The organism is Marinobacter sp. MBR-105, from assembly GCF_053628895.1.
Genome location: NZ_JBRJHG010000022.1, coordinates 1 through 54,866, shown reverse-complemented (window position 1 = coordinate 54,866; position 54,866 = coordinate 1). Strand labels below are relative to the sequence as shown.

Below are 54,866 nucleotides of genomic sequence, written 5' to 3'. Positions count from 1 at the left end.
ATGCCCTGATCCAGCAGTTCTTCAATATCCTGGTAACGCCGGGGGTGGCGGGTGCCCGGGATATTGCGGTGGGCCAGCTCGTCCACCAACAGGACATCCGGTTTGCGTTTCAGGGCGGCATCGACATCGAACTCCCGGAACTGCTTGCCGGCGTACTCGACTTCTTTTAGGGGGAGCTGCTCAAGGCCCTCACACAATGCGAGCGTATCGGCTCGACCATGCGTTTCGGCAACACCAACGACGACATCCACACCCTGCCGTTTAAGTTCATGGGCTGCCTGCAGCATCTGATAGGTCTTCCCCACGCCCGGGGCTGCTCCCAGAAAGATCTTGAGCCCGCCGGCGGACTCACGCTCCTGGGTTTTCAGGAGCGCGTCCGGGTTGGGGCGATTAGGGTCGCCTTGATTCAATCGTCAAACTCCTTGCCGTCCAATGCCAGATTGAGTTTCAGAACGTTTACACGCGGTTGTCCGAAAACGCCGAGTGTGGGACCTTCAGTGTACTTTGCAATCAGTTCGTTGGCCCTCGCAATCGCAATGCCACGGGCACTCGCCACGCGTTCGGCCTGTAAAATCGCCGATTCCGGGGATATATGAGGATCAATGCCAGAGCCCGATGCTGCGAGCAAGTCCGCAGGGATAGACGTCGGGGCTACGTTCTCTCTTTGCGCGATCTCTGCGGAACCCTCTGCAACGCGTGCTTTCAGGTCAGGATTGCTGGCTGCGTAGTTGGACCCTCCGACAGCGAAGGGGTCATATTCCGCTGCGGACGGCCGCCCGTGGAAGTATTCGGGGGCTGTGAAGCGTTGTCCAACCAATTCCGATCCAACAATCGTGTCGTCAATGATGATCATGCTTCCCAGCGCCTGATGGGGAAACATCACTTTTCCGGCGGTTGTGATCAGCACCGGATATAGCCCGCCGCAAAGGATAATGAGAACAATCGCCGTGCGAAGCGCTGGAAGCCAGGAGGCGGACCGGGTTACGGGCGTTTTATTTGATTCAGTCATTATGTCGGTCTCCTCAGATAACTACGGTGAGCATCAGATCCAGCGCCTTGATAGCCGCGAACGGCAGCAAAAGGCCACCCAATCCGAAGATCAGAAGGTTGCGTCGCAACAGCTGGGTTGCGCTCGCTGGCTTGAATTGAACACCTTTCAGAGCGAACGGAATCAGCGCCGGTATGATCAGTGCGTTGAATATGGTGGCTGCGAGTACCGCACTCATTGGGCTCTCAAGGTCCAGCACGTTCAGAGCGTCCAGTGCCGGCAGACTGGTCACAAACAGGGTTGGCAGTATGGCGAAGTACTTGGCGACGTCGTTAGCCAGCGAGAAAGTGGTCAGCGAGCCCCTTGTGATCAGCAGTTGCTTGCCAATTTCAACGACGGCGAGCAGCTTCCCTGGGTCGGAATCCAGATCCACCATGTTGCCGGCTTCCTTTGCCGCCTGGGTTCCGGAATTCATCGCCAGGCCAAGATCAGCCTGGGCCAGGGCCGGTGCATCGTTGGTGCCATCCCCCATCATGGCCACCATGCGGCCCTCGGCCTGCTCCTTGCGGATGATGTCGAGTTTCTGCTCCGGTGTTGCCTCGGCCACAAAATCATCAACACCCGCCTCTGCTGCGATTGCCGCTGCAGTCACCGGGTTGTCGCCGGTGATCATCACTGTTTTCACGCCCATGTCCCGCAATTTGGCAAAGCGCTTCTTGATGCCGGATTTGATGACATCCGACAGGGCAATCACCCCGAGTACGCGGTTGCCCTCAGCAACCACCAGCGGAGTAGCGCCGTTTTTGGCAACCCTGTCGACCAGGTTGTCGGTTTCCTGCGGGTAGTTGCCGCCGTTTTCCGTGACAAATTTGCGAATCGCATCGGTCGCGCCTTTGCGAAGAATCCGGCCATCCGGCAGGTCCACCCCAGACATACGTGTGTTGGCAGAGAACTCGATGAACTCGGTTCCTTCAGACGCTTCGGCATCCGAGCCTTTGTCGCGGGCCAGAGCCACCACGGATTTACCCTCGGGAGTCGGATCAGCCAGCGAAGTCAGCAGAGCGGCATCCCTCAGAGTGCCCGGTGCTACGCCCCGAATAGGCTCAAAGGCTGTTGCCTTGCGATCGCCCAGCGTGATGGTACCGGTCTTATCCAGCAGCAGTGTGTCGATAGAGCCGGCCACTTCCACGGCTTTGCCGGATTTGGCAATGACGTTTGCACGCATGGCCCGGTCCATTCCGGCAATGCCGATGGCCGGGAGCAGGCCGCCAATGGTTGTGGGAATCAGGCAGACCAACAGGGCAACCAACACCGAATAGGAGGGAGTTGCACCCACAAACCCGCCGAAGGGCACGAGAGTCACAACGACAATCAGGAATACCAGAGTCATGGCTGCCAGCAAGACCGACAAGGCCAGTTCACTGGGTGTCTTCTGACGCTTGGCACCTTCGACCAGGGCAATCATTCGGTCCAGCAGTGAGTTACCGGGATCGACGGTGACCTCGATCTCGATATCATCAGACAGTACCTTGGTACCCGCGCTGACACCGCTGTTATCAGTGCCCGCCTCACGAAGCACCGGCGCAGACTCACCGGTGACCGCCGACTCGTTGATGGTGGCTGCGCCTTTGACGATCTCGCCGTCAGCGGGTATCAGCTCGTTGGGCTTGACCAGCACCCGGTCGCCCCGACGCAGGTCTGCTGCTGGGACATCTTTTTCCTGGTCGCCGTCCAGTTTGCGGGCTTTCAGATCTTTTCGGGTGGCTCTCAGAGCACCGGCTTGCGCCTTGCCACGAGCTTCGGCGACGGATTCGGCGCCGTTGGCAAAGAGCACCGTGAACAGCAGAATCGCGCTGATCGCAAAATCCAGGCCTGCCGGAGCATCCTGGGCCAGATTACTTAGGCCGAGGAGGAAGGTAATCACGGTTCCGATACCGACGACCATCATGACCGGATTACGCGCCAGATCTTTTGGGTTCAGCCGCTTGATCGACTGGCCGAAAACTGTGCCCAGATCAAGTGAATCAGTCATTTTAGGGGTTCTCTTGGACATCATCGTTCTCCAATCAGGACATCAGAGCCAGGGCTTCAGCGATCGGGCCGAGAATCAGCACCGGCATAAAGCTCAGCAGGGTAAACATCACAATCACCGCCAGAGTCATCAGCCCGAAGGTGGGCGTATCGATGCTCAGGCTGCCGCGACCCTCCGGAGCGGAGCGCTTGGCGGCCAGTGACGCAGCGATGGCGAGCGGTGCGAGAATCGGAATGAATCGACCCAAGGCCAGGTTGACCGCACAGGTCACGTTCCACCACACGGTGTTGTCACCGAGCCCTTCAAAGCCGGAACCGTTGTTGGCAAAGGCCGAGGTGTATTCGTAAATCACCTGGCTGATGCCGTGGAAGCCCGGATTGGAGTTACCGGTCAACGTGGGGAACGCGACGGTGATGGCACTGAAACCGAGGATCAGCAGGGGCTGGATCAACAGTGCGATGCAGACCAGCTTCATTTCCCGGGTTTCCAGGGCCTTGCCGGCAATTTCCGGCGCCCGCCCGATCATCAGGGAACCAAGGAAGGCAGCCAACAGTAGGAACAGCAGGTAGCCAATCAGCCCAACGCCAATACCGCCAAAGGTGACGTTGATGAACATGTCGATCATCGGAATCATGCCGCCGATGGGGTTAAAGCTGTCATGCATGCCGTTGACGGAACCGTTGGACGTCTGTGTCGTCCAACTGCCCCAGAGTGCGGTGGCGGTCGCGCCAAAGCGCACCTCCTTGCCTTCCATATTCGTGCCGTCGGCCGCCAGTCCGGAGAAGGCTGCGTTCGGCTGATTCTCGGACCAGATCGCGACCGAGGTTAGCGAGACTGACATCACCACCATGACGCCCATTACCACCATCGCCAGTCGGCGACGGCCCGTCATGAATCCAAGGGTAAACACCAGGGCGGCGGGAATGAGCACAATGGAGACCGTTTGGACGAAGTTGCTCAACGGTGTGGGATTTTCCAGAGGTACGCTGGAGTTGGGGCCATACCAACCGCCGCCGTTAGTGCCCACCTGCTTGATGGCAACCATGGGTGCCACGGGGCCGATCGGGATGTGCTGCTCTTCCATGCCGGCGGTTTGATCCAGAGGAATAGCCGTGCGGGCACCCTCGTAGCTGTTCGGCACGCCCTGTGAGGCGATTATCAGCGCCACCACCGCAGCGACCGGCAACATGACTCGCACAATGGCCCGGGTGATGTCTTCGTAGAAGTTACCGACAGACACAGCGCCTTCGCCCATAGGCTGCTTCTTTTCGTCAGACCGGCCCAACAGGGTGCGGACAATAGCCACTAATGCCGCCATACCCGCCGCCGGTGTAACCACCTGAAGCGTCACTATGCCAAAGGTATGGGCCAGATAGCTCAGCTGTGCCTGCCCGGAATAATGCTGCTGATTGGTGTTGGTCAGGAACGAGACCGCCGTATGCAACGCCAGGTCCCAGCTCATGCCGTCGATGTTGTCCGGGTTCAGAAAAAGAAAGCCCTGGGCCATCAGCAGGCCGAAGACGATCAGCACCAGCATAAGGTGAAGTTTCAGCAGCGCCTTCCCATAACCCTGCCAACTCATCGGCTGGGCAGGATTGACACCAAACAGTCGGTACAGGCCATTCTCAACCGGCAGAAAGACGGCACCCGCCGCCCCCCTGGCTCCGTTAAATACGCCCGCAATGTACTTGCCCAGTGGCCACGCCAGCAAAAGCGTGAACGCATAGATAACGATGACCTCGTTCACAGCCGTTCCTCCAGATCAATGAACAGGAAACACAGGCCAAACAGCCCGAGAATGATGCCAATGCCGATCAGTGCCATGGTCAGAACCTCTCGGGCCAGAGCAGGGCGGCGACCAGGTAGGTGCCGACTGCAACAGAAACAATTAACAGGAAAGTAGACACGCTCCGTCTCCTTCAGTGGGTGTGCTTTCATGGTGCTGCGGTGGGGCGTAAAAATTCGATGACCAAAACAGCGGCGGGGCGTAAAAAAAGCGTTAAAAAATAAGGTTCTCTCCCCACCGGAATCGTCCGGAAAGGTAGACTCTGCGCAACACAGGGTCGCTATGCAGAGGTGTTCAATGTTTTTGCTGTCTCGAAATCCCCGTCACCTGCTTTCGGGTTGGCGTCACAGGAGGGTGCTGCTGTTTAGCGTTCTGGCTCTGGTGCTGGGAGGGTGTAACCAACCGCCAAGTCTCATTAAGTTGAGTGGTCCTGCACAGGGAACGACCTGGCATGTGACCTTCTGGAATACGGGCAGCGCAGACGCTGAGGCAATTCGGCAAGACGTAGTTGCAGAGCTGACGCGAGTTGATGCACTGATGTCTAACTACCGGTCGGACAGTGCGATTGAGCGTTTTAACCGCGCCGCTGCCTCCGAGGTCTTGGAAGTTGGACCTGAAATCGTAAACCTGATTGGAAAGGCGCGAGAGGTGACCAAGGCCAGTCATGGGTGCTATGACCTGACGGTAAAGCCTATCTTTGATCTCTGGGGGTTCAGTGGTCAGCAGGTTTCCGTTCCTTCGGAGACCGAGCTGCTCAATCAGCTACAGATCGTTGGCATCAACCATGTAGTCGCAAGGTCTGGCAATACGCTTGCTAAATCCGTTCCCGATCTGCAGGTTGATCTGTCGTCGATTGCTCAGGGGTATACGGTAAAAAAGATGGCTGAGGTGCTGGAGTCCGCGGGCATCGAACACTATCTGGTGGAACTGGGAGGTGAACTGAAAACCCGAGGCCACAAGCCAGGCGGAGAATCCTGGCGGGTTGCCATTGAGCGTCCAACGCCAGAAGAGCGATCTATCCATAAGGTGATCACGATCCGAAGTGATGGCCCGCTATCGGTTATGACGTCAGGTACCTACCGCCATTACTTCGACGATCAGGGGCAGCGCTACAGCCATGTGTTGGACGCGCGGACAGGTTGGCCGGTTAGCCATTCCACGGTATCCGTGACAGTCATCGATCAAGACCCTACCTGGGCAGACGCCTGGTCCACAGCCTTACTGTGTCTCGGAGCAAGGGAAGGGCAGGCAGTCGCTGATCGGCACAATATCGCTGCATTATTCATCGACGAGGAAAACAACCAACTCAGCGAAACATCGACCGAGGCCTGGCATGCCATTGAGGGGATCGCTGTGGATTGAGATAGGCAGGCTCTGCTCCTGATCAGCCTACCGGGAACTCAGTTTTCGCATAGCGAACACGGGATTTCCTGCGCACTGTCAGGGTATAACCCAAAGTAAGTGGACCGAGACGGCCGATCAACATGACTGCCATGATGATCAATTGGCCGGCGGTGCCCAGTTCGCCCGTCGTACCCCGCGAGAGACCGACGGTGCCGAACGCAGAAACCACCTCGAAGGCGATATCAAGGAACTCATCCTCCACCAGAATACTCAATGACAGAACACCCAAAAACACGACTGCCATCCCAATGGTAGCTGTGGCGAGGGCTTTGAGCACTGTTTCGCTACTCAGGGAGCGTTTGAAAAAACTCACGTTCAGGTTGCCCCGCAAAAACGAACGGGTTGCGGCAAGCATAATGACGAAAGTCGAGATCTTGATACCACTGGACGTGGAGTTCGGGGCACCACCGATGAACATTAGAAGCAGCATCAGCACACTGGTGCCGGCGGTTAACGCTCCAATATCAAGGGTGTTGAAGCCTGCGGTTCGTGGTGTCACGCCTTGAAACCAGGCGGCCAGGAGCTTGTCCCAGAAACTATCCAGTGCACCAAGGGTAGCGGGGTTGCCAAACTCAAGTAGCAGAATGGCGCCGGTGGCAAACAGGTTCAGCAGCAGGGTAGCCATCAGAATGACTTTGACGTAAACCGACAGTCGCGACCAGCAGCGCTTGTCGAAGAGCTCCATGACGACGATATAGCCCAGGCCGCCAGTGATAAACAGGGCCGTCACGGACAGACTGATGCCAGGATGGTCAACGTAGGCAGAAAGGCTATCTGGAGACAGGGCGAAACCGGCATTGTTAAACGCTGAAATCGTGTAAAACAAGGCCTGGTAGAGACCCTCGGACCACCCCAGCTCCGGGACAAAAAACGCTCCGAGCAAAACAATGCCCACAGCTTCTGCCGTCAAGGCAAATACGGCTATCGACCCGCTTGCCCGTCTGGCCGTCTGAAGGGAAATCTCGTTGAAAGCTTCCTGTGCAACCATTTGGTGCTGAAGGCTTAGCTTGAAGCCCAGGGCGAGGGCCGTGAGAACCGCGAAGGTCATCAATCCCAGTCCGCCCAGTTGAATCAAGGTAAGAATCACCAACTGTCCAAACAGGGTGTACTGACTCCCAGTATCGACTACAACCAGACCCGTCACGGTGACTGCCGAGGTCGCCGTGAAGGCCGCTTCCATCCAGGTCACTGGCTCAACGGTCGCAAAGGGCAACTTCAGCAGGCAAGCGCCAAGAGCGATGAGAACCAGAAACGACTCGAGTAGGAGTCTCGGTGGGTTCATGCTTCCTTTTGAGGAAGGCTCGCCTCTAGCACCGTAGGAAACCAGATCCAGAAAATGGATTTTCATAGACGGTTAACCAGGTCCCTCAAGTCTTCGAGTTGGCCACCGAGGATTATCCTGTCGCCTTTTCGGATTTTCCAGGTATGGTCCGGGTGGGGATGCGCTTCCTTCATGCGCTTAACCACCAGAGCTTCAACCGGTTCGCCGTTGATCACCTCTCCGATGGTCTTATCGACGAGGTCTTCTGTGGTGTGAAAATCCACGATGAAATAGTCGTCGTCCAGGCCCAGGTAATCATGCACCATCGGGTAGTTCAGTTCCTGAGAGATCCGGACACCCATTTCGAACTCCGGTGCAATGATTCGGGTCGCTCCCAGCCTTTCCAGAATGCGGTGGTGCTGGTTTGTCAGTGCCTTGGCCCAGACTTTCTTGACTCCCAGTTCCCGCAGTTGCAGCGTGGCGAGCATAGTTGCTTCGACGTTCCTGCCGATGGCCACGACAGCGGCATCGTAGCTGCCGGCGTTCAGTTCAATGAGCGAGTTTTCGTCCGTGACGTCCGCGATCACTGCATGAGTAATTTCATCGGCCAGTCGGTCAACTCGCTGTTCGTCCGAATCAATACCCAGGACTTCGTGGCCGAGGCGTGTTAGTTCGCGCGCAATTGTGGCCCCGAACACGCCAAGGCCAATGATAATGAACTGTTGTTTTCCGATCATGGGTGCGGTTCCACTATCAATGAATACCTTGCTGACGAAATCTTCTCACACACCCTGGTGTCTGTGCTCTCAGCGCCGTAAAAATACCGTAAAAATTCACTTTGTACCGTCCTAATTCCACCCCGGATGTGATTTCCTTACGCCGTCTGAAGCAAACTTGGTCGAGAGCAGGGCTTGTCGGCGATGGGAGTCTATCGATTAAAACCGGGCTTTTGGGGCCATTTGGTGATTGCGCTGGCTTGGCTCGGCTTTCTGGCTGTGGCGAACAGGCAGGCTTCTCAGCCTGTGACGTCCATATTTCCCTATCTGGCACCCGTCGTCTTTTTTGCATGGGTATACAATGCAAAGTGGGGATTCTTCTTTGCAGGCATTGCCACTCTCGCTGCGCTTCCGGGTGATTACGTTGAGACTCACACGAGAGCTCAACTGCTCCACGCGGGGTTTTCAACCTATGCGCAACTGACGGGAGCCGTGATTGGCTGTGTGTTGGCGAAAATCGTAATTGAACGGTCTGGGCGATCCTGATGGTGGCTCTGTTTAATATCCTTCCTGTCATCCAAATACTTGGCTTTTTGCTGATTCTTCTCAGTTTTTTGATGACCTTGCCCGTGAATCTGCTGATGCTCGGCGACACGCCAGATTGGCTCGCGTTTGTAAAGTCCGCAAGTATCTGTTTTGGAGTTGGACTGGTCTGCTTTTTCAGTGCTGGTCGAAAGCGCCATGCGTTGAAACAGAGGCAAATGTTCATCCTCACAGTCTCGGCCTGGGTGTTCATTCCGTTATTTTCCAGCCTGCCGTTACTGCTGAGTGATCTCAAACTGAGCGTCACCGACGCTTTTTTCGAGAGTATCTCCGGCGTTACAACCACCGGCTCCACGGTTATGAGTGGTCTCGATAACCTCCCGGGGGACATATTGCTGTGGCGGTCGATCATGCAATGGATGGGTGGCATTGGAATCATTGGTATGGCAGTGGCGATCCTGCCGTTCCTCAGGATCGGTGGTATGCGTCTGTTTGCCACCGAATCGTCCGAGTGGACGGAGAAGGCTGTACCGCGCACCAACCGTTTAGCCCGTGGACTGGTGTTCAGCTACCTCGCGCTGACGTTTGGTTGCATCCTGACCTACTGGGCATTGGGAATGGACCTTTTCAACTCGGTAAATCATGCCCTCACTACCGTCTCTACGGGAGGCTACTCGACGTCAGACAGCTCCATGGGGCAGTTTGACCAGCTCTCCATACTTTTTGCATCAAGCCTGTTTATGATGCTGGGCGGTATCCCGTTCTTTCTCTTTGTCAGGCTACTGAATGGCCAGGTGCAGCCCCTCCTGAGAGACCAACAGATCCACTTTTTTCTTAAGTTCCTTCTGTTGATTGCATGCCTGATTACCATTTATCGAGTAGTGAATGAGGGGACTTTCCCGGTCGATGCTTTCGTTCATGCCTTATTTAACGTGACATCGGTGGTTACCACGACCGGTTATGCCTCCCAGGATTATTCGCTCTGGGGCCCCTTCGTGGTGGTGCTGTTCTTTTTTCTTACATTTGTGGGAGGGTGTTCTGGCTCAACCAGTGGCGGCATGAAGATCTTCCGTTTTCAGTTATCCATGCTGCTACTTCGGGAGCAGGTACTGAGACTGCTCCACCCGAATGCAGTGATCGCAAGACACTACAACGGACGAATCATCAGCGACGAAATTGTAGCGTCCAGTGTTGCCTTTTCATTCATATTTCTCGCTACACTGGCTGTCGTCGCGGCTATCCTCGCCGCACTGGGGCTTGACCTTGTGACGAGTTTGACTGGAGCTGCTACAGCTTTGGCGAACGTTGGGCCAGGTCTTGGGGACACTATTGGCCCGGCTGGTAATTTTCAGACCCTGCCGGACGCGGCCAAATGGGTTCTGATGATAGCCATGTTGCTCGGAAGATTGGAGCTACTCAGCGTGTTTGTCATGTTCTCGCCTCATTTTTGGCGTAGCTAATGAAAAGGCTGATGAACAAGAAGATACAGCGCACGTGGTTTGAGAAATGTCCAATGTTCTTGTTTTGACGATGCCTGGTGCAGAACGCTCAGCAAATCATCAAAATTCGACCGGCGGACTCGAATCTGAATGTTCGCTTTGCGACCAGGTTGGCCAGGCCTGCGGGTCAGAGCAGGCAAGTCACACTCTCCGAGCTCAACTAAACAAAAGCGAACATTCGCACAGGATTCAATACGTGCCCTTTTTCTCTTCCCAGATTAGAGAAACTCTTTTCCTCTGAGGGTTTTGAAATGTGTTTCGAATCCGGATCTCTAAAGTAAAACTGGTCGTAAGAATTCTTGTGGGAGTATTAGGCATATAAGTGCAAATGCGCTAAAACAGCATGATTTGTGCGTTGTATTTTGCACAGCGCCGCACACTTTTCAGAGAGCACCATCTGTAGTGGTCAACAAATGCCGGACAGTATTGAATGCCAGAGTGAGCGGGTAGGGCTGTGGGCACAACTCTAAGGAAGTGATTCTACCTTCAGCTCAGGCGCCCGGTAAGGGAATGATTCAGTGGTGGAGGCGGTATCCATCCAGAACGGCGGCCATATCATCACCAAGATCTCTTATGGTTTGCGGGTCCAGATTGCGTTCACCCATGGATCTCAGACCCATGATCTGAGCCTGAAGGAGCCGTGCAAGTCGCCGGCTGTCTACGGACTGTACCAGTTCGCCTTTCATCTTTGCCTGCTCAACCAGGCTGGCAATGGATTCCTCAATCGCAGCAAGGATGCTGTTGGCCTGGTGAGCCAGGGCCGAATGGGTGTTGCTGGATTCCAGCAGCGTTTTCACGATCATGCAGGCACGTGAGGGTGCCGCGCTTCCGTCGCCGCAACTGCAGGCGATGCCGCGCAGATAGTCCTGAAGACCGTCAACAATTGAATCAAAACCCTTAAGGTGAACGGCCAACTCCCGGCCGCCCTGTTCCGCATAGGCAGCCAGTGCTTCAAAAAACAGGCCGTCTTTGCTGCCGAAGGTGGCATAAATGCTGCCCGGGCGCATGTCGAGGGCCTGCTCGATCTGTTTCATGGAGCTGCCGTGATAGCCCTTCTCCCAGAACAGGCCTACGGCTTTTTCCAGGGCGGTTTTTCGGTCATAGCGTGCGTGTCTGGCCATAACAACGATTCACCATTGTCGCGATTTGAATGACCACTCAATTATATCTTGAATGATCACTCAATAACAGTTAGCCTGAACTTGGTATTGAGCAATCGTTCAAGTAAGGAGATCGTTATGACTGACTTTCCAATGCATGATGTCGAATCCGCTCCGGAAAAATCCAAACCGCTTCTTGAGAATTCCCTCAAGGGCTTTGGCATGATTCCTGGCCTTCACGCCGTGATGGCCGAATCGCCAGGAGCGCTTGAGGCCTATCAGAAGCTGCATCAGCTGGTGTTGGACAGCAGCTTTGATAAAGACGAAAAAACCGTCGTCTGGCAGACAATCAACGTGGAAAACGCTTGCCACTACTGTGTTCCGGCGCATACCGGCATTGCCAAGATGATGGAAGTCTCCGATGACATAATCGATGCTTTGCGGAATGAAACACCGTTGCCGAGCGACAAGCTGGAGGCTCTCCGGACCTTCACTCTCGCCGTGATGCGCAAGGACGGCAATGTCAGCAAGGAGGATCTGAACGCGTTCTACAAGGCGGGTTACAACCATCGCCAGGTGCTGGAGGTGATTCTTGTGCTGTCCCAGAAAACCCTGAGCAACTACATCAACCACATTGCCGAAACGCCGGTTGATGAGCCGTTCAAGAAATTTGAGTGGCATAAAAAGTAGTAATTTCAGCTCTCGCTGGCGAGCGGATGCGGCTTAGTCCGCATTCGTGCCAGCCTGTTTGCCTGCCTTGACAGTTTTTTTGAGCCTTGTGCCCACGCACCGGGGTCATCGGGGTGTAAAGCTTGGAAGTGTTGTTTGCTTTTGCTTTGGAAGCCTAGAAGCTCGTTAACGTGCCTCTCAAACCGATGAAAATAGGGTCCTCCAGCATCCGGTGTGCGCGGGCAGTTCAGTACCCGCGCGCACTCATCCTCAAAGAGCTTCTTAGTCTGTGCAGGACTCGTCCGTTCAGTTTTGTGGAGCAAGTCAAGCGGCTAGCCAGTTGACCCTCCGTTTCCTTCCTCCAGATTGGGGATGCAGGTCGCATTGTTCCCACATTCGATGTCTTCGGCGCTTACGCCCTCGGCATGTGCTGCCGAACCCATTGCGAAAGCGAACAGTACACCTATCAAAGCAAGAGTTCTCATGATTTATCCTCCGTGTTGCTGATGTCCGTCCACTTATCTTGCCGCTGGGACAGGTATCAGTGAACGGTGCTCGCTACATAGACACCGAGTACCTGGTAGCGTTACAGACGTGCTGATTGAAATTCTTCGGCGTGGAGTTCCCCTGCCGGCGCCGCTCCTTCCTCGTGTTTTTGAATTCATCTCTCTGTGTAACAGAACCGCTCTGGGTTGGTCTGAAGCACGGATCATCAACCCTTTATCAAATCCACCTACTGGAGAGGAATGATGCGTAGTTATCCATTTTTGTCTTTAATTGTTGTGCTTGCCCTACTCCCGGGCAGAGCCATGTCTGATCCCAATCGCGATAATTTCCAGCACTATAAGGAGCTGCTTGATCGGCACCTGATTGAACACACACTGCCGGGAAACGGACTGGTTTCCGCCTTTGATTATCGTTCTGCCCTGGCCAGCGACAGCCTGGAAAAGACACTGACCAAGCAGCGCGAAACCCTGAAGGCGTTTGACCCCGGTGCCCTTGAAGAGAAAGCGGAATCTGTTGCCTTCTGGATTAACGCTTACAACTTTTTCATGCTTGATCAGATTCTTACCGAACGGCCAGACGGCGAACTTGTGTCTTCTGTGTGGGACTATGGCGGCCGGGTTAACCCGTTTGTCGACAGCGTATTTGAGCGGAAGAACTTTGTTATTGGCGGTCGCAATTACAGCCTCAACGATATGGAGAAGGAAATTCTGTTGGGCGAGGAATATGCCAGCAAGGGCTGGAAAGATGCCCGGGTTCATTTTGCCGTGAACTGCGCATCGGTCGGATGCCCACCGCTGCGGAACGCCATTTACACCGCCGATAACCTGGAGCGTCTGCTTGCGGAGAATACCCGGCGGGCATTCAATACGGCGCGTCATCTGCAGGTAAAAGGCGATACCTTGTATGTGACCGAGCTGTTCAAATGGTATGAAGAGGATTTCGAAGAAGCGTCGGGTTCTTCGAAGGCATTCGTTGAGGCGTGGGCTGCTCCCCAGGTAGCTAAAAAGGTGGCTGCCACGTCGTCCCTGGAGTTCATCGATTACGACTGGGCACTTAATATCCCGAACAATTTTCCGCCCCTGAATCAGCCAGTTGATTGAAATTTGGGCACAAAAAAGGCCGCTATTCCGAAGAGTAGCGGCCTTTCTCGTCGCGGGTTATCTCGCGGATACTTTTACATCAGCAACCTGCTCGACGGTCTTGGTCGGGTAGCTCTGCGCCTCATGGTACCTGTCGGCCTGACCATTCATGGCCAGGACAGTAGTCGCAGAGAAGGACAGTGCGATAGCGGCGAAAATCAGTGTCAGTTTCTTCATGGTCTGTACCTCGTTCGGTTCGATGACATGCGGGGTCTGCACCGTATGGGAGCAGGCCTCGCTTACGGGGTATAGACACCGCAGTGTTGGGTTGCGTTACAGATTAGCAGTCGCGGTGAGCGGAAAATTCCGGGATTTCGATATAACAAAATACGATCAGGGCGGGCCTATGCATTCCTCTCCCTTGGATTCATAATGATCGTTCAAGAATTCGCAACGAAGGAGAAGCACCATGAGCCGTCTTCTGGCCCTTGTATTGATCGTTGCAAGCTCTCTGGCAATGGCGAGCGGGGATAAAACGACTCCGCTTGTGGATGCCGACTGGCTTGATGCAAACCTGAATCGTAGCGACCTCGTTGTACTGGATGTTCGCTCCGGTATTGATAACGGTGGGGATCGCAGTAGCTTTCAGAAAGCACACATCCCCGGGAGCGTCTACAGTAGCTACACCGGTGATGGTTGGCGCGAAAGCCGTAACGGGGTCGCCGGCCTCTTGCCCCCGGTTGCCAGCCTGGAACGGCTCATTGGCAGCCTGGGCATAGGTAATGACGATACCGTAGTTATCGTACCGGCTGGCACCGGCGTGACCGACTTCGGTAGCGCTGCGCGTGTGTACTGGACCTTCCGAGTACTGGGCCACGATGCGGTCACCATACTTAACGGCGGATTTGCTGGCTGGCAGGCAGCCGGATTCGAGGTTGCCAGTGGCGAGGGTGAGCGCCGCGATGTGGTGCAGTTTGACGGCACCCTGCAGCAGGAGCTGATTGCATCGCTTGAGGAAGTCCAGGCCGCTCGAAACAGCCAGGCGCAGCTTGTGGATGCCCGTCCGAGTGACTATTTCACCGGTGAAACCCAGTCGCCGGCCGCCAAGGCGCCGGGCACGATTCCCGGTTCCCGAAGCCTGCCTCACGCCGATTTTCTGGCTCAGCAGGATCAGGCCTGGTACCTGAATGCAGGCGTCATCAGTTCCAAGGTGAACCAGGCCGAGCTGGACCCTTCGGCCCGGACCATTGCCTTCTGCAACACCGGACATTGGGCAGCCACGGACTGGTTCGTGCTCAGCGAATTGGCCGGATTCGAGGAAGTTGCTCTTTACGACGGTTCGATGGCTGAGTGGTCCCAAGACAGTGATCGGCCACTGCAGGTTGCGAAGAGAGGTCTTGGCAAGATTCTGGATTTTTTCAACTGATCTGAAAAAGTGAAAAGTCATGTCTGATTCCGTAGTCCTCCAGCCCGGGCTGCAACAGCCCGGCTGGCAGGTGGACCGATTCATCGTATCGACGGCCCTGGTAGGTCTTGCCCTGCTGGGCGGACTGATCTGGCTGGAAACCGCCCCGTTCATGGTGGCACTGTTTATTGTTGGAACTTTGCTGGGAATGGCGCTTTACCACGGCGCCTTCGGCTTTACGGCCGGTTGGCGCAATTTGGTGACCAAGAAACGCGGCGCTGGTATGCGCGCTCAGCTGCTGCTATTCGGACTTAGTTCCCTGATCATGGTTCCGATGCTGCACAGCGGCCAGGCTGGCCTGGTTGGTGCCGTGGCGCCGGTGGGCACTTCCCTGGTGGTGGGCTCGTTCATTTTTGGTATTGGCATGCAGCTTGGTGGAGGCTGCGGTTCGGGTACCCTGTTCACTGTGGGAGCCGGCAATATCCGCATGGTGGTGACACTGGTGTTCTTCATCGCCGGTGCTGTACTTGGGTCGATCCACTTGCCCTGGTGGCTCGACCAGCCAGGTTTTGATCCTGTCCCTCTGGTCAGCAGCTTTGGCGTCAGCGGTGCCATTATGGTGCAGTTCGTGGGTCTCGGTTTAATCGCCTGGTGGGTCAATCGAATTGAGCGTAAGGCCCATGGAACCATCGAGCGCGATGAACTTCTGTGGAAGGGCCAGAGCCACGGTGTACTCAGAACATTGCTCAGTGGTCGCTGGCCTTTTACCTGGGCCATCCTGATCCTCGCGGCCGGCAATGCCCTGACACTCGCGATCGGCGGCGCGCCCTGGAGCATCACCTTTGCCTTTAACGTCTGGGGCGCCAAGGCCCTGGAGGTGGTGGGCGTTAACATGTCCCAGTTCGAGTTCTGGACCTGGGATTACCCCGCCATGGCCCTTAAAGATTCGGTGCTCACCAACATTCCCTCGGTGATGAATTTCGGGCTTCTACTGGGCGCTATGCTGGCTGCGGGTCTTGCAAACCGCTTTAACGAGGCCAGCCGAAATCGGCCAGAAGGCCGGCAGTTCCTGGCCGCTGTGGTGGGTGGCTTGCTGCTCGGCTACGGTGCCCGCCTGGGCTTTGGCTGCAACATCGGGGCGCTGTTCTCCGGCATTGCGTCGGCCAGCCTGCACGCCTGGGTCTGGTTTGCCTGCGCCTTTGCCGGCTCACTGATCGGGATCCGGCTGCGGCCGTGGTTCCGGCTGCCTAACTGAGCGTGGAGTCGGTCTTATGGAAAGAGCCTACAATCGAACCCGCATTGTCGTTGTGCTCAGCATCATCTTGGTTCTGATCCTTGTGGATCATCTGAACAGCCCTACGTTTGCTTTCAATTCTGGCCAGGGCAACGTAGAAACGGCGCTGTCGCAGCGAGATGAGACCGCCTGCGCGCCCTGCGGGGCGCCGTGTCCTTCAACCAGAAATTGACCTGATCCCGGCCAGGGCCAGCGATTAGGGGGAAGATGAAGTACACTATCGCCACGGTTTTCCACCCTATTTCTATTACACCCATGGCATAGCATTATGACGGTTAGTTTCACTGAGCGGGGCACACCACTCGCAGAAAGCGACACCCTTACCCTGGTACAGTCCGCCGGCACGGTGAAAGACAAAATCTCAGAAGTTGCTGCCGCACGGCTTCGTGACCGGGGCTATGCAGACGTATCCGCTTCTTTGCTTGGGTTTCTGGGTGCCTTGGACTGTGGGGTAAACTTTGGCTCTGACATTGCCCGCAGGCTCGATATTTCACGTCAAATGGTGGCAAAAACCGTGAAGGAGCTGAGCGAAGCCGGTTACCTCGTTCAGGGAACCGGACCGGGTAAGCTCAAACCCATTGAGTTTACGCTAAAGGGCGAGAAACTGATGTCCGAGGTTCGACAGATCCTCTCCGAGATGGATCGGGAGCTGAACAATACCGTTGGCAAAAAAAGCCTCAAAGATCTTGTGCGAGAACTGGATGCACTAGCCGGGACTCTGGAAAATCTCTGATCGCACCGGGGCTGGGTGTCAGTTCTCGCAGTTGGATCCCAGTCTGTCGATTTCTCCACCGCTCATTTGAAACCGGAAGTGCCTGGGCGCGCCATCCGGTTTCATGTAGAGGAAAGTCAAAGTAGCTTCGTAGCTCTCTTCCGGGTGACTTCTACGTGCCTCCCAGGCTCGGTTAACGAGGTTGGCAAGGCGCTTCTCCGCCAGGTTGTGAAATGATCCCGCCTGATCAATTTCCGCGGTTTCCTTGACTGTCTGAAAGAAAGACTGGAGACACCGGGGCACTTCAGTCTTGGGCGGTCCTGAAAGCCATGCAGGCAGGTCATCGGCGACAGCTTGGCTCAGTGTAAGACATCCTGCGACAAGGGCGAACCCTGCCAGGGAACATGGGCCAGAACGAGTCATTATGGCTCCTCCAAAATAATAACCTCAGGCTTTAACAATGGTGCCCTGAGCGACCGCTACCAGTTTTTTTGCCTCTGCCTCGACTGCATAGATTTTGCAGTCACAGACTGCCTGACGCTTGCCGGCAGCAACGACCGAGGCCTCGGCGAGCAGTTTGTCTCCGATGGCGGGCCTTGTGTAATTGATCTTGAACTCCGAGGTGACAGAGTCTCCAAGAATAGATCCACCCGCGAATGTCAGCGCGTTGTCAGCCAGGTAGCTCACTACGCCACCGTGAACAAAGCCGTGCTGCTGCAGGTGCTTATCCTCAATGATCAATTCGAGTTTTGTGTTGCCCGGTTCGAATGAATTCAGTGTGCAGCCAAGCAGAAGACTGAATTGCTGAGACTCCAGAACGCTCTTCCCGAATGCAAGTAGATCCATGTCAATACTCCAGCTGTTGCCCAAACGCTCTTCAAGCCGTCGCCTGATCGGCAGAGTCTGCCAGTTCTTCAGGATCGCGTGACAGTGCCTGCTTTTCCATGTTTGCGATCACGTCAGGAAATGTTCTGTCGACGCCGAAGGCCAGCATTGCCATGATCACCGGTGCCAACCAAGCGGGTTTGGGATGTAGCTTCCACCAGACGATCACTTCGGATCCGTCCGGGATCTGCTCAACCTGCCAGCCCCCAATCATCCAGGTTGCAGGGTAAGGAAACCCAGCCTCTTCGGTCAGGAATTCAACCTCATAGCGTCTGCGGTCCTCGTCATATTCCGTACAGCGCTCCCGCCATTGGTTGCCTTGGGTATCCTCGCAGGCTCGCAACGGTAAATCGTCGTTGGGAATGCTCTCAATCTGAGAGGAAGCTAGATTCGGCGCATACTGCGCGATGGCCCCCAGATTGCCGACAATGTGCCAGAGGCTGTCTGCATCCGAGACGGACTGGTATCGGAGTGAGTAGCCAAAACTACGGTCCTTTGGCAGGAAGTACATTTCTTTCAGTCCAGCCATCTGGCTGAGTCCAAAGCAGAGTACAAACGCAGCAACGGCAAGGACAGTAAAGACTCCCTGCGGAGTGAGGTGTGAGCCCCAGAGGATTACGCCGACGATGGAGACCAGGACCCAGATGAAATCCCCGGCGCTGGCGTATAACACCCGCCAACCGGCGATCTTGTCACGAGTGGCTTGATGCAATAGATCCATTGAAAAAATCAGCAATCCCAACCCCAACGCTTGAAGGATCAGGGGGGCACCTACGCCAATCAACCGGCCTGTGAGATCTGGCAGGAAAAGCAGGAATAGTCCTGAAATCCCCGAAAACGCAGCATTGAGTTTCAGTGCTGTGCGGACGAGTGTCTGGTTCATGTTGATTCTCCCGGATAAAGTCATGTCAACCAGGTAGACAAAATAGAGCGGCTATTCGGTGTTTGTCAACCATATTGACACGAAAGCTCCGAGCCCTTCTTGTACTGGAAAGGTTTCGACGCGAATGCGTGGAGTGCTTCCAGCTATCTTTGTGGCGTCGCAATTTGCCCTACACTGAATAAAGATTTCCCACGAAAAAGGAGGCAAACCATGAACAAAGTCTGCGCAGTACTGGGAGTCGGTCCGGGCAACGGTGAGGCGTTTGTGCGGCGTTTTTGTGATGAGGGCTATCAGGTGGCCATGCTGGCCCGCAGTGAGGAGTACTTGAGCCAGCTTGAGAGCGAGGTGGATGGCTCTCATGCCTTTACATGCGACCTGATGCAGCCAGAGCAGATTACCACGGTTCTCTCGGCGATTGAGGGGAGGCTGGGGCCCGTGTCGGTGATCCTGTATAACGCCGGCGGCGGCACCTTCAAAAATGTCGAGGAGGCCAGTCTGGAAGACTTCGAAGCCAACTGGCGAATCAACGTCCAGGGCCTGGTGGCTGCCACCAAGGCGGCACTGCCACAGCTGCGACAGCATGAGTCGGCAAGTATTATCGTAACCAGTGCCTCGGCGGCAACCCGGGGCCGCGCCAATACCGCTCCCTTTGCGTCGGCCAAGGCCGCCCAACGCAGCCTGGCCCAGTCTCTGGCGCGGCAGCTTGGGCCGGAGAAGATTCATGTAGCCAATGTGGTGATTGACGGCGTGGTGGACCTGCCCCGTACGCGCAAGATGCTGTCGGACAAGCCGGACGATTTCTTCGTGCAGCCTTCGGCCGTGGCCGACGCCGTCTGGAACCTGTGCCAGCAGGATCCGTCAGCTTGGACCCATGAGCTGGATGTCCGACCATTCTGCGAGAACTGGTAGCAGGGCTACACAACGAGATGACCATAGCCACTTGCGGTGATGGTCGGGAACTGTCTTTGTGGAGTGGTACTCGCCCTGGCAGGGCAAGGACAAGGAAGCGGCTGAGTTCTGCCACGGCATCTATGCCAGCCTGTTGGGGCAACTCAAGAAAACGCTGGAGCAGTAACCAGCGTTCTCGGATTCTGTCTACTAGGTGATACCTCTCGCGGTTAATCTGTAACATTCAGCGGATTCAGGCGTCAGTCTGTTGTAAGACATGATACGGCGTCTGCCGTTGGAGGCTTGAAATGAAAAAAGCATTCTTTGTTGCGTTTGTTCTGGTCTGCTCCAATACGGTTTGGGCGTCTGGCGCCCAGAGCGAGCCAGGCTACGTCAACTACGCCTATTCAGACACCGGTTCTGGAGTACCTTTCAATCTATTGCGAACAGGCAGTATGGTCGAGCCGAGCATATACGAGCCCGGCTATGTGAATTACCGTTACTTGCCGTCCGATCCCGGGCCGGAAACCGCTCGGACCGGTAAATGGCGCTCCTCTGGCGTATTCGAGCCCACCTATCTCAATTACTGCGTTGACTCTGTGTGACCTCTGCATTGACGGTCGGGTCACTGACCCCTTGGGTGGAGCCGGTCTCCACCTTTTTTTTGATGGCTTGGTCAATAATCCATAGCCGATCCTGCCCCCAACAGCTTACTGCCCCGTAACGGAAACTCGGAACGCCCCAGAGACCGCACTCATACATCGCAAGACGGTTGTCTTCCGCCCAGTCTCGCCAGCTTTCATCGTTCAAGTGCATTCTGGCCTTCTGCCAGTCAAGCCCCGCCCGCTCAACGATCTGCTTCAGACCAGCGTCGGTTTCCGATCGTATCCCTTCGGCGTTGACGGCCCTGGCGTAGCTGCGCATATAGTCGATTTTCCGACCCTGGGAACGGGCGTAGTCAAACAGCGCATAACAGCGCTCGACACCGGGGCCAAGGGGATCGGCGACAAAGCCGTAGGGAATACCAAGCTTGTTGGCTTCCCGTTTGGTGTCATGGAAGATATACCACTTCTTGGCATCCGGTACGGATTGCCCGCGCATCAGCATGGGAAGCACGGGACGGAGTCTGAGCGGGATGCGCCAGGCATTGGCCAGTTGCACAGCACGTTCCAGCCCGAGGTAGGAATAAGGGCTGCGGATGGAGAAAAACACCTCCAGGGGAACCTGCGCCGCTGGATGATCTGCGGGTACCGGATGGGCATCCCGACCCAGTTCCGCCCAGGTTCGGTTAAAAAGAATCTGGTCGGCTGCATTATGGTTCCGCCACTGGCGGATCAGGCATTGCTCAAAGTGGTCAAGTCGGTCCACCCCCCAGAACCACTGCCCAAGGTACCAGACCATGCTTCCCTGATAGTGCCCGAGCCGTCGGAGCATTGCTTCATTTTCGGCCAATCTGGCCGCCTCCGGCAAACCGTTTGTCGATCCGGACGTTTTGAAGGCCCAGAGTTCACGGAACACCTCCAGGGCCTCTGACAGGGCGCGAGGGTTAGCTTCTGCCGCCAGAAGGCGTACAGTGGCCGTTTCCAGTTCGGCTTGGGCTGGCGGGTCCGGCCGATCCGGAGGCGTGAAGTCGTATAGACTGGATAGCCTGGTTGCATCCTGTTGGGCCCAGGCTTGCCACAGTGCAGGTTCTGGAAACATGTCATCATCCAGTCGCCAGACGGTGTGAAGCTGGAAGCGTACCCGGTAGCGTTCCTTCAGCTGTACCAGGGCCTGCAAAAGCGGAAGGCCAAAAGGGTCGCGTGGATTGATGAAAACCCGCGCCAGGCCAAGGTCGCCCTGGATTCTTGCGCATGCACCCTGAATGGCTGTCTGCAGGGAATAGCGGGGCGCACTGGATAAGGCGCGGGCGAACCAAGGCATGAGGTCCGCTTTTTCAGGGAATCGCATGGGTAATCCTTATTGTTATTCATGGAGATGGAGCCATTGGGCAAGCCGTGAGTCCGGATGGCGGCTCAGGGTCCAGGGTAGCCAGACCATAATGGCGAGAATCACCACCGCGGCTGAAACCGTCAGCACCGGGTTCAGTAAGGTGTTCCCCAGGCCGGCAAACACCACGGTCATTGGCAGCATGCCAAGGGTTGTTGCTACAACGAACCGCCAGGTGTGTATTGCGGTCACTCCAGCGGCATAGCTGATCAAGGCAAATGAGAACACGGGAATCAGCCGCGTTAACAGGATGGTCACGGTCAGAAATCGCTGAGAACCGTCCCTGGCCAATACGGGGTTATCCGGGAAGCGCTGGCAGATTGCGTCCCGGCCGAGGAATCGGGCTACCCAGAAGGCCACGAGCGCGCCAACAACGGCACCCGTGGCAGCAATAGCGGTTCCTGGCAGGATGCCAAACGCAAGCCCGGCTGTGGCACTCACAGGGAGTGTGGGGATTGGGCCGACAACCACGGCGATCAACATCAGCAGAATTAACAACAGCGGCCCTACAGCACCCTTGCTTTGCAGCCAGGTCGCGAGCGCATCCGGTGAAAAGTTTGGCGGCATGCCCAGAACCTGAAGCATCCACCAGGCATCCGCCAGTGCCCCGATTACCACAAGAACAACCGCTATTCTTGATGTCATCAAACAGCCTTATCTATTGCCAGCGATCGGCCCTTGCCAGCCGCCAGTCTTCAGCCCAGTCCGCCGGTGCGCAGTCTCTGTGCAACAAACAACCGGGTTCGATACCGGGGTACAGCTGAGCATAGTTCATCACCAGGCTTGGATTAACACGCCGGTTCAGGTGGCGTGGTTGCAGGTCTTCGAGACGGTCAATGCCAAGAATGCCGAGCAGTTCTGCCAGCGCTTCGACCGAGGAGTGCTGGTAGTTTGCCACGCGAACACCTTTGTCGGTTACGTCCAGCTGTTTATAACGGGCCGGATTGGTGGTGGCGACGCCGGTCGGGCATTTATCCGTGTTACAGCTGCGGGATTGTATGCAACCCAGAGCCATCATCATACCTCTTGCCGAATTGACAGTATCGGCACCCAGCACCATCAGGCGCAGCATATGGAATGCTGAAAACGACTTGCCCGAGGCGATGAGGCGCACCTGATCACGAACGCCAATGCCTTTGAGGGCATTATGCACAAACTGCAGCCCGTCCCTGAGCGGCATGCCAACCGAATTGGTCAGCTCTACCGGCGCTGCCCCGGTGCCACCCTCGCCGCCATCCACGGTTATGAAGTCAGGCAGCCGGCCGGTTTCCAGCATGGCCTTACAGATGCCAAGGAACTCCTGTCGATTACCGGGGCAGAGTTTGAAACCCACCGGTTTGCCACCGGACAGCGCCCTCAGTTTGGCCACGAACGTCACCAGCTCGATGGGACTTGAGAAAGCCGTATGACCTGGTGGCGACAGTACATCCTGGCCCATGGGGACCTTTCGGATATCAGCGATTTCGCGGGTCAGTTTGGACGCCGGTAATACACCGCCATGCCCGGGCTTGGCGCCCTGAGACAGCTTGATTTCGATCATCTTCACGGAATCCCGGGCCGCTTCCCTGGCAAATAACCTCGGGTCGAAGTTGCCTTCGGAATCGCGGCAACCGAAATAGCCGGTGCCAATTTGCCACACCAGATCGCCGCCATGTTTCAGGTGCCACTCGCTGATGCCGCCCTCACCGGTGTTATGAAAAAAGTTGCCGAGTCTGGCACCCCGATTCAGGGCCATAATGGCATTGCGGCTGAGAGCGCCATAACTCATGGCCGAAATGTTCAACGGGGCCGCATCGTAGGGTTGAGAGCACCGGCTCTCTCCAAAGCGGATCCGGAGGTTTGCTGGCAGGCAGTGTTTCGGTGCTACTGAATGATTGAGCCACTCGTAGCCATCCCGGTAGACGTCAAAGATGGTTCCGAAGGCGCGGGTGTCGTTGTCTTTCTTGGCTCGCTGATAGATCAGGCTGCGGAATTCCCGGTTTATCGGTGCGCCATCCAGATCGGACTCCACGAAATACTGCTGCAACTCTCTGCGCACCGACTCAAACAGATACCGGAAGTGCCCGATCACCGGATAAATGCGCAAAAGCGTGTGTTTGTTTTGCAGAAGATCATAGGCTCCCAGTGCCAGCAGGGGGCCGGCAATCAGCCAGAGCCATTGTGTGGATGGCCACTGGATGGTCGCCAGAGAGAGTGCAATGACGACTACCAGGCCCGAGAGGATGAAGGCATGTCGAAAAACCATGGTTTTATTCCTGACTTGTTGAGAGCTTGTTCGTTGTTAGATCCGGTGAATCAAGGACACCTTCGAGGCAGCGTTGTTACAGAAGCAGAAACGCCCATTGCCCGGAGGAGAAACAGAATGGTCAAAAAAGTTCGAGCCATGGTGTAACAGTTGCAAATCTCATGTGTCGGTGTCCGTGAAACGCGAGAAATCAGTGCCCTGACGACAACAGGCACTGAACCACCGGAACGGAGAGCGCGACAAGATGACTCGGCACAAACGTCAATACTGGATGGGCGGCAACCGGTCCTATGAACAGGACCGCTTCTTCGAGGAGTCCCTCGATAAATCCCTGTGGCAAAAGGCTGAAGGTCCTGAAAACTGGGATGCCTGCTGGTATACGGGTATGCCTGAACCAGAATTCTTCAGTCAGGTGGGGCCGGAGCGGAAAATCAATCACATCCCCGGCAACAATGCCCTTACGGTGAAAAGCCGCCTTTACCGCAGCCTGATGGACTTGCGGGATCGCGTCGAGCGGCAGCAAAAGGGCGGCAAACATCTGACCGACCGCTTGGCGTTCGTGCCCAAGGTCTTCTCGATGCCTGAGGACTACCATGCCTTCCAGCAGACGGCGCTGGATAATCCGGACAAGCGCTGGCTGCTCAAGCCGAAGAACGGCGCCCGTGGTAAAGGCATTCAGTTGGTAGGAGACCCTGCCGACGTGCCCATGGAATCCTCATGGATGGTTCAGGAGTACCTGGAAAATCCCCACACCATGCACGGCCGGAAATATGTCCTGCGGCTGTATGTGCTTGTCTCTTCCGTCTCGCCCTTTCGTGTTTATCTGTATCACCAGGGTTTCGCCAAGCTGGCGTCCATGCCTTATGACGAGGAAAACGCAAATAATCCCTACAGCTACCTCACCAATCCGGATGTGAACGCGCTGAATCTGGATGCCGACGTGCCCGTGGAATTCGTGGATTTCGAACGTTACCGGGTCTGGCTCCGGGAGCAGGGACACGACGATGAAGTCCTGTTTGCCAAAATCGAGGACATGGTCGCCCTGACCTGCCTGGCGGCCCTGGAGCCCATGCGAGAGCGTTCCCGGGTGATCGGTGCCGATACCCGTGGCTGTTATGAGCTGATGGGCATTGATTGTCTGATCGATGCGGACATCAAGCCCTGGATCCTCGAGTGCAATCTCAGCCCCTCCCTGGAAGTCTGTGCCGGCCCGGAGAGTGGCGGTGACATCGAGGAACGCATCAAGGGATCCATTGTTGCTGACATGGTCGAAATGCTCGGCCTCAATCGCCCCGCGCATGAAGAGTCCAGCGGTTCGATGGTGGAGCAACTGGTCCGTGAAACCCAGACCGAACTGGCGAACAGCGGCGGTTTCAGGAACCTGATACCGGGATCAGCCCCATCGGCGTACCTGCCTTTCATGGCCTTGCCGAGGTTGTCCGATTGGGTAGTCGCCCAGGCCCTTTCTGATCGGCCCCTGAAGCAACCCCGCCTCGAACGCTGGGTGGCAGAGGAAACCTTCAGCGAAGACCAGGTTTACCTCTACGACACCCGCCTGGGCCACCTGAGCAGCCTGAATGAGACCGCGTCGCTGATCTGGTTGATGGCCACTGAGGGCGCCGGGCCGGATGACATTGCCTCGTCATTGGTGGATTCCGCGGCCAAAAGCATGCCGGCCGCGCCAGATGCCTGGGCTATCCGGAACGATGTCTGGAATACCCTGGCGGACTGGGTCAATAACCGTTTCCTGGTTCAGTCCGAGGGGCAGCCTGATGATCAGGATGCTTCAGAGTCTGGCCAGCCTCCGTTCCCGGAAACGTCCACCATGATGTCGATGGCCTTGTCCTGCGGTCGTTTCCGGGCACGTTTCTTTACCGACAGCGCGCCGCTGGTCAACCGGATTGAAAGCCTGCTTGAACCCATGGCGATTTCCGATGAGGCAGGTAAGGACTCATTGCCAAGACTTGAAATTGTTCGGGATACCCCGGGCTTTACATTGATTCTTGATGGCCAGGTGATCCGTTCTCGCCTGTCACTGGCGGCGGTCGTTCCGGCACTTGCCAGCTGTCTGGCCACCCATGCAGCCAGACACGATGACATTGCCATAGATGCCGGTCTTGTTGCGGGCCCAGATAGCGAAATATTCCTGGTCAGCCATTCGGAGCCGTCGCTGCGCGACGCGATGACGCTGGCGCTGTCCACGCAATGGCGTATGGATTTTGGCCGTGGTGCCCTGCTCAAAAGCACCGATGGCTCAGTCGTTACGGGGCTGGGTCTGCCCCTGCACAACTTCGACGGTGATGAGGTGTTCACGCCAGCGAAGGCAGGTATCGCAGGGCGCGTAAACGCCGTGCTCGTGCCGAGTGAGGAGCCACTGGGAGACGGCAGCGGTGTGCAGACCCTGACCGTGAACGAGAGTCTCAGACACCTGATTTCCAGCTGTTGCGGCGAAGACGGCCGGCCGCTGGATACCGAGGGCTTCGCCAGGCTGGCGGGTTGGCTGGAAGGTCGTGAGCGCTATCTGGTGGATATGAACAATCTGGAGGCCGCTGCGGCGGCATTGTCCGGGCGGTGTTTTGAGAAGGCACCGCAAAAGGCATCCGGGGGCCGTTGAGCGCAAAAGCGCTCCGGCTCCGGATATGAAGAGGCCGGGTGTAAGCCTGGCAGTTGTTACGTCAAATCAAAGGGGGACACATCATGTCCAGAGAAACACAGAAACAGAGATTACTCGGCAAGCTTGCCCGGGGCATGGCCTATACCGGCCCCGTGTTTGCGGTTGTTATGGGTGCCTCGGCGTTCAACGTATCCGCCGCCGACGCCACGACTGAACCAGGCTATCTGATGCTGGCCGCCGGAGAGGCTGAAGCCGAAGGCGAAGCAAAAGGCGAGGCTGAAGGCGAAGCGGAAGGCAAGGCCGAGGGCGAAGGTGAAGCTGAGGGAGAAGGCGAAGGCGAAGCGGAAGGTGAAGCTGAAGGAGAGGCCGAAGCCTGAGCCGTTGATCGGGTGGGCACGAGCAAGACTTGTGTCCACGCGGTCGTTCTCACTGCCTCAGCTTGAAAGGCAATCGAACCCGGGACCAACAAGAAGCGGACGAATACCATGACTCAATCAGGCTCTGAGCGAGACGACACCGTTAACGACATTGTTGAAGAAAACGCCCATGCAATCGGGCAGCTCATTGAAATGCTGGAAAACTTGCCAGGGAATCTTTACCGGCGGAGTTTCGGCCAGCGTAAGCAGCATGTGATTGGCAAGCATGTCCGGCACATTATCGACCATTACAGTGCCCTGCTGTCGGCCACAGCTTCACCGGGAGCGCTGCTCGACTATGAAAACCGGAATCGTGATCTGTCACTGGAAACGGATCGACGGGCTGGTGCCAACCGATTATCAGAGATTCTGCGGACGTTGCGTAGCCGATTCAGCGCGGACCATTTCGACGGGCTTGCCATGTTGCACATCAGCGACGAACAGGGGCAGGTAGTCAAGACCAGCGTGGATCGCGAACTGGTGTTCCTGGCCAGCCATACCATTCATCACATGGCGATTATCGGCATGCTGGCCGAACAGGCGGGCGTGGAAGTCGGTGCCGAGTTCGGGGTTCATCCCTCGACTTTGCGGTACCTGCAACGGCAGGCCCGGGGCATGGCCGAAAGCGCCTGAACCCATGTGCACATTGAGCTGGCAGTACTCACCGGCAGGACTTGACCTGTTTTTTAACAGGGACGAGTCGTTGCAGCGCCCCGAAGCGGGCCCGCCCGTTGTTAAATGTCGCGATGGGGTCAGCACGCTGATGCCCAAAGATCCGTTGGGTGGTGGCACCTGGATCGCAGCCAACAGCCAGGGCCTCATTATCGCCCTTTTGAACAACTACCGTTACCCATCCCGGGTGGCTGCAGGCCAGTCTACAAGTCGTGGGTTACTGGTCAGGCGTCTGAGCTCAGCGCGAACCGTTGCAGAAGTCCGGGCATTCCTGTGGGGCGAGACTCTTTCCCGGTATCCGCCGTTTATTCTCCTGGCCTTTAATGGTGAACCCTGTGGTCCTTTCAAATGGGAATGGACCGGCGAGACTCTGAAAGAAACCCGTGATTTGGCGGAGGTGACCATCAGTAGTTCGTCGCTCATGCCGCGCTTTGTTCCCGCTCTTCGACGATATCTGGTTCGCCAGGCACTGAAGCGCTGTGAGCCAGGCCAGGCCGTTGGGCGTCTCCTGGACCTGCATCGCAACAAGCATGGCTGGCCTGAGAGTGTGGCCATAGCCATGAAGCGAAAAGGCCGCGCCACGGTAAGCATGAGTCATATCCGGGTAACTGAGACCAATCTCACTTTTAGATACTGGCCCGGTTTCCCGGGCAGTAACAATTGCGCGGCCGGGGTGTCCGTGCTTCAAAGGTCTGGATAACAGGCCCGCACCCTGAACAAGGAAAAATACGACCGGAGGTTGCAGATATGTCCACAGACAAAAACCGAAAGGAACTTCTACGAAAACTGTCCCGAAATCTCATGGTATCGGTTCCCATGATGACGGTGGTGGCCGTGGCCGGCTTCAATGCGAGCAGCGGCTCCGGGCTTGGGTTGATCCCTTCGGCTGAGGCCGCCCAGGGGGAGGCTGAAGGTGAGGCCCGCGGCGAAGCAGAAGGCGAGGCCAAGGGCGAAGCGGAAGGTTCCGCGAAAGGAGAGGGCGAAGCCGAAGCTCGCGCCGAAGGTGAAGCAGAGGGCCACGCAGAAGGTGAAGGCGAGGCTGAAGGGGAAGCCGAGGGTGAAGCTGAAGGTGAGGCGGAAGGAGAAGGTGCGTCTGCCAAACTCAAGGAAGCGGTCCGCCGTCCCGAAGGCTATACACCCTACCAGGGCAATGTTGCAGATCTGCGGGCCAAGGGCGAAAAGCTGTTCAATGACAACAGCCTGTCTTCCAACGGCCTTTCCTGCGCAACCTGTCATGCCAATGGCGCTGGCTACAATGCCACGTTCAAGAATGAATACCCTCATGTCGTAGCCATGGGCCAGCGTGACTTTGGCATGGACATGGTGCACCTGGATGAAATGGTGCAGATCTGCATGGTGGCACCGATGGCTGCAGAGCCTCTTGAGTGGGGTTCCGAGGAGCTGGCAGCGCTAACGGAGTATTCCCGGGTGGAACAGAAAAAATTTATCGACAAGCAATAGCATCGCTTTGCATCAGTGAGTCTGCTGTCGGACTTGGGTGGGGGTAAAACCCCACCCTTTTTTGTAATTTACCTTTGCCTTGCGTGTCTCTCTAAAAAGCTCTTAAAAACGGCGAGGTAGTATGAAATCGGTGGTGGAACCAGAGTTGGACATGGCCAACGGCGAGCTGGGCAGGGAGGATCAATCCCTTGCCAGGCGTTCTTTCAGGGAGTGGGCCAGACAACTCATTGATTGCCGGTTGTGCCGCAATCTCACCCTGGCGGCCTTTGGGGCCATTCTTGCCATTGAGGTCGCCATCCTTATTCCGTCGTACCGCAATTACGAGGAAGACCTTCTGAACGACCGGGTTGATATAGCCAGCCAGGCAATCATCACTTTCATCAATCACACCCGGGGACGGGATATAACCGGGGCTGCACTGGAGGCGTTGATCACCAGCAGTCCGTTGGTTGGTGTCTCCCTGCGCAGAGCCGGAACCGAGTATCGAGCGGGTGAAACCATCACAACGCCACACCCCGCCAATGGCTTGCTTCGTTCTGCGCCCAGGACACCGCAGGGAATGCTCGATCTCTCCTGGTCCGCTGACCCGGTTCTCTCGAATTACGAGGTCCTGGCCCGGGTGGATGTCAGTGACGTGCCATCGGAGCTGGTTGCCTTTGTGTTCCGGATACTGGGTCTGTCGCTGCTGATCGCCGTTTTTGTGACCGCCGTGACCATGTTCGTGGTCGATCGTATGATGCTGTCCCCACTCCTCAAACTCCGTGATCGCATATCCCGCGCTGGCGAGGACGCCGAACATCCCCTGAAATACCTCACGCCCGCCGGCCGCTGCGATGAGTTCGGTGAAGTGGAAGGAGTGTTCAACAGCATGCTGAAACAGAACGCGGCTTACCTGTCACGGCTGAAACTGCTTAACCGGGAGCTCGACCAATTGCTTGCGGAACGAACCCGCACCCTGCGAAGAACCGAGCAGGAACTGGAGATCCGGACCCTCTATGATCAACTTACCGGCCTTGCCAACCGAAGCCTGTTCGAAGAGCAGTTGGACCGCCATTTCAGCGATCCAGACCATGGCGGAGGGGAAGAGGCCGTTCTGGTGCTCGGTCTGAACGATTTCCAGACGCTGAATGGTCTGGCAGGCCACGAGGCTGGCGATCGGGTATTGCAGGAAATTGCCCGTCGTATCGCCGGCTTCAGTGCCAATCATGGCCGGGTTGCCCGTCTTGGAGGCGATGTGTTCGGGCTGCTGGTCGGTGATCGGGGCCGAGCTTCAACGGACATTGAGGCCGGGATCTCTGCCGTTATCGAAGCCTGTCAGCGGCCGGTCCAGGTTGGTCGTAAAACCTTTGAGTGTGAGGTCAGTGCTGGCGTTGCCGTCTCCGGACTGGATGGACAGGATGCCAGAACCCTGCTCAGTCACGCTGAAATTGCCATGCATCGTGCAAAAAAGTCACCGAGCCAGAGGGTGCAGTTTTTTGCCACGGAATTCGGAGATCAGGTCCTCCACAGGCAGGAATTGATTCAAAGTCTCAAAACGGCCATCGAGAACCGGCAATTGCAGCTGTATTTCCAGCCGCAGTTCGATCGCCTCAGACGGAACACCGGTTATGAAGCGCTCCTTCGCTGGCATCATCCCCTGCTTGGCCCGATTTCACCCGCTGAGTTTATTCCGTTGGCGGAGGAAACCGGGCTTATCGTAAAAATCGGCGACTGGGTCCTGGAACAGGCGGTTGCCACTTTGAAGGAATGGTCGGAACAGGGGTTTTCAGGGCGAATTGCGGTGAATGTCTCTGCGCTTCAGCTTCACGATCCGGGTTTTGCCGACCGACTTTCGGCTTTGCTTGAAAGCCGTGGCGTTTCCGCTCGTCTGTTGGAGCTGGAAATTACCGAAACGGCCCTGATGCACGATATTGAACTGGCAATGACAACCCTCAATCGCTTTCGTGAGCTGGATCTGACCCTTGCGGTCGACGATTTTGGCACCGGCTATTCCTCCCTGGCTTATCTCAAGGCAATGCCTGTGTCCCGTATCAAGATTGACCGGACCTTTGTAACGGGCCTTCCGGATAACGAGCAGGACCAGGCTCTGTGCAGAACCATAATCACCATGGCCCATGCCATGGGCTGCGAGGTTATTGCCGAGGGTGTTGAAACCGAAGCACAGGCTAGCTGGCTGGCATCGGCGGGTTGCGACGAGCTGCAGGGGTATCTGTTGGGCAAGCCCTCGCAAACGGGATTCCGGGCCGCGAAAGATAAGGGCGATGATTAAACAGGAGGCTCAATCTGCCCACTGAAACTGCCGGTAATCAAACCCCTGCTCCAGCGTTGGTTTGATTACATCAAAATAGGGCGATGCATCAAAATCCCGAGGCGCGAACAGGGAGTGATGCCGAATCCGGAAGTATTCGCGTTGCTGGGCTTGCCAATCTGCGTCATCGTCTGATTTGGCCAGGCGTTCAGGCAGTATCGGATAGCGGATCGACTGGAAGCCCTGGGCAATAAATGTCGAACAGATGGCCCGGGTAGGGTCGCCACTGCCCAATGCCAGCATGGAACGACGGTAACGGGTTGGTACCGGTGGTGTGGGGCAAAGGTAGCGTGCCAGGTCCCAGACGTTTTTCAGGTCGTACTGGTGCCCGATCCGGCTTTTCGAGTAGTCGATCAGCTTGCTGATATCCTGGTCACTGAGCCCGACAGGCCGGCAGATTCGGGTGTGAAAGTTGCGGTAAAAAGACAGCGGCAGGCATCGAATACCGTCCTCAAGATCCGCCTCGACCAGAACATGTTCCTCTCCGTCCTCATCAATACCCAGGTTCGCCTCGGGGCCGAGATACAGCGCCGCATGGGACCAGGTGGACTGGGTCAGATACTTGATAGCCGTGCTGATTCTGGTATTTCCCTCCACCAGAAGCACGTCCCCGGGTTTGATCGACGCCTGTATAGCTGCCCAGGTGGAGGTTCGGACCGAGTAGCATTTGATCTGTTTGGACAGATAGGCAGCCAGTCGCCTCGACAGCCAGTTCAGCAGCATGGTTAACCCCCGATTGCATGTCTGTTTTTGTTAATAACAATGACATGCAGTCGGGGTTAATGTTACAGCCTTTCGCGGACTGATCAGGCGGTTGCGGGAACCGGTTGGCGGGAGAGTGTCAGGGTATCGTAGTCCCGCAAAAGGAACAGGGCAGCGCAGGCAGCAAGCATTGGCCAGGCCGCAAAGAACAGGAGATTATCAAAAGGCTGGAGGTATTTGCCGAAGGCTGACAGGGTAGAAACGCCGTGGAATACAAAAATGGCGCCATAAGTCCAGGTTTTCATTACCCCTGCCACAAACGCGAGGATAAGCGCGAGTTGGGCTGCTCCCATGATGTAAAAGGCGGTCTCACTGAGCCCTCCGAGGCCGTAGAACGCACCGAACACTTTGGCGGCATGATCTGGCTGTATAAGCTTGTCCAGGGTCCAGAACAGGAACACCGTAAAAACACCGAGACGCAGCAGCAACAGGGCGAGAGGTAACTGTTTGGGCATTCTTTTATCCTTCTATGATTTTTGAATGATCGTTCCAGAGACATGGAGGTCACGGGGAAGTTCCGGGAATATCGGAGGAGCCGTGTAACAAACGACAGAAGGGGGTGTCTTGACGATGTGAGTCAATTGAATCAGCAAGCCAGGAGTCTGCTATGACCAGAGAAGTTGTTCTCGCCCGTCCTCATCCTTTCATCCGTAAACCGATGACCGAACTGCTTTCGAAACTTGGCTTTACGCCTGTCACCGGCGGCAGCTCCACGAAGCCTGCTGGTGTGATTGTTTCCAGCAGTGTGACCTCGGAGGCAGGCAGTTTCGCGGATGTTCTCAAGATGGTTAAGCAAACCTGGACAGGTGTGCCACTAGTGGTGGCTACACTGTTAAAGCAGGATATGGCCATCAAGTCTCTCGGTAAAGAGCTAGAGACGGTCTTTCCCGGTAAAAAAATCGGCTTTCCATCGGAAGGCCAGAAAGCTGATATTCTCATTGTCCGCCCTGATGACCTCAAAGTTCCGCAAACCGAACGAGTTATTCAGGGATTTTTCAGATAACAACATGCTCGTCCTGAGGTATAGATGTCGTTTCTCCAGATTTTGCGTACCCCGGCTCGCCGCTGCAGGGAGGCCTGTGAGCTTGCGGTAGGCCACGGTACGCCCCGGCGTGCCGCAAAGCTGGCGGCAGTTGTTGGCACGCTTCTGGTGCTCATCAATCAATGGGAAGCGGTCACCGGCGCGGCGTCCATGGACTGGCTGAAAGTTTTGCTGACGTACTGCGTGCCCTACCTGGTATCAACCTACACCAGTGTCAGCAAGGATCTGACGCTGCTTCGGGAGGCCGAGGCAGCCGAGCAAGCGGTTCATGAAGAGGCCCGAAACGTCCATATGCAATCGGATTCGGTGTAACAAACCGGCTGGTGCAGTGTCTCCCCCGTAACAGCAAGCAGGGTCCTGTCTCCTGCCTGGGAGGTGAGCATGAAAATGCCAATCGCAAGGGCGTTTGCAGTAACCGCCGCAGTGGCCGTTTTATTGAGCTGGAACAGTGCGTTGTTGTCCGGTGAGGTCATTGAAAAAAGCATGGGCACACCGGATTCCCGTGTCGTTCTCTTCTCACAGCCATTCTGTCCAGGCTGTGAGGCGGCCAAGTATTATTTCCACGACAACCAGGTCTCCTACCTGGAATTCGATATAACCGCCTCCAGGGCTGCGCGGGACACATTTGAACGACTCGGCGGCAGGGGGACACCGTTTTTCCTGATTGGTGGCGAGCGGTTGCATGGGTTTTCCGTACCGAGAATCGAGCAGCGACTCAGAGAGGTGGGCATCCCCGGGAGGAGTCATGAATAGATTCAACAATCTCGTGATTCTGGCAATGGCATCGCTGCTATTCGCCCAGCCGGCTTTCAGTCAAACAAAGAATGGGTTCGAGCTTGGCAATGCGCTTGTGCCGGTGGAGGAGATTCTCCGCGGAGGACCGCCCCGGGACGGCATTCCATCGATTAATGAACCGCTGTTCCAGGACCCTGAAGACGCATCCCTCTGGCGGTCCGATGACCTGATGCTGACCTATGACAAAGGAGAGGTCAGTTTTGCCTATCCTATTGGAATCCTGAACTGGCACGAGATCGTGAATCATGATCTTGGCGGCACGCCGTTGCTGATCACCTTCTGCCCGCTGTGCGGCACGGGCATGGCCTTTGATCCAAGGGTAGACGGGCGGACTCTTACGTTCGGAGTCTCGGGTCTGCTGTATAACAGTGATCTGCTCATGTACGACCATCAGACCGAATCCCTGTGGTCGCAGATTGAAGGGCGGGCGGTTTCGGGGCCGTTGGCGGGAACTGAGCTGGAACCCGTCGCCATTCGCCACGAGCTCTGGCACCGCTGGCGGGACCGCGTTGAAGAAAGCGGAACAGTGCTTTCCACCGATACCGGCCACCACCGTAATTATCGAATGTCGCCCTATGGCGATTACGATCACTCGGAGCGACTCTATTTTCCGGTCACCCACACCAGCCGGAAATATCATCCAAAAACCTGGGTGTTAGGCTGGTCACACAATGGTGAAAGTAAGGCCTGGCCGTTCCCGGAGCTGGCTGATCACGGTGCCGTACTTGAAGACCGTATTGGTGGGAAGTCTGTGCAGGTGCATTATGACCCGGAAGTGCCATCGGCGGAATTGCGCGACGATTCAGGCAATCTTCTTCCGGCGACCCGGGCTTTCTGGTTTGCCTGGTATACCTTCCATCCGGATACCAATGTATTCGAGGCCGAATAGAAATCCCGAAAGCGTTACTCTGAATCACTTCCCTTGTTTTGTCGGTCATTCAGCGCTTCAGCCACCCTTTCGTCAATCCTGCGCAGAAACTCCTCGTCGGCCTTCCCCGAGGAGTGAGCACTCAGCAGACTACTGCTTGCACGCAGGTTGCCGATAAACGTGCGGCAGTCCTTGCACATCATCAGATGCATTTTTACTGACAGGTTCTGCCGGCCGCTGAGTTCACCATCGATGTAGTCACTGGCAATCTCGGCCAGATCCCTGCACATTAACATTCGCCCGTCTCCTGGAAGGTCTCCACCATGAGAAAGATCTTTTGCCTCGCACGGTGTAAAAGTACACGAAGGTTAGAGGCACTGACATCCAGAATGTTACAGACATCATCGGATTTATGTTGATGGGCTTCGTAAAGCATCAGGGCTGAACGCTGGGTTTCCGGCAGTGCAGAGAGATGCTTGTCCAGGCAATCGCTAAGGGCGCCATTTTCCAACAGGGTGTCGGCGGACTCATGGAATTGCAGCTTGGGGGGCAGATCCCATCGCCCTGTGGAATTGAAACGATTAGCCAGTTCAGGCTCCAGGGTCTCGGAGAAGTCCGTTGCGACTTCCCGGTTCGCCGTTCGCAGCCGGTTTTTGCAGCGATTGGCGACGATACGGTGCAGCCAGGTTTTCAGACCGGATCGGCCCTCGAACTTCTGGACAGCATCAATAACCGTTACCCAGCAGTCCTGGACTACTTCCTCGGCGCTTGAGTGGTCCAGGTAAAATCGGGCGACGGCCAACATGCCGGGTGAGTAGTCGCGTACCGCTTTCTGATAGGCGGTTGAGTCTCTCCGTTTTAGGTCTTCGATTAATGATGCTTCGGACTCTGATTGCACTTCAGTTTCCATCGGGTTCCGTTCCTTGTGAGATCGCTACCTCGGTACTGTCATTGAGAGTAGAAAAAAGTTCCAGAATTTTATAGTGAATGCTCAAAAAAGTTTTACTTTAGGACAGAGCGCCGGGGTCAAAAAATGGCGAACTTGAGTAGTTGCTTAGGACTCTGATTCATTGCTCCAAAACTATAGTTGATCCTGGCCTTGTTTTAAGTCGGCTCATTGCCAGGAAATCCAGCTCGCGCTTGTATTAAGAAACCCATTTAGAGCCTGACCGGTCTAGTGGTTAAACGATTTTGGACAGGCCAGCAGTTTGATTAAACGCTTGAGGCCGGTCAGAGAGTGAAAATGGTTAGAGAATCACTAACAAGTGACTATGGTTTTGCGCTCCGATTGAATGTTCGCTTTGCGACTATCCCGCATCCCGGACAGCACCTGAACAAAAGCGAACATTCGCATCGAGGCTCGTCAAAACCAAATTCCACACCGACGCACTCACGTCGACAGAAGCCGGCCATAGCTGACGAGATGCAATGGCCAGACGCTTACATCTTGCTGCCTGCGGGTGAACCCCTGACCAATGGGCTGCTAATTTCAGAATAGATTCCCTACCCTTATTCTTCTGCTTCATAAAGATTTCAGTTTTTCGTGTTTCTGTTTCTAACCTGCCATCAGTAACCTCGTGTTCATGTTGACACAGTCAATGGAGATAAAGATGAGCGACAGCAATCCGAGGCTGGTGCAGGAGCTGTCCAGCCTCATTGAGAGCCTGATTGGCAAGATGGACTTCGGCACCGTCGAACTGACGTTTCACCAGGGCCAGCTTGTGCAACTTGAGAAGCGGGAGAAGGTGCGGTTCGAGAAATCCACCGGCGCCCGCTGAACAGCCAAAACCCGATGAACAACCTGTTGGCCGACCGGACCGCCGGAGGCAGTCAACGCTTTAAATCCCGAGGAGTTTGATATGTCTTTCCGAAAACCACTGCTGGCGTTTTCCGCCAGTGTCCTGCTGGCCGCTTCCGTGGCCGGCCCGGCGCAGGCTGAGGATATCTCCCTGCTGAACGTCTCCTACGATCCCACCCGGGAGTTCTACCAGGAGTACAACAAGGAATTTTCCGACTGGTACCAGGCCAGGTCTGGTGATTCGGTCACCATCGAGCAAAGCCATGGCGGTGCAGGCAAGCAGGCCCGCTCGGTGATTGATGGCCTGCCGGCCGATGTCGTCACCCTGGCCCTGGCCTATGACATCAGCGCCATCGGCGAGCGCACCGGCAAGTTGCCGGCCGACTGGCAGACTCGATTGCCCAACAACAGCGCCCCGTATAGCTCGACCATCGTGTTTCTGGTGCGCAAGGGTAATCCCAAGAACATTCAGGACTGGGATGATCTGACCAAACCGGGCGTCGAGGTGATCACCCCGAACCCGAAAACTTCTGGCGGCGCCCGCTGGAATTACCTGGCGGCCTGGTCCTATGTGCTGAAAAAGGAGCTGGGCGACCTGAGCAAGCTTGATAACCCCGAGTTCGCCGACGAAGTGAAGGCGGCCGAGCAGAAAGCCACAGAATACGTGACCAAGCTCTACAAGAACGTGCCGATTCTCGATTCCGGCGCACGTGGCTCCACCACCACCTTTGTGAAGCGTGGTCTGGGTGATGTGCTGCTGGCCTGGGAGAACGAGGCGCTGCTGGCGGTGAACAAACTGAGCCAGGGTGAGTTCGACATTGTCGTGCCGTCCATCAGTATCCTGGCCGAACCACCGGTCACCGTGGTGAATGGCAATGTCGAGAAAAAAGGTGAGGGCGCGGTCGAGGCGGCCGAGGCCTACCTGGAGTATCTGTATTCTCCGGTGGCCCAGCAACTGGCGGCAAAGCACTACTACCGTCCGGTCTTCGAGCACTTTGCCAACAAGGAAGACCTGAAGCTGTTCCCGAAAGTAACCCGGGTCACCGTGCAGGACGTGTTCGGCGGCTGGCAGAACGCCCAGAAAACCCACTTCAACGACGGCGGTGTCTTCGACGCAATCTACCTCCCACAATGAGGCGATTATGAAGCGATCCTTCTCCATCTTGCCAGGCTTTCGCCTGGCAAGTGGTATTACCCTGTTTTACCTCTCCCTGCTGGTTCTGATCCCGCTTTGCGCACTGGTCTGGAAGACCACCGAGCTGAGCCTTGAGGAGCTGGTGGCCACGCTGACCAATAGCCGGGTGCTGGCGTCTTTCCGGGTGAGCATTCTCACAGCGCTGGCGGCGGCCTTTATCAACCTGTTTCTGGGGTTTGTGATTGCCTGGGTGCTGGTGCGCTACCCCATGCCTTTCAAGCGTCTGTTCGATGCGGTGATTGATCTGCCCTTTGCCCTGCCCACGGCCGTGGCCGGCATTGTGCTGGCGGCCCTGTACGCGCCGGACGGCTGGATTGGCAGTTTCTTCACCGAGCTGGGCATCCGCATCGCCTATACGCCTCTGGGTATTGTCGTGGCACTGATGTTCATCGGCCTGCCCTTTGTGGTGCGCACGGTGGAGCCGGTTCTGCAGGACCTGGACAGCCAGTTGGAAGAAGCGGCCCAGAGCCTGGGGGCCTCACCCTGGACTATCTTCCGGCGGGTGCTGTTTCCACCGCTGATTCCGGCATTGCTTACGGGCTTCGCCCTGGCGTTTGCCAGGGGGCTTGGTGAATACGGTTCGGTGATCTTCATCGCCGGCAACATGCCCATGGTCTCGGAAATCGTACCGCTGCTGATCATCACCAAGCTGGAGCAGTACGACTACGCCGGCGCAACCGCTATCGGCCTGATGATGCTCGTGGTGGCGTTCATCATGCTTCTGGTCATTAACCTTTTGCAGGCCTGGACCCGCAAGCGCACCGGCAAACTTTAACAGAACCCCAGGAGAGCCCCATGCACACACAGACTCTGGCGCTGGATCGCCTGGACCAGCCCGGTGCCCGGCAGTGGCCCCGCTACCTGCTCACCGGCCTGGCCATTTTCATCATAGGCCTGTTCCTGCTGCTGCCGCTGGCGGCGGTGTTAATCGAGGCCTTCAGCGAAGGCTGGGATCTCTATGCTCAGGCTATCAATGACCGCTACACCTGGGAGGCCATCAAGCTGACCCTGCTGGTGGCGGCGGTTGTGGTCCCTTTGAACACGGTGTTCGGCATTGCCGCCGCCTGGATGATCGCCCGGTTCCAGTTTACCGGTCGGGGAACGCTGACCACGCTGATCGACCTGCCGTTTTCCATCTCACCGGTCATCGCCGGCCTGATCTTCGTGCTGGTGTTCGGGGCCCACGGCTGGTTCGGCAGCTGGTTCGCCGAGCAGGGCTTCCCGATCATCTTCGCGGTGCCGGGCATCATTCTGGCCACCCTGTTCGTGACTGTGCCCTTTGTGGCCCGGGAGCTGATCCCGCTGATGCAGGAGCAGGGTTCCGAAGAAGAGGAGGCTGCCATCGCCCTGGGGGCCGGCAGCTGGACCATGTTCTGGAAAATCACCCTGCCGAAAATCAAATGGGGCCTGCTGTACGGGATCATCCTGTGTAACGCCCGGGCCATGGGCGAGTTCGGCGCGGTGTCGGTGGTGTCCGGCCATATCCGGGGCCAGACCAACACCCTGCCGCTGCACGTGGAGATTCTCTACAACGAATACAACTTTACCGCCGCCTTTGCCGTTGCCTCGCTGCTGGCTGGGCTGGCGATCCTGACACTGGTATTGAAAAGCCTGGTTGAGTGGCAACAGGCGCGGTCACTGGAGAGAGCAACACAATGAGCATCGAAGTCCGCAACATCACCAAGGCGTTTGACGATTTCAAGGCCCTGGACAATGTCTCACTCAATGTCGACGACGGCGAACTGGTGGCCCTGCTGGGCCCTTCCGGCTGCGGCAAGACCACGCTGCTGCGGATGATCGCCGGGCTGGATTTTGTCGATGAAGGCGAAGTCTGGCTCAACGGTGAGAACGTCACCGGTAAGCACATCAAGCAACGGGGCGTGGGATTTGTTTTCCAGCACTACGCCCTGTTCGGGCACATGACCGTCTTCGAGAACGTGGCCTTTGGTCTTCGGGTTCTCAAACGCAGCGAGCGCCCCAGCGAGGAGCAGATCCGTAAACGGGTACATGAGCTGCTGGATCTGGTGCAGCTGGACTGGCTGAGCAAACGCTTTCCGGCCCAGCTCTCCGGCGGACAGCGTCAGCGGGTGGCCCTGGCGAGAGCGCTGGCGGTAGAGCCCAAGTTCCTGCTGCTCGACGAGCCCTTCGGCGCCCTGGATGCCAATGTCCGCAAGGAACTGCGCCGCTGGCTTCGCCGGCTGCATGACGAACTGCACGTGACCAGCATCTTCGTCACCCACGACCAGGAAGAGGCGATGGAGGTCGCGAGCCGCATTGTCGTAATGGACAAAGGCCGGATCGAACAGGTGGGCACTCCGGAAGCGGTTTATGACAACCCCGCCAGTCCCTTTGTGTCGTCTTTTATCGGCAATGTGAACGTCTTCCACGGTCGCCTTCAGGGCGAGACTCTGGATACCGGTGCCTGGCAACTGCCTATTCGGCCACCCGGGAGTGAAGGGGCCGGAGACGACACCCCATTTGCCGCCTACATTCGCCCGCACGATTTCGAGCTGCTGAAAACCACGGACGAGAAGCTGCCGGAATGCCGCGTCAAGTTCATCCAGCCCATGGGCAGCGTATACCGCCTGGAGGTGGTGCCTGAGCATGCCGCCAGTGACGGCCTGCCCAACGTGATCGACGTTGAGCTGCCGCGCCGGGACTTCCGGGCCCTGGATCTGGCGGTGGGTGAGCGGGTGTACCTGCGGCCTACCGAAACGCATTGGTTTGAAGCCGGCGAGAAAGCCGCGCCTCAGGCCTCAACAAGGTGAAAGGGAGTTTTTATGCATATTGTCGCCCTGCTGGGCAGCCCCAACGTGAAATCCCGCTCCAGCGCCCTGGCCGAGTATCTGTTTGGCGAACTGGCAAAGCGGGATGTGGAAGTGCGCACTTACAGTGTGGAAAACTTTGATGCGAACAGTCTGCTGCGCGCTGATTTCAAGAGCGATCAGGTACAGGCGTACCTGAAAGATGTCGCGGGGGCGGCCGGTTTGATCGTATCTACCCCGGTGTACAAGGCCTCCATTTCTGGAGTTCTGAAAACCCTGCTGGACCTGATTCCCGAAGGTGGTTTGCTGCACAAAAGTGTGTTGCCAGTGGCCTCGGGCGGATCACCGGCCCACATGCTGGCGGTGGATCACGCCCTGCAGCCGATTTTTATTAACCTTAAGGCGGAAAAGGCGCTGCCGGTGGTCTACTCCCCGGATAGCCACTTCGAGAAAACCGAAACCGGGGACTACCTGATTGGCGACGAAATTCTGCAGCGCCTTGGGGTTGCTCTGGATCGCTTTATCGATGGCTTCGAGACGCACCCGGACCACCCGTTAAGCCGGGACCGGACTCACTCCCGGCTAGGCGAAACGCTGGCAGTGTAGTAACAAGCCCTGGCAGCCTTTCGAACCTATGGTCGCCAGCGCAGGAACTAAAAGACCGGAGGCTGCAAACCTCCGGTCTTTTCGTGAGTGCCTGTTTTCTTGGGCCTTCATGCCGTTTGTTTGGAAGGATCTGCGGTCAGGCGTAGATAAGGCCGGACTGCGCGATAGCCAGATGGAAACCGATGATTGATTTCCTCCTCGTCCTGAAGTGCGGGCACAATCACCACGTCGTCCCCGCTTTCCCAGTTGCCCGGTGTCGCCACCTTGTGGTGCTCGGTCAGTTGCAGGGAATCGATGACCCGCAGCAGTTCATTGAAATTCCGACCGGTGCTGGCGGGGTAGGTCAGGGTCAGGCACACTTTTTTGGCCGGGTCGATCACGAACACGGAGCGCACCGTTGCACTGTTGTCGGCGTTGGGGTGAATCATGTCGTATAGTTCCGAAACCTTACGGTCGCTGTCGGCCAGAATCGGAAAGTTCACCCGCGTGCCCTGGGTCTCATTGATATCCTCAATCCACTTGCCATGCGAATCGACATCGTCGACGCTCAAGGCCAGCACCTTGACGTTGCGTTTTTCAAACTCATCCTTGAGCTTGGCCGTGAGGCCCAGTTCGGTGGTGCACACGGGCGTGAAATCCGCCGGATGGGAAAACAGCACGCCCCAGCTGTCGCCAAGGTATTCGTAAAAGTGGATCTTGCCCTCGCTGGATTGCTGTTCGAAATCGGGGGCGGTGTCTCCGAGTTTTAATGTCATGGGTCACTCCTCTGGTTAATTTTCACATCCGTTCCATCAAGGTACCAAGAACTTAACCTTCTGAATTCCAATAAAAAACGATATGGTTCTTCGATAAATTGCTAACGCGTTTCTGGCTCACTGGTAAAGGTCAATAGCGTCATAATGTTTTAAAGGCCCAATAGCCCCGCCGCATTTTGATAAAACACCTTGTCGAGTACCGCTTCCCGGAAACCCAGTTCGAGCGTGTCGTTGATGGACTGGCGGATGGGCCGGAAGGTGTAGGACGAGCCAAACAGTAGTTGTTCCGAGAGGAAACTGTTGGCGGCCTCCACGTACAACTGGCTGCCGGGCTGGAACAGGTACATGTCCGGCACCAGGAAGACGTTCTGATCACGGAACGCTACCCCAATGGCCTGGGCGACGTTCGGCCAGTAACCGTGGTAGACGATCAGCGGTAAGGTGGAAAACGAATTGGCCACCACCGCCAGTCCGGCCGGATCATTGAACCTGGGATCCGGCGTGGTGGGCCCGCTCATCAACGACACCGGTACGCCAAGGCGCGCGCAATACTCGTAGATCGGGAAGTAAACCGGATTGTCCGGTTGGCGGGCCGGTTCGGCAAAACCGGGCTCAATGTTAATGGCGGACAGACCCAGCTCGTGAACGACCCGGTCGATTCATACGGCAGAATCCTTGGTCGTAAAATATCCGGCAGCATGTGGATGGACAGGGAGCTGCACCTTAAGGTGTCTCAAGCTCATCCGGAACCAAGTATTTAAGAAAAGTATTTGCCTGATTTTGATAAGGTTTATATGCCTTTTTCTGCAAAGCATTGCAGGTATTCTTACTTGTCAGGTGCCCCGGTGGTGCCACCTTTATAACCAATACCAAAGCATACCCAGCAAGGCGCTGGTGAACAGCACCGGTAGCATGCCGATTTTGAAACGGAGAATGGCGACGAATGCCCCCAGCGCCAGAACCACGCTGGCCAGTTGGACACTGTCCCACTGCGGAGCGAGCCACTGAACGCCCCAGGCTTTCGACGTCTGGACCTCAGCAAAGATCACGTGCACCGCAAACCAGATGGCAAGGTTCAGCATGACGCCGACCACAGCTGCGGTAACGGCTGACAGCGCGGCGCTGACGGCCTGGTTGCCCCGCAGTTTCTCCACATAGGGCGCACCGAGAAAAATCCAGAGGAAACAGGGTACGAAGGTGACCCAGGTGGCCAATATTGAAGCCAGAACGCCGGCGGTAAACGGGTCCAGGCCACCGGAATCCCGGAAGGCGCCCATAAACCCGACAAACTGCACCACCTGAATCAGAGGCCCGGGTGTGGATTCTGCCATACCCAGGCCATCGAGCATTTCACCCGGGGCCAGCCAGCCATGATTCTGGACTGCTTCCTGAGCCATATAGGCCAGTACCGAATAAGCACCCCCGAAGGTCACCACGGCCAGCTTGCTGAAGAACAGACCGATCTGGGTGAACACATTGTCCATGCCCAGCGAGAGGGCCAGCGCTATCAGAGGCACAAACCACAGGGGCAGCCAAATCCCGAGCACTTTCAGTGTGCGCCCGCGGCTTGCCTCGGTGTGATGGCCAGTGCTGTTCGCCATCATTGCGTCAATGGCGCGCTCGCTCTCTTCCGGCGTGGCATGGCCTTTGATCACCACAAATCGCTCCGGGTCCAGGTGGCGGCCAATCACTCCCACCAGCGCCGCCGTTGCAATGACAAAGGGAAAGGGCACGGCAAAAAAGAAGATGGCCACGAAAGCCAGGGCCGCCAAAGTGACCATGATCCGGTTTTTCAGTGCCCGCTGGGCAATGCGAACTACCGCCTGGATGACCACCGCCAACACCGCTGCCTTGATACCGAAGAACAGCGCCTGAACCAGAGAGGTTTCCTGAAAGCCGGCGTACAGCAGGCTCAGCCCCAGAATCGCCACAAAGCCAGGCAGCACGAACAGTGTGCCCGCCACCAGACCGCCTTTAACACCGTGTAGTAGCCAACCTAGATAGGTGGCCAGTTGCTGCGCTTCCGGCCCGGGCAGCACCATGCAGTAATTGAGTGCGTGCAGAAACCGGCTCTCGCTGACCCATCGCTTCTCATCCACCAGAATCCGGTGCATCACCGCAATCTGGCCCGCCGGGCCACCGAAGCTCAGCATTGCGACACGCAACCACACATGGACCGCTTCAGCAAAGGTGATGTTGTGGCCAAAGGCGTTGTTGGCTGTCATTTCGGAGTTCTGGGTAGCTCTCGCAGAGGAAGTAGGCGGCATCAGTATGTCTCCGAAAGCGATACACGCAAAGAAAGGATGCGCAGCAGTGTAACGGAGTACAGCTCTGGCACGTTACTTGGGCAGAAGGGGTTACCCGGAGAGTGCTCATAAACTACCAGACCACTCGACGCCACCAAACCAAGAAAACCTGAAATGCTTTGCTCAAATCCGGAAAAGCAACCACGACCGGGGCCGGGTACCTGTATCCATAAAAAAGAATGTTGATCGAAGATAATCGGATTTGTGAGCGGAGCCTGGGGCGCTAACCTGCGGTCAAGCAATGACAACGACCTTCAAGGAGAATGGCCATGACTCTCGATGTATTCTGGTTTCTGCCCACGTCGGGCGACACCCGTTATTTTGGCAAGCCCGGCAGTGGCCGTCCGGCAACCAACCGTTATATGCAGCGTATTGCCACTACCGCCGAAGACCTGGGTTACGACGGCCTGCTGATCCCCACCGGCGCCAGTTGCCAGGACCCATGGGTGGTGGCTTCCAGCCTTGCCCCGGTTACCAGCCGTATCAAATTGCTGGTGGCGCTTAGAACGTCCATCTCGGGGCCAACGGTCTCCGCCCGCCAGGCGGCAACGCTAGATGAAGCCCTCGGAGGCCGCTTGCTGCTGAATGTTGTACCAGGAGGCGATGCCGCCGAACTGGCCGCGGAAGGTGTCTATTACAGTCATGATGAGCGCTACGAGTCCGCCGATGAATTTCTGAAGGTGTGGCGGCGCCTGCTTCAGGGTGAAACGGTCGATTTCGATGGCAAACATCATCGCATCAAGGGCGCAAAAAACTACTTCGAGCCGATCCAGAAGCCCTATCCACCGCTGTATTTCGGTGGCTCTTCCGATGCGGCCATCCGGCTGGCCGGAGAACAGGTGGATGCTTACCTGACCTGGGGCGAGCCGCCAGAAGCCGTGGCTGAAAAGATCGACCGCGTCCGTGCCGAGGCCGCCAAGCATGGCCGCACGGTACGCTTTGGTGTGCGCCTGCACGTGATTGTCCGGGAAACCCGGGAAGAGGCCTGGGCGGAGGCGGACAAATTCATCGAAAACCTGGACGATGACACCATCGCAAAATCCCAGCAGAACCTGGCCAGGATGGATTCGGTCGGCCAGAAACGCATGCTGGCGCTGCACGGCGGTCGTCGTGACCAGCTGGAAATCAGCCCGGACCTCTGGGCTGGTGTGGGTCTGGTGCGGGGCGGGGCTGGCACCGCCCTCGTCGGCGACCCCGAAACCGTGGCAAAGCGTCTGTTGGAATACCGGGATGCCGGGGTCGATACGTTCGTGTTGTCTGGTTACCCCCACCTTGAGGAATCCATCCGGTTTGCGGAACTGGTCTTCCCCTTATTGCCGGGCAAACAGGCTGTTACCGATTCGGCCTTCCATACCGGCGGAGCGTTTGATATCCGGGCCGCAAAAGCCTCGGCATCCTGAGGTGATCTGAATTTGCAGTGTTGTGTGCGCTCATTGTGGCACCACTCCGTTTGGCCGGATACTTCGTTGTCCGGCCTTTTTTGTCTGGCCCAGCCGGGTACTGGCGGCGTCATATGAAAAAAAACGCTTAGCAATGCAGTAAATATTATTCGGTTTATTTTTTAGCCTGCCTTAGACTTCAATGATATTGATATCCTGGTTTTTATTACTTGTTGGCAAGTCTTTGCCAGGCGTTTCATCGTTGAGTAGGGAAGGCAGCCTGTGAACTTTCAGCAACTACGCATAGTGCGGGAAACCGCCCGGCAGAATTTCAATCTGACGGAAGTGGCAAATGCGCTGTTCACCTCCCAGTCCGGTGTGTCCAAACACATCAAGGATCTGGAGGAAGAGCTGGGCGTTGAGCTTTATGTCCGAAAAGGCAAACGCCTGTTGGGGCTGACCGAGCCTGGTCAGCAGATGCTGATCTATGTGGAGCGCATGCTGATGGATGCCCGTAATATCAAAAATCTGGCCGAGCACTACCAGGAACAGGATTCCGGCGAGCTGACCATTGCCACCACCCACACCCAGGCGCGGTATGCGTTACCGGAGGTGGTCAGCCGGTTCAAACAGCAGTTTCCAAAAGTGCGGTTGAGGCTGCACCAGGGCAGCCCGGATGAAATTGTCAGCATGCTGCTCAGTGGCGAGGCGGACATAGGTGTGGCTACCGAGGCGCTGGGTGATATTCCCCAGCTGGTGTCCTTTCCGTATCACCGCTGGCACCATGGTGTGGTAGTGCCCAAGCTGCACCCGCTGGCGGAAATAGATCTGCTGACGCTGGAAGATATTCAGCAGTACCCCATTATTACCTACCACGAAGGCTTTACGGGCCGAGCTTCTATCGAGAAGGCTTTCGCCACTGAAAACCTGCGCCCGGAAATCATCATGACCGCCCTCGATGCAGACGTGATCAAGTCCTATGTGGAACTGCGCCTGGGCATCGGTATCATTGCCTCGGTGGCGTTCAACCCCGCCCGGGATTCGGGGTTGCAGTTGCTCAATACCGATCACCTGTTCGAGGAAAAGCAGACCCGTATCGGGATACGGCGGGGCAATCTGCTGCGCAATTATGCGTTTCAGTTTATCCAGTTGTGCGCTTCGGAGTTGACCGAGGAGGTTGTGGCCGGCCAGTTGGCCCTGCCTGCTGGTCGCTGAGTGGTGGAGCCGGCAGCTAAGCCTGCTCCGCGGGCATTCTGATAAAGATATCAGTTTTTATTGGTTAATCTCCCTGCTTCACCTCTCTACTATTAACAACACTATTCGTCACGGCAGAGTGAACTATGTGCTAGATCTTCGGTTTAAACAGCGCCCGTCCAGTGTCCCCGCAGGAACCTTTGCGTGGCTTCCTGTGCCGCGGCGGCGGTACCGGTGATCACAAGGATGGCTGGGGCATTGCCTATTACGCCGATGGGACCCATCACCTGAATGTCCAGAAAACCAGTGCCTTCAATTGCCGCAAGGCCCAGGCGTTTCTGGGCCGGGATATTCTCACTCGCAATCTGATCGCCCATGTCCGCAAGGCCACCTTCGGACCGGTAGAATTGGTCAACAGTCATCCCTTCAGCCACAAGCTTTGGGGCTATGACTGGGTGTTTGCCCACAACGGTGACCTTCATGATTTCCGGCCAGCGGTGAATGCACGCTTCAAGCCCAATGGCGAAACCGACAGTGAAGCAGCGTTCGGCCTGCTGCTGACCGAACTGGTGATCACCTTCGGTGACACCCGGCCCGGGCTCGACGCGCTGGCTGGCGAAATTCGCCGCGTGGCGGCTGAGATTGCTGCCCACGGTACTTTCAATTTCCTGCTGACCATTGGTGATGTGATGTTTGCCCATGGCAGCACCAATCTTTACTGGACCCGCCAGACCAATGAGCCAAAGCGCGCAAAGCTGGTGGATTGCGATCAATGGCTTGACGACACCGTCTATGCCGGTGCGCCAGTCGTGATGGTAGCCACACAGCCGATCACCGATGGCCATGATTGGCACCGGTTCGGGAAGAACGAGCTGGCCGTTTTTGTTGGCGGATCACGCCACGATGAAGTATCTGACGTTCCATTGATGGACGGGTATGATCTGCTTCAGACGACCCAGGTCCGCAGTGATCTGCTTGAGGTGCTCAGCCAAGGCCACGCCATCTAAGGAGAAAGTCTTTGCCATCCGGTAAGCGTCTTATCGATAAAATCACGGCGGAACTGCGCCTGGCCCGTCACGACTGGCGTGAGCGCCAGGGCCGGGAGCTGGACCTGGGCAGCCGCGAGTTGCCGTCACATCAGGCGGTTCATCAAACGGTGGACATCCTCTGTGCCATTCTGTTTCCCATGCGCTTGGGCCCGCCGGATCTGACCAAAGAGCGGGAAGACCAGTTCGTAGCCTACATGCTGGGCAATGTAGAGCGGGAACTGGTTAACCAGGTGGCGCTGGAACTCCAGTACCTTGACCGGGGACAGCAGGCTCTGGTCACCCTGAGGGAAAAGGCCAGCGGCCTGGTCAGCGAGCTGCTGGCACAGCTGCCCGCACTGCGGCGGCAACTGGATGAAGACGTGCTTGCTGCCTACCATGGCGATCCTGCGGCGACCTGCGTGGACGAGGTGCTGATTTCCTATCCCGGCGTCGAAGCCATTATCCATCACCGGATCGCCCATGGGTTCTATCGGGCCGGCCTGCCGATGATCGCGCGAATCATTGCCGAGAAAGCGCATTCGGCCACCGGCATCGACATTCATCCCGGTGCCACCATCGGTCGCTCGTTTTTCATTGACCACGGCACAGGCGTGGTGGTTGGGGAGACCGCCATTCTTGGTGACCGGGTGCGTATCTACCAGAACGTAACGCTTGGCGCGGTGAGGTTCAACGAAGACGAAACCGGCGCCCTGACCAAGGGCGAACCCCGCCATCCGATTGTCGAAGACGACGTGGTGATCTATGCGGGCGCCACCATACTTGGGCGCATTACTATCGGCCGAGGATCGGTCATTGGTGGTAATGTCTGGTTGACCCGCAGCGTACCGCCGAAAAGCCGGGTATCCCAGGCCTCCGTCACGCAGGCGGGGCCGGAGCTCTGAAGCCTGTCCTTTGCATTCCCCTCAATCAGTAACTGAGCAGGTGCGGCGACAGGCTCTGACTCTGGGCCGCCAGGACCCTTGGCGTGGGCTCGCGCGAGGCTCGGGCAAGGTATCGCAGCCCCTCAATCCAGCGCTGATGTCCAGATTCGGTATTGATATGGCCCACACCCGGGAGCAGCTCGAACTCACTACCCCAGTGCAGGGCCAGGTCCCGGGCACGGTCCGCCGACGCTGCCCGGTCGTTGGTGGAGCCCACCACCAGGGAAGGAAACGGAAGGTAATCATCGGGAATGGGCGCAAAGGGTTGCAGTGCGGCTGGGGCTAACTCGCGCTCGGTGTCTGCGGGAGCGACCAGCAGCGCACTTTTAATGCGATCGGCTCGCCTTGTGCCATGCCTTTGGGCCCAATGCGCCACCGCGACACAGCCGAGGCTGTGGGCAATCAGCACTAACTTGTCGGTCGGCGCGTTGCGAACGTCCCGGTCGATGGCCTCAATCCAGTCTTCCGGGTCCGGTCGAGTCCAGCTCTCCACGTGAATCCGTTTGCTGTTGGGTAACAATAGCTGCCAATGGCTCTGCCAGTGGTTGGTTCCCGAGCTGTTCCAGCCGGGAATGATCAGATAGCCGATTTCTTCGGACATGAGGTTTTCTCCAATTCTCTTTGCTTACCAATACCCGGACTTTACCGATACCGCTTGAGCAGGCGAACCAACCATTTCTGCATTTGTTATTCTGCGATTGCATAAAGCGCGCAATAAGGCGTCACTTCGGTAATAGAGGATTTATTCAGAAGCTCTGCACGATAAGTTGGTTTGGCACCGCTATTTGCGCTGATAGCGTTGATTCCACGAAACGGGGCTGATTCCGGCCCTGTAATCATGGAACGGATGGAGATCAATATTGTGGCTAAACAGGCTTCCCTGAAACACAGACTACGAACCAGCCGCCGGGCGTTTATTGGCCTGCTGGCTTCAAGCGCCTTGTTGCTGACACCACTAGGTGTCAACGCAGAGGTGGAGGAAAACACCCTGCGTATCGGTTACCAGAAATACGGCACCCTGATTCTGCTCAAGGCCCGGGGCACCCTGGAACCGCAGCTTGCTGAACAGGGTTTCGATGTGAAGTGGATCGAGTTTCCCGCCGGCCCGCAGCTGCTGGAAGGGCTGAACGTCGGCAGTGTGGATTTCGGCACCACGGGTGAAACCCCACCCATCTTTGCCCAGGCCGCCGGTGCGGATCTCGTCTATGTGGCAAATGAGCCGCCGGCGCCCAAGGGCGAGGCAATACTTGTGAAAGCTGATTCACCGATTCAGTCCGTGGCGGATCTGAGAGGCAAGCGAGTGGCGCTGAACAAGGGCTCGAACGTGCATTATTTGTTGGTACGCGCACTGGAAGAGGCCAATTTGTCGATTCGCGACATCAAGCCGGTCTACATCAAGCCCGGCGATGCCCGCACCGCATTTGATCGTGGCGACGTAGACGCCTGGGTGATCTGGGACCCGTACCAGGCGGACGCAGAGATTGCCGGTGCCCGTTCACTGCGGGATGGAGAAGGCTTGGTGGATAACCACCAGATTTATCTCGCGTCCCGGCCTTTTGCTGAGCGATATCCCGGCATCGTTAATGAGGTGATCGACTCATTGGCCGAGCTGGATGCCTGGGCCAAGGATCATCCGCAGGAAGTGGTGGACATTCTTCACAAGGAAACCGGTATTTCCAAAGACTCGCTTCGGCTGGCGGTTGATCGCTACGCCTATGGCGCGACCCGGATCACTCCACGGATTGGTGCAGCCCAGCAGACCATTGCCGATGTGTTTTACGAGCTGAACCTGATTCCCCGTGAAATCAACATCGACTCGGTACTTTGGCAAAGTCCTGCGTCGGTTGCCCGTAACGCACAGTAAGCCGATCAGGAGGCAGAGGCGATGTCGCTTTCCATTCGTAACCGGGCATTAACAGGCGTTCTGCCGTGGATCGTGCCGGTAGTACTGTTGCTGGCCTGGCAAATTGCGGCGCAGTTGGGCTGGATTACCGCCAGAGTGCTGCCGGCACCGACGGATGTCGTAGCCGCCGGCTGGCGACTGACGGTGTCCGGAGAGCTCTGGTTCCATCTGAAAAGCAGTTTTGAACGGGCGGCCGTTGGCTTTTTGATCGGGGGTGGAATTGGCCTGGCACTGGGGTTTGCCACCGGGTTGTCCCGCTGGCTTTCCCTGCTGCTGGACAGCACGCTGCAGATGGTGCGGAACATTCCGCACCTGGCCCTGATTCCACTGGTGATTCTGTGGTTCGGGATTGATGAAACCGCAAAGATTTTCCTGGTGGCGCTGGGCAGTGTGTTCCCGATCTACCTGAATACCTATCACGGCATTCGCAACGTCGATCCTCAGCTGCTGGAAATGGCTCGCTCCTACGGCGTCAAAGGGTTTTCCCTGTTCTGGCATGTGGTGTTGCCCGGCGCACTGCCATCAATTCTGGTCGGTGTACGGTTTGCCCTCGGCTTCATGTGGCTGACCTTGATTGTCTCGGAAACCATCTCTGCGACAGACGGCATCGGGTACCTCGCGATGGATGCCCGGGAATTCATGCAGACCGACGTGGTGCTGGTCGCCATCCTGCTCTATGCCGTGCTTGGAAAACTGGCCGATCTCAGCGCCAAAGGTCTGGAGCTCTGGTGGCTGCGCTGGCATCCGGCTTATCAACGGGGTGAGGGAGTTTAACCGTTATGACAGAACTATCTTCGGCAAAGTGGGGGGTAGGGATTACCACCCGCAACCTTAAGCGGTATTTCGGGGACCTGACGGTCCTCAAAGGGCTGGATCTGGATATCCGGGCAGGGGAGAGTCTGGTCATTATCGGCCGAAGCGGCTGTGGGAAAAGCACGCTGCTGAGGCTGCTGGCTGGACTTGATAAGCCCGACGGCGGACAACTTGAGGTCGCCGGTGAGGCGGCCGGAACCGGCAACCACAGCGTGCGGATGATGTACCAGGAGCCGCGCCTGTTGCCTTGGAAAACTGTGATCGAGAACGTCGAGATCGGCAACGTGGAATCCGCCCGGGCGAAATTCTCTTTGCACGAGGTGGAGCTCGACAGCAAGGCACAGGACTGGCCAGCAAGTCTGTCCGGAGGGCAGAAACAGCGCGTCGCGCTGGCCCGGGCACTGGCGCATCAGCCGGAACTGCTGTTGCTGGACGAACCCCTGGGCGCTCTGGATGCGCTGACCCGGTCTACCATGCACCGGCTCATCGAAAACCTGTGGCAGGAGCATGGCTTCACCCTGGTGATGGTGACCCATGATGTCAGTGAAGCTGTGATGCTGGCGGACCGGGTAATTGTGCTCGACGACGGCGCCATCGGCCTGGATGTCAGCATCCAGCTGCCCCGCCCCAGGGTGGCCACCGATCCGGCCTTCGTGGGGTATGAGGCGCGCTTGCTGGAGTACCTCACCGGCGTGCCGGCAGAGGCGCCAGGCGAGGCGGTGCCTAAAAACAAACGGGCCACGTTACAAACGGCCGCCGGGTATCTGACGATTTCGAATTAATGGATCTGCAACGGATTATCAATAACGAGAGGAAACCGATATGAGCATTCAACAACTGAACCCACGCAATCAGTTTCGCGGCCAGGTGGTGGCCATCAATGAGGGGCCGGTACTGTCCGAAGTCGATGTGGAAACCCCGGGCGGCATTGTTACCTCGGTGATCACCACACGCTCTGTCAAAGAGCTTGGCCTGAAGAAGGGCTCGGATGTTCTGGCTTTCGTTAAGGCGACTGAGGTGGCTTTGGCAAGGTTATGAGAGGTTTGGTTAATCAAGGTTAACGGTTATCTGGCGCCCGATGGCTGAAGGGAGAAAGTTGGGCAGCCTCCCACCGGCCGCCCTTCTCTCCACTTCGCTGCAAAAAGCTCGCCGCTGAAGAAAAACTTCATCGTCGAGCCCTGAACGGTCGCTTTGCGACCAGCGCAGCCTCCCCTGGTAAACAAAAGCGGACATTCGCCTTTTAGTCATTTATCTGTGAGGAGTGGACCGAGGTAAACACCAGGAGGTTCACAATGGCAATCGAATAACTGAAGATTACAGCCCCGCCTGACGCGGGGCTGAAGGGAGTTGTGTTTAAGAATTGCTTTCATCATCAAGCGTAACAACGGTATCCGCCATTAGCTCAGCGTCATCGAAGGTATCAATGTCCACGTCGCCGGTCACGGTGACCAAATCACCTTCTTCAATCTGTTGATAGCCTTCATCATCAGTCGGGTTGTACGTCATCAGAGCCGTATCGATCGTCGTCTTTTGTGCGCCTGTGTCGATGGTAAACTCTGTGCCGTCAACACCTGTTACTGTGCCGGTGAGCACCATCTGGCCGAGATCAATGGTAGGCGCTACATCGAAATCGGTGGCGCTTTCCTCATCTGCGGCACTGGCATAAAAGTAAGTGCCCAGGCTGTCCACAAAGACACTACTGGCTTCGATCTTTGCAGTTTCGAAGGTATCGTCGTCAATCTCACCGTAAACCGTGACGTTGTCGCCCGGAAGAAGTTCGCCACTTTCCTCGAACCAGTCCCAGTCGTCCATTTCAACGGTGACCAGGCCTTCGCCATAGTCCAGTTTGAACGTGTCTGCTGTCGTGCTGGTCACTGTTCCGCTCAGGGTGATCCAGGAACCGTCCGATTTGAGGTATGGGCTTTCCGCGGCCAGCCCGGCAGCCGGTGCAAGTGCGAAAGTTGAAGCAATAGCGATAGAGAGTGCTGTGCGCTTCATAGTCTGATCTCCTTACCGTTTGTGGTATGTGATCTTAAGTCAGATGATCCGGGTGAGCAGGTTACTCACTCACCCTTGATCATCTACTACCAGTCTCGTGGCAGACCGCGCAGATACAAGGTTTATTAACGTTCTCTAACGCTCGGGAAATCTCTTTGTCCAGGATGCTGATTGCCTAAAAATTTATGTCGAATGAAGTTTTACAGGATTTCGATGCCCTCGCATTTATAGTTGCCTATTAATGTATCGTCTTGAAGAACGTTCCCCTCCAGATCAAAACAGAACAGATACGTTTCCGTCCTATCCCCGATTTCGACACTTTTCAGCCCGATACACTCGTCGGTACGACCAGGCATTAGCTTGAATGAAGAGACTCCGCGTGCTGGAATTCTTTTGCCAACCTCAAGTGTTTTGATATCAGTGAAGTCTGAGCTTGCAACAACCAGCGTATTACCGCCTCTTTCTGTCTCGTCAATGCCTTCATCGAACGGTGTGTGAGAAATTTTTCGTGGGAAGAAAAGCCAGCAGCCGTGATAGGGGTGCCATTCCGCCGCCTCGTGGGTGACGTACCCCTGTTTGCCAACGTTCAAGGCATCCCGAATGCGTTGATAGTTTTGGCGCCAATCCTGGCTCTCCAGGCTGTAGTTGCGGTTCAGAATTTTGACCCACTCTTCCTGGGCGTTCTTCCCATGACTGCCGACGATCATCTGATCCCCTTTGAGCGTGGCCCACTCGCTCTTGAAGCCTTTGAACTTTTCATCGCCGCTGCCCGTCATCAGGATGTGACGTGGTACAAGCTGGTTCCGGTTGCGTATTTCACAGACCAGGCCAGTTCGGTCGTCAAATGTTACTAACCGTTCGCCAAACTGAACTAGCTCGGAAAATTCCGCGCCGCGGCCGCCTTCGGCGATCAGGCTGATAAGCTGATGCTCACCCCCCGCATTCTTGGGAATTTCTTCCAAGCAGTAGCGGACATTCCCGGTCACAGGATCGGTGTCGCGGTGGAGTCTGTCGAAACGAAGAGTTGACTGCCAAGCGGTTTGACCATCATCCAGTGTTACCTGGGACGCGTGGTCTTCGTCCGTAATAATGGCAAGGGTGTACTGAGTCTGTTCGCTGTTGTAGCGTTCAAGACGCTGGATATCCAAAGACTTCTGGCTCATGCCGAACTCCCTATCCCGGGTAAACGGGATGTATTGAGCATTTGTTGGAGGGTAAAGGATCTCGCAATCATTTTGGAAATTTCTGCCAGGGCTGCGTACGTGACTGTTGGCATGAATCATCACTGACTGCTGAGGTCATCCGGCACCTGTAATCGGCGATCAGGAGGATATATTTTACAACTACTTATATGGTCTTTAG

The 54,866-nt window shown here is 56.6% G+C and carries 57 protein-coding genes (1 of these 57 running past the window's edge); 33 read left to right on the top strand and 24 right to left on the bottom strand.

The features are described from left to right. The 5 genes in view from ACSSVV_RS19465 to ACSSVV_RS19445 are tightly spaced (at most 13 nt apart) and all read right to left on the bottom strand, a layout consistent with a single transcriptional unit that may run on beyond the window. Positions 1–410, bottom strand: the beginning of a protein-coding gene (locus ACSSVV_RS19465) for a DUF4118 domain-containing protein (protein ID WP_454106810.1). Its footprint begins 2,269 nt before the window's first position; the window shows 410 of its 2,679 coding nt (coding positions 1–410); the start codon lies at positions 408–410; the stop codon falls past the left edge of the window. Next, positions 407–1,009 carry a potassium-transporting ATPase subunit KdpC gene (gene kdpC, locus ACSSVV_RS19460; RefSeq protein ID WP_454106809.1) on the bottom strand — a complete coding sequence of 201 codons (603 nt, stop codon included), beginning with the start codon at positions 1,007–1,009 and terminating at the stop codon, positions 407–409. The genes ACSSVV_RS19465 and kdpC overlap by 4 nt, the downstream gene beginning before the upstream one ends. 13 nt (positions 1,010–1,022) lie before the next feature. Then, entirely contained in the window at positions 1,023–3,044 is a 2,022-nt protein-coding gene (kdpB, locus tag ACSSVV_RS19455; RefSeq protein ID WP_454106808.1) for a potassium-transporting ATPase subunit KdpB, read from the bottom strand. Between the two features lie 10 nt (positions 3,045–3,054). After that, positions 3,055–4,767, bottom strand: a complete 1,713-nt coding sequence (gene kdpA / locus ACSSVV_RS19450; RefSeq protein ID WP_454106807.1) for a potassium-transporting ATPase subunit KdpA — start codon at positions 4,765–4,767, stop codon at positions 3,055–3,057. Next, the gene (locus ACSSVV_RS19445; protein WP_454106806.1) at positions 4,764–4,958 is read right to left on the bottom strand and encodes a hypothetical protein; all 195 of its coding nucleotides are present in this window, start codon (positions 4,956–4,958) and stop codon (positions 4,764–4,766) included. Before ACSSVV_RS19445 ends, kdpA begins: the two co-directional genes overlap by 4 nt. A gap of 130 nt (positions 4,959–5,088) precedes the next feature. On the opposite strand from ACSSVV_RS19445, the gene ACSSVV_RS19440 reads away from it, so the two are divergent. Next, positions 5,089–6,168, top strand: coding sequence for an FAD:protein FMN transferase (locus tag ACSSVV_RS19440; protein WP_454106805.1), 1,080 nt, complete (start codon positions 5,089–5,091; stop codon positions 6,166–6,168). Between the two features lie 22 nt (positions 6,169–6,190). On the opposite strand, the gene ACSSVV_RS19435 is transcribed toward ACSSVV_RS19440, so the two are convergent. After that, positions 6,191–7,558, bottom strand: a complete 1,368-nt coding sequence (locus ACSSVV_RS19435) for a TrkH family potassium uptake protein (protein WP_454106804.1) — start codon at positions 7,556–7,558, stop codon at positions 6,191–6,193. Then, positions 7,555–8,208, bottom strand: coding sequence for a potassium channel family protein (locus tag ACSSVV_RS19430; protein WP_023009732.1), 654 nt, complete (start codon positions 8,206–8,208; stop codon positions 7,555–7,557). The genes ACSSVV_RS19435 and ACSSVV_RS19430 overlap by 4 nt, the downstream gene beginning before the upstream one ends. 524 nt (positions 8,209–8,732) lie before the next feature. Here ACSSVV_RS19430 and ACSSVV_RS19425 point away from each other — a divergent pair. Further along, the gene (locus ACSSVV_RS19425) at positions 8,733–10,190 is read left to right on the top strand and encodes a TrkH family potassium uptake protein (protein WP_454106803.1); all 1,458 of its coding nucleotides are present in this window, start codon (positions 8,733–8,735) and stop codon (positions 10,188–10,190) included. 554 nt (positions 10,191–10,744) lie between these two features. Here ACSSVV_RS19425 and ACSSVV_RS19420 read toward each other — a convergent pair. Beyond that, positions 10,745–11,350 carry a TetR/AcrR family transcriptional regulator gene (locus ACSSVV_RS19420; RefSeq protein WP_454106802.1) on the bottom strand — a complete coding sequence of 202 codons (606 nt, stop codon included), beginning with the start codon at positions 11,348–11,350 and terminating at the stop codon, positions 10,745–10,747. Positions 11,351–11,467: 117 nt separating this feature from the next. Between ACSSVV_RS19420 and ACSSVV_RS19415 the strand changes: the two genes are divergently transcribed. Next, positions 11,468–12,019 (top strand): carboxymuconolactone decarboxylase family protein, encoded by a 552-nt coding sequence (locus ACSSVV_RS19415; protein WP_023009736.1) that lies wholly within the window; start codon positions 11,468–11,470, stop codon positions 12,017–12,019. A 788-nt stretch (positions 12,020–12,807) separates the two neighbouring features. Next, positions 12,808–13,605, top strand: a complete 798-nt coding sequence (locus ACSSVV_RS19410; RefSeq protein WP_454106801.1) for a DUF547 domain-containing protein — start codon at positions 12,808–12,810, stop codon at positions 13,603–13,605. A 57-nt stretch (positions 13,606–13,662) separates the two neighbouring features. Here ACSSVV_RS19410 and ACSSVV_RS19405 read toward each other — a convergent pair whose 3' ends face one another. After that, complete coding sequence (locus tag ACSSVV_RS19405; RefSeq protein WP_023009739.1) at positions 13,663–13,821, bottom strand: hypothetical protein; 159 nt, start codon at positions 13,819–13,821, stop codon at positions 13,663–13,665. A 232-nt stretch (positions 13,822–14,053) separates the two neighbouring features. On the opposite strand from ACSSVV_RS19405, the gene ACSSVV_RS19400 reads away from it, so the two are divergent. From ACSSVV_RS19400 to ACSSVV_RS19390, 3 genes are all read left to right on the top strand, one after another. After that, positions 14,054–15,010 carry a sulfurtransferase gene (locus ACSSVV_RS19400; RefSeq protein WP_454106800.1) on the top strand — a complete coding sequence of 319 codons (957 nt, stop codon included), beginning with the start codon at positions 14,054–14,056 and terminating at the stop codon, positions 15,008–15,010. A gap of 19 nt (positions 15,011–15,029) precedes the next feature. Beyond that, entirely contained in the window at positions 15,030–16,244 is a 1,215-nt protein-coding gene (locus tag ACSSVV_RS19395; RefSeq protein ID WP_454106799.1) for a YeeE/YedE family protein, read from the top strand. Positions 16,245–16,551: 307 nt separating this feature from the next. Further along, positions 16,552–17,016: a hypothetical protein gene (locus ACSSVV_RS19390; RefSeq protein WP_454106798.1), complete on the top strand. Its 465-nt coding sequence runs from the start codon at positions 16,552–16,554 to the stop codon at positions 17,014–17,016. Between the two features lie 426 nt (positions 17,017–17,442). On the opposite strand, the gene ACSSVV_RS19385 is transcribed toward ACSSVV_RS19390, so the two are convergent. Beyond that, complete coding sequence (locus ACSSVV_RS19385) at positions 17,443–17,841, bottom strand: PaaI family thioesterase (RefSeq protein WP_454106797.1); 399 nt, start codon at positions 17,839–17,841, stop codon at positions 17,443–17,445. A 31-nt stretch (positions 17,842–17,872) separates the two neighbouring features. Next, a complete protein-coding gene (locus ACSSVV_RS19380) occupies positions 17,873–18,763 on the bottom strand; it encodes an SRPBCC family protein (protein ID WP_454106796.1) in 891 nt (296 codons plus the stop codon). Positions 18,764–18,973: 210 nt separating this feature from the next. On the opposite strand from ACSSVV_RS19380, the gene ACSSVV_RS19375 reads away from it, so the two are divergent. Together ACSSVV_RS19375 and ACSSVV_RS19370 are read left to right on the top strand one after the other, a co-directional pair. Continuing rightward, positions 18,974–19,672 (top strand): SDR family NAD(P)-dependent oxidoreductase, encoded by a 699-nt coding sequence (locus ACSSVV_RS19375; RefSeq protein ID WP_454106795.1) that lies wholly within the window; start codon positions 18,974–18,976, stop codon positions 19,670–19,672. 287 nt (positions 19,673–19,959) lie between these two features. Beyond that, entirely contained in the window at positions 19,960–20,256 is a 297-nt protein-coding gene (locus tag ACSSVV_RS19370) for a hypothetical protein (protein ID WP_454106794.1), read from the top strand. Here the strand turns inward: ACSSVV_RS19370 and ACSSVV_RS19365 are convergent. Genes ACSSVV_RS19365 through ACSSVV_RS19355 form a run of 3 tightly spaced genes read right to left on the bottom strand, consistent with a single transcriptional unit; the run spans position 20,231 to position 23,885 of the window. Then, positions 20,231–21,601: a DsbA family protein gene (locus ACSSVV_RS19365; protein WP_454106793.1), complete on the bottom strand. Its 1,371-nt coding sequence runs from the start codon at positions 21,599–21,601 to the stop codon at positions 20,231–20,233. The two genes, ACSSVV_RS19370 and ACSSVV_RS19365, sit on opposite strands and share 26 nt — an antisense overlap. 15 nt (positions 21,602–21,616) lie before the next feature. After that, positions 21,617–22,285, bottom strand: a complete 669-nt coding sequence (locus ACSSVV_RS19360) for a TVP38/TMEM64 family protein (RefSeq protein ID WP_454106792.1) — start codon at positions 22,283–22,285, stop codon at positions 21,617–21,619. Positions 22,286–22,298: 13 nt separating this feature from the next. After that, positions 22,299–23,885: an FMN-binding glutamate synthase family protein gene (locus ACSSVV_RS19355; RefSeq protein WP_454106791.1), complete on the bottom strand. Its 1,587-nt coding sequence runs from the start codon at positions 23,883–23,885 to the stop codon at positions 22,299–22,301. A gap of 244 nt (positions 23,886–24,129) precedes the next feature. On the opposite strand from ACSSVV_RS19355, the gene ACSSVV_RS19350 reads away from it, so the two are divergent. From ACSSVV_RS19350 to ACSSVV_RS19325, 6 genes are all read left to right on the top strand, one after another. Further along, positions 24,130–26,499, top strand: a complete 2,370-nt coding sequence (locus tag ACSSVV_RS19350) for an amylase (protein ID WP_454106790.1) — start codon at positions 24,130–24,132, stop codon at positions 26,497–26,499. A gap of 83 nt (positions 26,500–26,582) precedes the next feature. After that, complete coding sequence (locus tag ACSSVV_RS19345; protein ID WP_454106789.1) at positions 26,583–26,876, top strand: hypothetical protein; 294 nt, start codon at positions 26,583–26,585, stop codon at positions 26,874–26,876. Positions 26,877–26,984: 108 nt separating this feature from the next. After that, on the top strand, positions 26,985–27,548 hold the full coding sequence (locus ACSSVV_RS19340) for a DinB family protein (RefSeq protein ID WP_454106788.1): 564 nt from the start codon (positions 26,985–26,987) through the stop codon (positions 27,546–27,548). 4 nt (positions 27,549–27,552) lie between these two features. Further along, positions 27,553–28,287 carry an NRDE family protein gene (locus tag ACSSVV_RS19335; protein WP_454106787.1) on the top strand — a complete coding sequence of 245 codons (735 nt, stop codon included), beginning with the start codon at positions 27,553–27,555 and terminating at the stop codon, positions 28,285–28,287. 47 nt (positions 28,288–28,334) lie between these two features. After that, on the top strand, positions 28,335–29,048 hold the full coding sequence (locus ACSSVV_RS19330) for a hypothetical protein (RefSeq protein ID WP_454106786.1): 714 nt from the start codon (positions 28,335–28,337) through the stop codon (positions 29,046–29,048). Between the two features lie 121 nt (positions 29,049–29,169). Continuing rightward, the gene (locus ACSSVV_RS19325; RefSeq protein WP_454106785.1) at positions 29,170–31,317 is read left to right on the top strand and encodes a putative bifunctional diguanylate cyclase/phosphodiesterase; all 2,148 of its coding nucleotides are present in this window, start codon (positions 29,170–29,172) and stop codon (positions 31,315–31,317) included. Between the two features lie 9 nt (positions 31,318–31,326). Here the strand turns inward: ACSSVV_RS19325 and ACSSVV_RS19320 are convergent, their stop codons facing one another. After that, positions 31,327–32,079 (bottom strand): YiiX/YebB-like N1pC/P60 family cysteine hydrolase, encoded by a 753-nt coding sequence (locus ACSSVV_RS19320; RefSeq protein WP_023009779.1) that lies wholly within the window; start codon positions 32,077–32,079, stop codon positions 31,327–31,329. Between the two features lie 83 nt (positions 32,080–32,162). After that, a complete protein-coding gene (locus tag ACSSVV_RS19315; protein WP_454106784.1) occupies positions 32,163–32,573 on the bottom strand; it encodes a hypothetical protein in 411 nt (136 codons plus the stop codon). Between the two features lie 152 nt (positions 32,574–32,725). Here ACSSVV_RS19315 and ACSSVV_RS19310 point away from each other — a divergent pair, with 152 nt between their 5' ends. The 4 genes from ACSSVV_RS19310 to ACSSVV_RS19295 all read left to right on the top strand — a co-directional run bounded on the left by ACSSVV_RS19310 (position 32,726) and on the right by ACSSVV_RS19295 (position 34,844). Then, positions 32,726–33,121, top strand: coding sequence for a hypothetical protein (locus tag ACSSVV_RS19310; protein ID WP_454106783.1), 396 nt, complete (start codon positions 32,726–32,728; stop codon positions 33,119–33,121). A gap of 24 nt (positions 33,122–33,145) precedes the next feature. Then, positions 33,146–33,472, top strand: a complete 327-nt coding sequence (nrtS, locus tag ACSSVV_RS19305) for a nitrate/nitrite transporter NrtS (protein ID WP_454106782.1) — start codon at positions 33,146–33,148, stop codon at positions 33,470–33,472. Between the two features lie 69 nt (positions 33,473–33,541). Then, on the top strand, positions 33,542–33,913 hold the full coding sequence (locus tag ACSSVV_RS19300; protein WP_023009783.1) for a glutaredoxin family protein: 372 nt from the start codon (positions 33,542–33,544) through the stop codon (positions 33,911–33,913). Next, positions 33,906–34,844 (top strand): DUF3179 domain-containing protein, encoded by a 939-nt coding sequence (locus tag ACSSVV_RS19295; protein WP_023009784.1) that lies wholly within the window; start codon positions 33,906–33,908, stop codon positions 34,842–34,844. Before ACSSVV_RS19300 ends, ACSSVV_RS19295 begins: the two co-directional genes overlap by 8 nt. A 14-nt stretch (positions 34,845–34,858) precedes the next feature. Here ACSSVV_RS19295 and ACSSVV_RS19290 read toward each other — a convergent pair whose 3' ends face one another. Next, positions 34,859–35,119 (bottom strand): zf-HC2 domain-containing protein, encoded by a 261-nt coding sequence (locus ACSSVV_RS19290; protein WP_031210432.1) that lies wholly within the window; start codon positions 35,117–35,119, stop codon positions 34,859–34,861. After that, complete coding sequence (locus tag ACSSVV_RS19285; RefSeq protein ID WP_454106781.1) at positions 35,113–35,733, bottom strand: RNA polymerase sigma factor; 621 nt, start codon at positions 35,731–35,733, stop codon at positions 35,113–35,115. The genes ACSSVV_RS19290 and ACSSVV_RS19285 overlap by 7 nt, the downstream gene beginning before the upstream one ends. Positions 35,734–36,433: 700 nt before the next feature. On the opposite strand from ACSSVV_RS19285, the gene ACSSVV_RS19280 reads away from it, so the two are divergent. The 6 genes from ACSSVV_RS19280 (at position 36,434) to ssuE (ending at position 41,187) form a co-directional block, all read left to right on the top strand. Continuing rightward, positions 36,434–36,601 (top strand): YezD family protein, encoded by a 168-nt coding sequence (locus tag ACSSVV_RS19280; protein WP_023009787.1) that lies wholly within the window; start codon positions 36,434–36,436, stop codon positions 36,599–36,601. A gap of 81 nt (positions 36,602–36,682) precedes the next feature. Continuing rightward, a complete protein-coding gene (locus tag ACSSVV_RS19275) occupies positions 36,683–37,756 on the top strand; it encodes a sulfate ABC transporter substrate-binding protein (protein WP_454106780.1) in 1,074 nt (357 codons plus the stop codon). A gap of 4 nt (positions 37,757–37,760) precedes the next feature. Continuing rightward, on the top strand, positions 37,761–38,591 hold the full coding sequence (gene cysT, locus ACSSVV_RS19270) for a sulfate ABC transporter permease subunit CysT (RefSeq protein WP_454106819.1): 831 nt from the start codon (positions 37,761–37,763) through the stop codon (positions 38,589–38,591). A gap of 20 nt (positions 38,592–38,611) precedes the next feature. Next, positions 38,612–39,475 (top strand): sulfate ABC transporter permease subunit CysW, encoded by an 864-nt coding sequence (gene cysW, locus ACSSVV_RS19265; RefSeq protein ID WP_454106779.1) that lies wholly within the window; start codon positions 38,612–38,614, stop codon positions 39,473–39,475. Then, on the top strand, positions 39,472–40,584 hold the full coding sequence (locus tag ACSSVV_RS19260; protein ID WP_454106778.1) for a sulfate/molybdate ABC transporter ATP-binding protein: 1,113 nt from the start codon (positions 39,472–39,474) through the stop codon (positions 40,582–40,584). Before cysW ends, ACSSVV_RS19260 begins: the two co-directional genes overlap by 4 nt. A 12-nt stretch (positions 40,585–40,596) precedes the next feature. Beyond that, entirely contained in the window at positions 40,597–41,187 is a 591-nt protein-coding gene (ssuE, locus tag ACSSVV_RS19255) for an NADPH-dependent FMN reductase (RefSeq protein ID WP_454106777.1), read from the top strand. 107 nt (positions 41,188–41,294) lie between these two features. Here the strand turns inward: ssuE and ACSSVV_RS19250 are convergent, their stop codons facing one another. The 3 genes from ACSSVV_RS19250 to chrA all read right to left on the bottom strand — a co-directional run bounded on the left by ACSSVV_RS19250 (position 41,295) and on the right by chrA (position 44,209). After that, positions 41,295–41,942 (bottom strand): peroxiredoxin, encoded by a 648-nt coding sequence (locus ACSSVV_RS19250; protein ID WP_454106776.1) that lies wholly within the window; start codon positions 41,940–41,942, stop codon positions 41,295–41,297. A 149-nt stretch (positions 41,943–42,091) separates the two neighbouring features. Beyond that, a complete protein-coding gene (locus ACSSVV_RS19245; RefSeq protein WP_454106818.1) occupies positions 42,092–42,601 on the bottom strand; it encodes an amidohydrolase family protein in 510 nt (169 codons plus the stop codon). Between the two features lie 198 nt (positions 42,602–42,799). After that, a complete protein-coding gene (gene chrA / locus ACSSVV_RS19240) occupies positions 42,800–44,209 on the bottom strand; it encodes a chromate efflux transporter (protein WP_454106775.1) in 1,410 nt (469 codons plus the stop codon). Positions 44,210–44,517: 308 nt separating this feature from the next. Here chrA and ssuD point away from each other — a divergent pair, with 308 nt between their 5' ends. The 4 genes from ssuD (at position 44,518) to epsC (ending at position 48,751) form a co-directional block, all read left to right on the top strand. Beyond that, positions 44,518–45,648 (top strand): FMNH2-dependent alkanesulfonate monooxygenase, encoded by a 1,131-nt coding sequence (gene ssuD, locus ACSSVV_RS19235; protein WP_454106774.1) that lies wholly within the window; start codon positions 44,518–44,520, stop codon positions 45,646–45,648. Between the two features lie 261 nt (positions 45,649–45,909). Further along, entirely contained in the window at positions 45,910–46,842 is a 933-nt protein-coding gene (locus ACSSVV_RS19230) for a CysB family HTH-type transcriptional regulator (RefSeq protein ID WP_454106773.1), read from the top strand. Between the two features lie 134 nt (positions 46,843–46,976). Then, the gene (locus ACSSVV_RS19225; protein ID WP_454106817.1) at positions 46,977–47,828 is read left to right on the top strand and encodes a class II glutamine amidotransferase; all 852 of its coding nucleotides are present in this window, start codon (positions 46,977–46,979) and stop codon (positions 47,826–47,828) included. An 11-nt stretch (positions 47,829–47,839) separates the two neighbouring features. Further along, positions 47,840–48,751: a serine O-acetyltransferase EpsC gene (gene epsC / locus ACSSVV_RS19220; RefSeq protein WP_454106772.1), complete on the top strand. Its 912-nt coding sequence runs from the start codon at positions 47,840–47,842 to the stop codon at positions 48,749–48,751. 25 nt (positions 48,752–48,776) lie between these two features. Here the strand turns inward: epsC and ACSSVV_RS19215 are convergent, their stop codons facing one another. Continuing rightward, positions 48,777–49,391 (bottom strand): RBBP9/YdeN family alpha/beta hydrolase, encoded by a 615-nt coding sequence (locus tag ACSSVV_RS19215; protein WP_454106771.1) that lies wholly within the window; start codon positions 49,389–49,391, stop codon positions 48,777–48,779. Positions 49,392–49,715: 324 nt separating this feature from the next. On the opposite strand from ACSSVV_RS19215, the gene ACSSVV_RS19210 reads away from it, so the two are divergent. The 4 genes from ACSSVV_RS19210 to ACSSVV_RS19195 are packed head-to-tail and all read left to right on the top strand — an operon-like array spanning position 49,716 to position 52,544. Then, positions 49,716–50,654, top strand: coding sequence for a sulfonate ABC transporter substrate-binding protein (locus tag ACSSVV_RS19210; protein WP_454106816.1), 939 nt, complete (start codon positions 49,716–49,718; stop codon positions 50,652–50,654). A 21-nt stretch (positions 50,655–50,675) separates the two neighbouring features. Continuing rightward, positions 50,676–51,467, top strand: a complete 792-nt coding sequence (gene ssuC, locus ACSSVV_RS19205; protein ID WP_454106770.1) for an aliphatic sulfonate ABC transporter permease SsuC — start codon at positions 50,676–50,678, stop codon at positions 51,465–51,467. A gap of 5 nt (positions 51,468–51,472) precedes the next feature. Then, positions 51,473–52,288: an ATP-binding cassette domain-containing protein gene (locus tag ACSSVV_RS19200; RefSeq protein WP_454106769.1), complete on the top strand. Its 816-nt coding sequence runs from the start codon at positions 51,473–51,475 to the stop codon at positions 52,286–52,288. Between the two features lie 40 nt (positions 52,289–52,328). After that, on the top strand, positions 52,329–52,544 hold the full coding sequence (locus ACSSVV_RS19195; protein WP_023009826.1) for a TOBE domain-containing protein: 216 nt from the start codon (positions 52,329–52,331) through the stop codon (positions 52,542–52,544). 315 nt (positions 52,545–52,859) lie between these two features. Here ACSSVV_RS19195 and ACSSVV_RS19190 read toward each other — a convergent pair whose 3' ends face one another. Continuing rightward, the gene (locus ACSSVV_RS19190; protein ID WP_022992331.1) at positions 52,860–53,504 is read right to left on the bottom strand and encodes a hypothetical protein; all 645 of its coding nucleotides are present in this window, start codon (positions 53,502–53,504) and stop codon (positions 52,860–52,862) included. A 200-nt stretch (positions 53,505–53,704) separates the two neighbouring features. Then, positions 53,705–54,667 (bottom strand): hypothetical protein, encoded by a 963-nt coding sequence (locus tag ACSSVV_RS19185; RefSeq protein ID WP_454106768.1) that lies wholly within the window; start codon positions 54,665–54,667, stop codon positions 53,705–53,707. Positions 54,668–54,866: the final 199 nt, after the last annotated feature.

What these genes read in the sequence shown, in the direction of transcription:
- ACSSVV_RS19365 (WP_454106793.1), bottom strand. Translation starts at nt 21,601, where the DNA reads ATGCGATTCCCTGAAAAAGCGGACCTCATGCCTTGGTTCGCCCGCGCC.
- ACSSVV_RS19195 (WP_023009826.1), top strand. Translation starts at nt 52,329, where the DNA reads ATGAGCATTCAACAACTGAACCCACGCAATCAGTTTCGCGGCCAGGTG.
- ACSSVV_RS19185 (WP_454106768.1), bottom strand. Translation starts at nt 54,667, where the DNA reads ATGAGCCAGAAGTCTTTGGATATCCAGCGTCTTGAACGCTACAACAGC.
- ACSSVV_RS19425 (WP_454106803.1), top strand. Translation starts at nt 8,733, where the DNA reads ATGGTGGCTCTGTTTAATATCCTTCCTGTCATCCAAATACTTGGCTTT.
- ACSSVV_RS19445 (WP_454106806.1), bottom strand. Translation starts at nt 4,958, where the DNA reads ATGAAAGCACACCCACTGAAGGAGACGGAGCGTGTCTACTTTCCTGTT.
- ACSSVV_RS19405 (WP_023009739.1), bottom strand. Translation starts at nt 13,821, where the DNA reads ATGAAGAAACTGACACTGATTTTCGCCGCTATCGCACTGTCCTTCTCT.
- ACSSVV_RS19285 (WP_454106781.1), bottom strand. Translation starts at nt 35,733, where the DNA reads ATGGAAACTGAAGTGCAATCAGAGTCCGAAGCATCATTAATCGAAGAC.
- ACSSVV_RS19325 (WP_454106785.1), top strand. Translation starts at nt 29,170, where the DNA reads ATGAAATCGGTGGTGGAACCAGAGTTGGACATGGCCAACGGCGAGCTG.
- ACSSVV_RS19320 (WP_023009779.1), bottom strand. Translation starts at nt 32,079, where the DNA reads ATGCTGCTGAACTGGCTGTCGAGGCGACTGGCTGCCTATCTGTCCAAA.
- ACSSVV_RS19310 (WP_454106783.1), top strand. Translation starts at nt 32,726, where the DNA reads ATGACCAGAGAAGTTGTTCTCGCCCGTCCTCATCCTTTCATCCGTAAA.
- ACSSVV_RS19420 (WP_454106802.1), bottom strand. Translation starts at nt 11,350, where the DNA reads ATGGCCAGACACGCACGCTATGACCGAAAAACCGCCCTGGAAAAAGCC.
- ssuC (WP_454106770.1), top strand. Translation starts at nt 50,676, where the DNA reads ATGTCGCTTTCCATTCGTAACCGGGCATTAACAGGCGTTCTGCCGTGG.
- ssuE (WP_454106777.1), top strand. Translation starts at nt 40,597, where the DNA reads ATGCATATTGTCGCCCTGCTGGGCAGCCCCAACGTGAAATCCCGCTCC.
- ACSSVV_RS19280 (WP_023009787.1), top strand. Translation starts at nt 36,434, where the DNA reads ATGAGCGACAGCAATCCGAGGCTGGTGCAGGAGCTGTCCAGCCTCATT.
- ACSSVV_RS19330 (WP_454106786.1), top strand. Translation starts at nt 28,335, where the DNA reads ATGTCCACAGACAAAAACCGAAAGGAACTTCTACGAAAACTGTCCCGA.
- ACSSVV_RS19295 (WP_023009784.1), top strand. Translation starts at nt 33,906, where the DNA reads ATGAATAGATTCAACAATCTCGTGATTCTGGCAATGGCATCGCTGCTA.
- ACSSVV_RS19390 (WP_454106798.1), top strand. Translation starts at nt 16,552, where the DNA reads ATGACGGTTAGTTTCACTGAGCGGGGCACACCACTCGCAGAAAGCGAC.
- ACSSVV_RS19250 (WP_454106776.1), bottom strand. Translation starts at nt 41,942, where the DNA reads ATGACATTAAAACTCGGAGACACCGCCCCCGATTTCGAACAGCAATCC.
- ACSSVV_RS19430 (WP_023009732.1), bottom strand. Translation starts at nt 8,208, where the DNA reads ATGATCGGAAAACAACAGTTCATTATCATTGGCCTTGGCGTGTTCGGG.
- kdpC (WP_454106809.1), bottom strand. Translation starts at nt 1,009, where the DNA reads ATGACTGAATCAAATAAAACGCCCGTAACCCGGTCCGCCTCCTGGCTT.
- ACSSVV_RS19435 (WP_454106804.1), bottom strand. Translation starts at nt 7,558, where the DNA reads ATGAAAATCCATTTTCTGGATCTGGTTTCCTACGGTGCTAGAGGCGAG.
- nrtS (WP_454106782.1), top strand. Translation starts at nt 33,146, where the DNA reads ATGTCGTTTCTCCAGATTTTGCGTACCCCGGCTCGCCGCTGCAGGGAG.
- ACSSVV_RS19300 (WP_023009783.1), top strand. Translation starts at nt 33,542, where the DNA reads ATGAAAATGCCAATCGCAAGGGCGTTTGCAGTAACCGCCGCAGTGGCC.
- ACSSVV_RS19375 (WP_454106795.1), top strand. Translation starts at nt 18,974, where the DNA reads ATGAACAAAGTCTGCGCAGTACTGGGAGTCGGTCCGGGCAACGGTGAG.
- ACSSVV_RS19335 (WP_454106787.1), top strand. Translation starts at nt 27,553, where the DNA reads ATGTGCACATTGAGCTGGCAGTACTCACCGGCAGGACTTGACCTGTTT.
- ACSSVV_RS19345 (WP_454106789.1), top strand. Translation starts at nt 26,583, where the DNA reads ATGTCCAGAGAAACACAGAAACAGAGATTACTCGGCAAGCTTGCCCGG.
- ACSSVV_RS19190 (WP_022992331.1), bottom strand. Translation starts at nt 53,504, where the DNA reads ATGAAGCGCACAGCACTCTCTATCGCTATTGCTTCAACTTTCGCACTT.
- ACSSVV_RS19350 (WP_454106790.1), top strand. Translation starts at nt 24,130, where the DNA reads ATGACTCGGCACAAACGTCAATACTGGATGGGCGGCAACCGGTCCTAT.
- ACSSVV_RS19340 (WP_454106788.1), top strand. Translation starts at nt 26,985, where the DNA reads ATGACTCAATCAGGCTCTGAGCGAGACGACACCGTTAACGACATTGTT.
- ACSSVV_RS19215 (WP_454106771.1), bottom strand. Translation starts at nt 49,391, where the DNA reads ATGTCCGAAGAAATCGGCTATCTGATCATTCCCGGCTGGAACAGCTCG.
- ACSSVV_RS19410 (WP_454106801.1), top strand. Translation starts at nt 12,808, where the DNA reads ATGTCTGATCCCAATCGCGATAATTTCCAGCACTATAAGGAGCTGCTT.
- ACSSVV_RS19355 (WP_454106791.1), bottom strand. Translation starts at nt 23,885, where the DNA reads ATGGTTTTTCGACATGCCTTCATCCTCTCGGGCCTGGTAGTCGTCATT.
- ACSSVV_RS19440 (WP_454106805.1), top strand. Translation starts at nt 5,089, where the DNA reads ATGCAGAGGTGTTCAATGTTTTTGCTGTCTCGAAATCCCCGTCACCTG.
- cysW (WP_454106779.1), top strand. Translation starts at nt 38,612, where the DNA reads ATGCACACACAGACTCTGGCGCTGGATCGCCTGGACCAGCCCGGTGCC.
- ACSSVV_RS19380 (WP_454106796.1), bottom strand. Translation starts at nt 18,763, where the DNA reads ATGAACCAGACACTCGTCCGCACAGCACTGAAACTCAATGCTGCGTTT.
- kdpB (WP_454106808.1), bottom strand. Translation starts at nt 3,044, where the DNA reads ATGATGTCCAAGAGAACCCCTAAAATGACTGATTCACTTGATCTGGGC.
- ACSSVV_RS19385 (WP_454106797.1), bottom strand. Translation starts at nt 17,841, where the DNA reads ATGGATCTACTTGCATTCGGGAAGAGCGTTCTGGAGTCTCAGCAATTC.
- ACSSVV_RS19290 (WP_031210432.1), bottom strand. Translation starts at nt 35,119, where the DNA reads ATGTTAATGTGCAGGGATCTGGCCGAGATTGCCAGTGACTACATCGAT.
- ACSSVV_RS19275 (WP_454106780.1), top strand. Translation starts at nt 36,683, where the DNA reads ATGTCTTTCCGAAAACCACTGCTGGCGTTTTCCGCCAGTGTCCTGCTG.
- ACSSVV_RS19400 (WP_454106800.1), top strand. Translation starts at nt 14,054, where the DNA reads ATGAGCCGTCTTCTGGCCCTTGTATTGATCGTTGCAAGCTCTCTGGCA.
- ACSSVV_RS19260 (WP_454106778.1), top strand. Translation starts at nt 39,472, where the DNA reads ATGAGCATCGAAGTCCGCAACATCACCAAGGCGTTTGACGATTTCAAG.
- ACSSVV_RS19395 (WP_454106799.1), top strand. Translation starts at nt 15,030, where the DNA reads ATGTCTGATTCCGTAGTCCTCCAGCCCGGGCTGCAACAGCCCGGCTGG.
- ACSSVV_RS19415 (WP_023009736.1), top strand. Translation starts at nt 11,468, where the DNA reads ATGACTGACTTTCCAATGCATGATGTCGAATCCGCTCCGGAAAAATCC.
- chrA (WP_454106775.1), bottom strand. Translation starts at nt 44,209, where the DNA reads ATGCCGCCTACTTCCTCTGCGAGAGCTACCCAGAACTCCGAAATGACA.
- ACSSVV_RS19200 (WP_454106769.1), top strand. Translation starts at nt 51,473, where the DNA reads ATGACAGAACTATCTTCGGCAAAGTGGGGGGTAGGGATTACCACCCGC.
- ACSSVV_RS19370 (WP_454106794.1), top strand. Translation starts at nt 19,960, where the DNA reads ATGAAAAAAGCATTCTTTGTTGCGTTTGTTCTGGTCTGCTCCAATACG.
- ACSSVV_RS19315 (WP_454106784.1), bottom strand. Translation starts at nt 32,573, where the DNA reads ATGCCCAAACAGTTACCTCTCGCCCTGTTGCTGCTGCGTCTCGGTGTT.
- ACSSVV_RS19360 (WP_454106792.1), bottom strand. Translation starts at nt 22,285, where the DNA reads ATGACATCAAGAATAGCGGTTGTTCTTGTGGTAATCGGGGCACTGGCG.
- ssuD (WP_454106774.1), top strand. Translation starts at nt 44,518, where the DNA reads ATGACTCTCGATGTATTCTGGTTTCTGCCCACGTCGGGCGACACCCGT.